Below are 56,764 nucleotides of genomic sequence, written 5' to 3' on the forward strand. Positions count from 1 at the left end.
ACCGGGGTTGCGGCGGCTGTTTTCACTGCGCCACCACGGAGTGTGGTTCTTTTGATCACGCGTCGGATCTTACGGCCCTCGGGCGTGTCCACGACTGTTTCCGAGACCACTTCCTCGACAACCCGCAGACTGCCGGACTCCGTGGCTCTGACCACGGTTTGCGGAGCGTCGTCCTCTGATGCGGCGTCGGGGCTGACCGAGGCGGTTCTGGTGTCCGTCGCTGCGCCCGCGTCATTATCTGCACCGGGACGGATCACTTTCGCGGTGTTTCTTTTCGTCACAACCTTGCTGCCAGAGTTTTCCGCGCCAGAGTCTGCCGCGCTGGTTTCGGTGGTGATTTTCGGCTGGCCGACCGACTTGCCGACCGTCTGGCCAGCCGACTTGCCGGTAAATTCCTTCAGTCGCGACTTCTCGCTGCCGAGAAGCTGCCCCATCTCATCCGCGATGGTCAGACGTGGTTTGTTCATGTCACTGCGGGTGACATCTGCCTGAGCCGCCATCGGGGCGGCCAGTTGGGTGAGGGCAAAGGTAGCGGTCACGGAGACCGCTGCCAGCACATTCCCTGAGCGTTTCATATTCGGGTTCCTGCTCTGTTACCCCAAGGCCCGGTCTTCTGGGCTGATTTTCACCAGATACCGATGGGCACCAAAAACGCGGCTTTGGCCAAAACTATGGCCGCCACCGGTCAACAAGGGGCGTGAGTAGGCGAATCAAGGACTGGCGGTCCAGTATTGTTGCGAATTGGTCACAAGATATTCGTCAGCTTCGGCGGAATAATGCCGACAATGCGTTTCGAATTCATTAACTTCGCACGACAACCACATGATATTGTGGTTCCATTTCACTTATCCACATGGTCCCGAAGCGCCAGATGGGCCGCCGCAAGACGTGCCATGGGCACCCGGTAAGGGCTGCAAGACACGTAATCGAATCCCGCCAGGCGGCAGAAAGCGATCGAAAGCGGGTCGCCGCCATGCTCGCCGCAGATCGAGAGTTTCAGCTCCTGGCGGGTTTCCCGCCCCCGCGCGGCGCCAATCAGCAAAAGCTCGCCGACCCCGTCCTGGTCGAGAATGTGGAACGGGTCTTCGGGGAAGACCCCTTGCTGCACATAGGTGTTCATGAATCGCCCGGCATCATCGCGCGAGAGACCATAGGTCATCTGCGTCAGGTCATTGGTGCCGAACGAAAGGAAGCTTACATGCTGTGCGATCTCGCCGGCGCGCAGACAGGCGCGGGGGGTCTCGACCATGACGCCGAGCCGGTAATCGAAATCGGCCTTTGCGCGGCTGCGCACGGCTGCGGCAACCGCGTCGATCCGGGTGCGGACCAGTTCGACCTCACGCGCGGCCGAAACCAGCGGGATCATCACCTCGGGCACCACCACCGCGCCGCGCTTCGCACTTTCGATCGTGGCCTCGAAAATCGCCTGGGCCTGCATATCGTAGATTTCCGGCAGCACGACGCCGAGGCGGACACCGCGCATGCCCAGCATCGGGTTCACCTCACGCAGAGCCTCGGCGCGGCGGGTGACCTCGGAAAGCGGGCGATCCAGCGCCTCGGCCAGCTCGCGCAGGCCTTCGCGCGTCGCGGGCAGAAACTCGTGCAAGGGCGGGTCGAAGAGGCGGATGCAGACCGGCAGACCCTGCATGATGTCGAAAAGCTGAAGAAAATCATCGCGTTGCATCGGTAAAAGCCGCGACAGGGCCGAGGCGCGGTCGGCGGAAGTATCGGCGAAGATCATCTCACGCATGACGGTGAAGCGGTCTTCTTCGAAGAACATATGTTCGGTGCGGCAGAGCCCGATGCCTTCCGCGCTGAACTTGCGCGCGGTCGCTGCGTCCGAGGGAGTGTCGGCATTGGCGCGCACGCCGATGTCGCGGAACTCATCCGCCCATGTCAGCAGCCGGTGGAAGCTGTCATCCAGCGCAGGCGGCAGCATTTCGGCAGCACCTGCCAGGGCTTCGCCGCGCGATCCGTCGACGGTGATGACATCGCCCTCGCGGAAGATGCGGCCATCGCGGGAGGTCAGCTTCTTGTCCTTGCCGTCAAGCCGCAGATCAGAGGCGCCGACCACGGCGGGCAGGCCAAGTCCGCGCGCGATCACGGCGGCATGGCTGGTCATGCCACCGCGTTCCGTCAGGACGGCGACCGCCGAATGCATGCCGCGAATGTCCTCGGGGCCGTCTCACGCCGCACAAGGATACAGTCCTCGCCGCGTGCGGCCGAAGCCTGGGCGGCTTCGGAGGTGAAAACCAGTTTGCCCGTGGCGGCGCCCGGCGAGGCGGCGATGCCGTTCGAGATCACATCGCGCAAGCCCCGCGGATCGACCTGGTGGTGCAAAAGCTCGGACAATGCACGGGGTTCGACCCGCAAAACCGCCTCGGATTGCGGGATCACCCCGTCCTCGGCCAGCGTCACGGCGATTTTAAGCCCGGCCCGGACCGAGCGCGCCACGCGGATCGCGTCAAGCACCGCAAGCCTGCCATCCTCGACGGTGAATTCGATCTGCATTTCCTCGCGCAGTTTCACCCGGCAGACCGCGCCCATCCGGATCAGGTCCTGCATGATTTCCGGGGCTTCCTCTTCCAGCGAGGGGCCGCGCGGATCACGGGTGAGATAGAGCGCCTCGCGCGCGGCCAGCGCGTCGCGGCCCTGGCTTTGCCCGAGATAGCGCCCGGTGATGCGGCTCAGCCCGGTGACAGAATCAACGAACTGGATCACGCCGGAGCCGGAAATGCCCTGACCGATCCCCTGCGCCATTTGCTGCACGACAAGGCCAAGCGCCGCATCTTCCGGCGCGCCTTTGGCCGAGCGCAGAAGGCGGGCCGAGGTGCCTTCCCAGGCGCGGGCCATCGAGCGCAGCACTTCGGAAAGCTGCCGCGCCGGGTTTTCGGGGAAGGGCTCGTCGGTCTCGTATTCATAAAGCCGGCGCAGCTCGCGCAGGGCGTCGGGGCCGGGGGCGACATCCTCGAACATATCGGGATCAAGGCGCGCGACATGGATTGCGTAGCTCTGGATGAACCGGCACCAGAGCGCATCTGCGGCCTCGCTTCCATGGGTTTCCACGAGCGCCGCATGGCGCGCTGCGTTCAGCCCGATATTAAGGATGGTGGCCGGGCCGCCCCAGTCGGGGTTGGCGGGCGAGGCGCGGACCGAGACAAGGGGGCCCGCGGTCTGGTCGGTGCCGAAATGGGCGAGAATGGCAGTTGCATCGACCGGCTGCCCCTGGGCGAGGGCGCGGATCGTGGCCGCAGGCAGGGCGACCGATTGCGGCACCGGCAGATCAAGGCGAACGAGGCGCTGCAGACATTTCGCCTTCCAGCCATGGGCCTCGGTTGTGATGGGCGCCGATGGGGTGATTTCCGAAAAGGCGGTGATCTTCGCTTGTTTCTGCACTGCAGCACTCCTCACACGGCTGGCAGAATAGGGCGGATTTTGTTTCGTGCAAGCGGTGTGAGAGATGGCAGGCGGCGGCGGGGGCTTCCCGCCCCCGCACCCCCGGGGAGTATTTGCGTCAGGGGGAAGGGATCAGCCTTCGACTTTGGTCAGATCGGCAGTGCCGGAGCAGATGGCGCGGATCCGATGCAGGAGGTTGAGGCGGTTCCGACGGATGATCGGGTTTTCCGCATTGATCTGCACGGCGGTAAAGAACGCATCAATCGGCGCACGCAATTCGGCCATGGCCTGCATGGCGGTGGCGAAGTCTTCTTTTGCCATGGCAGGGGTGATTTTCGCCTCTGCCTGGTCGAGCGAGGTGAAGAGGGCACGTTCCTCGTCGGTCTCGGCCAGTTTGGGATCGGGACCGAAGGAATATTCGACACCGTCTTTGGCCTCGGCCTGGGTTAGGATGTTGTTCGCGCGCTTATAGCCCTGGAGGAGGTTTTTGCCGTCGTCAGATTTCAGCGTCTCGGCAAGCGCGGTGGCGCGTTTGACGAGGAGCGTGAGGTCGTCATTCCCGGGCATCGCGAGGCAGGCGTCGATCACGTCATGGCGGATGCCCTGGTCTTTGAGAAAGACTTTCAGGCGGTCGTGGAAGAAGGCGAGGAGGTTTTGTCTGGAGTCAGTGCCACACAAGAACGGGCCCCATGCAGGTTCCTGTTCCGCAATTGCAGGATTTGAAATGCCGTCAAATTTGACTTTGACTCGGGAAGCCCCAGCAAAAGAAGTGGGTCCGACTTGCTCAAGCAACCACGTGATGTCACCGTCTCGAGGAAAGTCTGGGTGTTCGTACTCTTTCGCGGAAAGCGCAGCGAAGTGCTTAAGAAGTGAGAACTGCGAAACTCTGAACTGTTGGTCGAGAGAAATGGATATTCCATTCCCCAGCACCAGCCGGATCACGCCGAGGGCGGCGCGGCGCAGGGCAAAGGGGTCTTTGGAGCCGGTGGGTTTCTCGTCGATGGCCCAGAAACCGGTCAGGGTGTCGAGCTTGTCGGCCAGGGCCACCGCGACCGAGACGGGTTCCGACGGCACGGCGTCTGAGGGGCCGAGGGGGGAATAGTGGTCGCGGGCGGCGTTGGCCACGGCGTCCGGCTCGCCGGCTTCCAGCGCGTAATAGCGGCCCATGACGCCTTGCAATTCGGGGAATTCGCCGACCATGGCGGAGCGCAGGTCGAGCTTCGCCAGACGCGCGGCATGTTCGGCCTGGTCCGCATCGGCGCCGACCAGCGGCGCGATCTCGCGCGCCAGGGCTGCAATGCGGGCGATACGCTCAGACTGCGAGCCGAGTTTCGACTGGAAGGTGACATGGGTCAGGCCCTCGGCCCATTCGCTCATGCCTGCCTTCGCCACCCGGAGGTCATTTTCCCAGAAGAAGCGCGCATCTGACAGCCGCGCGGTCAGCACTTTCAGATTGCCGGCGAGGATGGTCGCACCGTCGTCGGGCGTCTCGATATTCGCGACCGTGACAAAGCCTTCGATGCGGCCGGTCTTCGGGTTGCGGGCCGAGAAGAACTTCTGGTGCTCCTTCATCGAGGTCTGCAGCACTTCGGGCGGCAGGCCGAGGAAGGCCTCGGGGATGCGGCCCATCAGCGGCACCGGCCATTCGACAAGGCCCGCGATCTCGGTCAGGAGGCCCTTATCCTCGACCACTTCCAGCCCGGCGGCGAAGGCGAGGTTTTTCGCGCCATGCGCGATGGCCGCTTCGCGCTCTGCCTGGTCGAGCATGACCTTTGCGCGGCGCAGCTTAGCGGCGTAATCCTCGAAAGAGGTGACGGTGAAACTGTCGGGCGCCATGAAACGATGGCCGCGCGTGGTCTCGCCCGAGGGGATGCCGTCGATATCCAGCGGCACCACTGTGGCGCCGCTTTCATCCGAGAGGATGCAGAGGATCGACTGCAGCGGGCGCACCCATTTCAGCGTGCCCGAGCCCCACCGCATGGATTTCGGCCAGGGGAAGGTGCGGATCGCGTTTTCCAGCACTTCGGCGACGATGTCCGATGCCGGCCGCCCTGGCTTTTTCACCACGGCGAACCAGACTTCGGCCTTTTTATCGGCGCGTTTTTCCAGCTGGTCGATGCTCAGCCCGGTCGAGCGCAGGAAGCCGTCAAGCGCGGCCTGGGGGGCATCGGTCCTTGGCCCCTTGCGCTCTTCGCTGATGGGGCGGCTGGCGGGGGAGAGGTCTTCGATGGCAAGCGTCAGGCGGCGCGGTGTCGAGAACGTTCCGGCGCCGCCATAGGTCAGACCAGCCTCGACCAGCCCGTCAGTGACAAGCTTTTTCAGCGCCTCACGTGCGCCGGCCTGCATCCGCGCCGGGATTTCCTCGGAAAAGAGTTCGATCAGCAGGTCTGGCATGGCGGCACCGTATTTTGTCAGTGCCGCAGTCCCTAACCAGTCTTGCGGCAGATCACAACAGAGGCAGCGTGGTCGCGCTGTAGTTTGGCATCCCGCCCGGGGGTTCCCGTGAGGCCCGCATGCAGCATGGGCCGAGGGCGGGCAGGGAGCTTATTCCGGCTTTGATCAGGGGCCTTCGGCGGTTTCCGGCTGCAGCTGATGCCAGGCATAGGCGCGGCCATCGGGGAAGACCGCGATCACGCGGTCGACGCCGGGATGAATGCCGGGTTCAGAAAGAAAAGCCAGTGCCTCGCCGGTTTGAAGCGCATGGCCGATCTCATCCGCCTTGTAGCAGGAGAACCAGCCCGGGCCGTTCAGCGGTTCGGGGTTCGGGTAGATCTGATAGGTCTCGGTCAGCATCGACTGTGACAGCGGCGTGGTGAAACAGGCGCGAAACCTCAAAGGCGAGCTGTCCGCGTCGATTCCCTCGACATGGTCGGCGACGATGGCCTCGGGCTGCGCCGAGCCAAGCGGCGTCAGACGGATTTCCGTCTCGCCTGGCCCGAACGCGACCGGCTCATAAAAGGCATAGACCTGAAGCCAATACATCAGGACACCCGCAACAAGACCTGTCACCAGAAGCCCTCCGGCTGCGATTTTGCCAGCATTCACTCTGTATCTCCTGTGTCCGCGCGCAGCTCTGCCGCTGAGATCCGGTCAGGCCGGGACAGCCTCTGCCGCATCGCGGCCCGCTTCGGTCTGACGGAAGGCATCAGCACATTTCTTCGCCAGCGCCCGGACGCGGCCGATATAGGCCTGACGCTCGGTGACCGAGATCACGCCGCGCGCGTCGAGCAGGTTGAAGAGATGTGAGGCCTTGATCGTCTGATCGTAAGCCGGATGCGCCATGATGATGGTCTTGCCGGTTTTCGGGTCCGCCGGCGGGAAATCCAGCAGGCGCTGGCATTCTGCCTCGGCATCCTCGAAATGGCGAAACAGCATCTCGGTCGTGGCGCCGTCGAAATTGTGACGCGAATATTCTTCCTCGGTCTGGCGGAAGATATCGCCATAGGTCAGCGGGATCGGCGCATCGGGGTTATTGAACGGCATATCCATGACGTGGCTGACATTCATCACATACATGGCCAGGCGTTCCAGGCCATAGGTCAGCTCGCCCGAGACCGGCTTGCAGTCATGGCCGCCGACCTGCTGGAAATAGGTGAACTGGCTGACTTCCATCCCGTCGCACCAGACTTCCCAGCCAAGACCCCAGGCGCCCAGCGTCGGGCTTTCCCAGTCATCCTCGACAAAGCGGATATCATGCAGGCCAAGGTCGATGCCGATCGCGCGCAGGCTGCCAAGATAGAGCTCCTGCAGATTCGGCGGCGAGGGTTTGATGATGACCTGATACTGGTAGTAATGCTGGAGCCGGTTCGGATTTTCTCCATAGCGGCCATCGGTCGGGCGGCGCGAGGGCTGCACATAGGCGGCGGCCCAGGGTTTGCTGCCAAGGCTGCGCAGCGTTGTCGCCGGGTGGAAAGTGCCGGCGCCGACTTCCATGTCATAGGGTTGCAACACGGCACAGCCCTTGTCGGCCCAGTAATTCTGAAGCCGCAGGATGATCTCCTGGAAGCTCTTCGGAACGGTGCTTCCCGGATTGGTGCTGTCTTGTGACATGCTGAAAGCCCTCTTCGCGCCTGGCTGCTTTAACCTGGGCATTTCCCTATCCATTGGGGGCGGCGGGGTCAATTGCCGAAGCCGGACCTGGCGGCGACGCGCAGGGGGGCGGCCCTGAGGCAGCGGTTGCGCGCCGCAGGACCGGCGTCGGTCTGCCCGGCCTGAGATTGGGCCGGTCTTTGCTGCTGCCACTCGTGCATGCGTCAAGGCCTTTATGCGAGCGCAGCGGGCTCGCCGGGCGGGTGTTGTGCCAGGCGGAGCAGCGAAAGATGTTGCCTCATCACAGGGCGCAGATCTCCCAGGATCCGCATATCAGCTGTCTGGCGGCCTGGGGGGCGAAGATAACCAGGATTGCCAGTCGGGGCGGGTGAACCGCGCGGGACTGCGATGGCCCTGGCGCCACCCGGCGGTCGCGCCACGTAAAGTGCCCCCAGGACCCAGCTGGTGGGCAACTCCGTGGCCGGGACAGATCCGGTGGCTGCTTCCTGAACTCCGGGCCGACAGCAGGCCCGGAGAAATCCATCGGGAAAGTTACAACTTTGAGAAAGCCCGACCCACGCCTTAGCCTTGCCAGGGCAAGTGGGAGGACGGAATGACAGCGATGAGCGAGACCGAAGCGCCGGCGGGGGCAAAGCGGCAGGGATCAAACCTGCCAGGGGACAGGTTGCCGGGCGCGAGGCCTGAGGTCCTGCGGCTTGATCCGGGCGACTTTCGCTATGCGCTGAAAATGGGCTGGCAGGATTTTCGCCGCGCGCCGGGCTGGGGCCTGTTTTTCGCCCTGATCTATGTGCTTGGCGGCTGGCTGGTTGTCTGGGCGCTGACCACCCAGGGGCAATTCTGGTGGACCCTGCCGGCGGCTGCGGGCTTTCCGATCCTTGGCCCCTTCATCGCCTGCGGGCTTTACGAGGTCAGCCGGCGCCTCACTGCTGGCCGCGCCCTGGAGGGCAGGGCGATCCTTGGCGTGATCTTCGCGCAAAAGGACGGTCAGATCCCGTCAATGGCGGCGATGATCGTCTGCTATTTCCTGTTCTGGAACTTTTTCGCCCATATGAGTTTCGCCTTGTTCATGGGCAATGTGACGATGACCAATGTCTCGCAATCGCTGGCTGTTTTCGCCACGCCGCCGGGAATCGCGCTGCTGGTTTTCGGCACACTGACCGGGGCGGCGATTGCGGCGCTGCTTTTCGCGCTGACGGTGGTGAGCCTGCCGATGCTGCTTGACCGCGATATCGACTATGTCACCGCGATGCTCACCAGCCTTGCGCTGGTGCGCGAAAACCCGGTCCTCATGCCGGCCTGGGGCGGGGCTATCGCGCTTTTGCTGTTTCTCGCGATGCTGCCGGGGTTTCTGGGGCTTTTCATCACGCTGCCGGTCCTTGGCCATGCAAGCTGGCATCTTTACCGCCGCGCGATCGACTGGCCCGAAGATGAGGCGCGGATCACAGAGCCGTGAAGCAGCCTGTAATCTCCGCCAGGACGGCGCCCGCGCTTCGCGCCTGTGTTGCCGCCTGCGCCCGGAGCGGGTAGAGACGAGGCAGATACCCGGCAAGAGGACAGCCCCATGCGCATGATCGACACTTTCGTCAAGCCGATGCACCGTGAGGGGATCCCCTTCGTCGCGATCTTCGCGCTGGTCACTCTGGTCCTGTTCTTCATCTGGGAGCCGCTGGGCTGGATCGGTGTCGGGCTTACGGTCTGGTGCTACTACTTCTTTCGCGATCCGAAACGTGCAGTGCCCGAGAATAAGGGCCTCCTCGTCAGCCCTGCCGATGGCGTGGTCTCGATGATCACCCCGGCAGTGCCGCCGGTTGAACTGGGGCTCGGCAATGAACCCCTGACCCGGGTTTCGGTCTTCATGTCGGTCTTCAACTGCCATGTGAACCGCGCGCCTATAGCAGGCAAGGTCACGGCGGTGGCTTACCGGCCGGGCAAATTCTTCAATGCCTCGCTCGACAAGGCCTCGGTGGATAATGAGCGCAATGCGCTGGCTATCCAGCTTGAGGATGGCCGCCATATCGCGGTGGTGCAGATCGCGGGCCTTGTGGCGCGGCGCATTGTCTGCTGGACGAAGCCGGGCGACAGCCTGCGCACCGGCGAGCGGTTCGGGCTGATCCGTTTCGGCTCGCGCCTTGATGTGTATCTGCCCGAAGGGGTAGAGCCGCAGGTGGCGCTTGGCCAGACCGCTGTGGCTGGTGAGACGGTGATCGCGCTGATCGGAACCGAGGCGCCTGCGCGCCATGCCCGGATTGAATGAATGGGCGGGCCCGACGACGAGATCCGGCCCCCGGCTGAACCCGATTCCGGCAGTGGCGCGGAAGGCGGTCAGGAAGGCCGTCGGGATGTCAGGGGCGAGCGCGGCCTTCTTGTGCTGCGGCTGTTGCCGAACCTCGTCTCGATCCTCGGGCTTTGTGCCGGTCTGACCGCGATCCGCTTTGCGATCACCGGCAATGTCAATATCGCGGTCCTGCTGATCGCGCTGGCGGCGTTTCTTGACGGGCTGGACGGGCGTCTGGCGCGGATGCTGCGATCCGAGAGCGCGATCGGCGCCGAACTCGACAGCCTGTGTGATTTCGTGAATTTCGGTGTGGTGCCAGCGATGGTGCTGTGGATCTGGGGCCTGCGGGCCGAGGCCTCGATGGGCTGGATCGCGGTGCTGATCTATGCGGTCTGCTGTATGCTGCGCCTCGCGCGGTTCAATGTCGGCAATCGCGAAGAGGTGCCGACGGAAAAGACCGGTTTCATCGGGGTGCCGTCACCGGCAGGAGCCATGCTCGCACTGACCCCTATCTATCTCGCGCATGTGACCGGCTACCGGCTGCATGAGGCGGTGATCACCTTCTGGATGGTGGCGGTCGGCGCGCTGATGATCTCGCGTCTGCCGACACCAAGCCTGAAACGGGTGCGCATCCCGGCATCGGCCGCGCCCTATGCGCTGGTGGCTGCGGTAGCGGCGGTCGCCCTGGTGATCACCTACCCCTGGGTGACGCTTTTGCTGTTCTCGGTGGGCTATGCCACGTCACTGGCCTGGCACGCGCTGCCCCATCTGCGGCACCGCGAGGGCTGAACGCAGGGAATCATACCCGGCGCCGCCCCGGCAGCAGTTCGCTGTGATCAGTCCTGCATCAGTCCTGCGTGATCACCCCCTTCGGGCTGCATCAATTGCCGCGACATCGATCTTCTGCATGGTCATCATCGCCGCAAAGGCGCGCGCGGCTTCTGCGCCGCCTGCGGCCATCGCCTCGGTCAATGTGCGCGGCGTGATCTGCCAGGACACGCCCCAGCGGTCCTTGCACCAGCCGCATTCGCTTTCCTGGCCGCCATTTCCGACAATCGCTGTCCAGTACCGGTCGGTCTCTTCCTGATCCTCGGTCGCGATCTGAAACGAGAAGGCCTCATCCTGGCGGAAAACCGGTCCGCCATTCAGCCCGATACAGGGGATCCCGGCCACGGTGAACTGAACCGTCAGCACGTCGCCCTTTTTCCCCGAAGGGTAATCCGCGGGCGCGTGGTGAACGGCCTCGACCCGGCTGTCGGGGAAGACCGAGGCGTAGAAATTTGCCGCCGCCTCTGCGTCTTTGTCAAACCACAGACAGATGGTGTTTTTTGCGATCGACATTGGATTTTCCTCCCTCAGCGCATAACGCCGTGCGCCGGGCAGGGTTCCCGGGGGGCAGGGGAAACCCGCTGGACGCCTCTGGCCGGAGCACGGCGGAGGCAGCGGGGACATCGATATGAAAACCCCCGGAGCCTTTCGGTCCGGGGGCTTTTTCTTATTCCATCGCTTCCAGCTCGTCGATGAAGCCTGCGATCATCGAAAGGCCCTTGTCCCAGAATTTCGGGTCCGAGGCATCAAGGCCGAACGGCGCCAGCAGCTCTTTGTGATGTTTCGAGCCGCCCGCTTTCAGCATGTCGAAATACTTGTCCTGGAATCCCGGCAACCCGTCGGCGTAAACGGCATAAAGCGCGTTCACGAGGCCGTCGCCAAAGGCATAGGCGTAGACATAGAAGGGTGAGTGGATGAAATGCGGGATATAGGCCCAGAAGGTCTGATAGCCATCCATGAAGTCAAACACCGGACCAAGGCTCTCGGCCTGGACCGACATCCAGAGCGCGTTGATATCGTCCGGCGTCAGCTCGCCTTCCTGGCGGGCGGCATGCAGTTTGCATTCGAAGTCGTAGAAGGCGATCTGGCGTACGACCGTGTTGATCATGTCTTCAACTTTGCCCGCCAGCAGCACCTTGCGCTCGGCCGGGGTTTTGGCCTCGTCCAGAAGCTTGCGGAAGGTCAGCATCTCGCCGAAGACCGATGCCGTCTCCGCCAGCGTCAGCGGGGTCGAGGACAGAAGCTCCCCCTGGCCCGCCGCCAGCACCTGGTGGACGCCATGCCCCAGCTCATGCGCCAGCGTCATCACATCGCGCGGTTTGCCCAGATAGTTCAGCATCACATAAGGATGGACGGTGGTCACGGTCGGATGGGCAAATGCCCCGGGCGCCTTGCCGGGCTTCACCCCGGCATCAATCCAGCCTTTGGTGAAGAACGGTTTTGCCAGATCGGCCATGCGCGGGTCAAAGGCGCCATAGGCCTCGGTCACCTGACGCTCGGCCGTTGTCCAGTCGATGGTCTTCGGCGCCTCGACCGGCAGCGGTGCATTGCGGTCCCAGACCTCGAGCCGGTCGAGCCCCATCCATTTCGCCTTCAGCGCATAATAGCGGTGCGAAAGCTTTGGATAGGCGGCGACAACCGCGTTCCTCAGCGCCTCGACCACCTCGGGCTCGACATGGTTCGACAGGTGCCGCCCGGTCTGCGGCGTCGGCATCTTGCGCCAGCGATCCTCGATTTCCTTTTCCTTCGCGAGCGTGTTGGTGATGCGGGCAAAAAGCCTGACGTTTTTGTCAAACACCACCGCCAGAGCCCGTGCCGCCGCCTCGCGTTTCGCGCGGTCGGTATCGGTCAGAAGGTTGAGCGTTGCCTCGAGGTTAAGCTCCTCCTCTTCGCCCGCAACCGTGAACATCAGCCCGGCAGTGGTCTCGTCAAAGAGCTTGTTCCAGGCCGAGGCGCCGACCACTGACTGGTCATGGAGGAATTTCTCCATCTCATCGGACAGCTGATGCGGGCGCATCGCACGCATCCGCTCGAAGACCGGCCTGTAGCGGGCGAGATCGGCATTTGCGGCCAGCAGGGCGCCAAGATGTGCATCTTCCAGCCGGTTGAATTCAAGGCTGAAGAATACGAGCGCAGTGGTCGCCACCGTCACCGCGTCCTGGGCGTCGGACATGAATTTGGCGCGTTCGGAATCCATGGTGTTCTGGTAGTAGCGCAGCCCCGCATAGGACATCAGCCGCCCGGCAGTGACGTCAATCGCCTCGTATTCGCGCACGCATTGCAAAAGCGCCGCCGCATCAAGCGAGGCGAGCCTGCCCTCATAGCCCGTCGCAAAATCGGCGCAGGCTTTGGTCAGCCATTCCATATCGCGATCAAATTCCGGCGCGTCCGGCGCAGGGTAGAGATCGGTCAGATCCCATTCCGGAAGATCACCAAAGCCCTTGCCAGACCCAGTGGCACCGGAATTTGCATCGAATACAGGGCGGAAGAGGCTGCCGGTCTGAAGGCTGCGGGTCGGAAGGCTGCGGATCATCGGAACTACCTGTGCTGTTTTGCCCCCGACGGGGCCTTGCCTTCCATCTAGGCGCGAGGGGGGGCGGGCTGCAAGGGCAAGGGTCGATCTGTCGCCTGTCCTGCTGGCTGAAGCGGGGGAGGAAGGGCGAAACTTGCTGGGCCGGTGATCGCGCGAATTCTATTGCGACTGGGGGAGTTCAGCCGGCCTGGAGCCCCTCCGCCGCGCGTCAGGGGCTGGCGCGGCGTCTTCGCATTGATCTGGAAGGCAACCTGCCTTTCTGCCGGCTTCATGGATATCCTGCTGGTCCGCGCCTTTGGACCGGTGCCGGGTTTCTTGCCTGACTCCTGATCACCTTTGTTGCCCCCCTGGCACATGTCTGCCTCGATCAGGGCGAGGATAGACGGGAACCGCCGCTGGGCTGGGGCGTTTGCGACAGCAATGCCCTTTTTTTGAGCGGTTGCATCTGTTGCAGTCAGTCATTCGTGCAGTTTTGACCCGGTCAGGCCTTTACGATGCGGAAACGGCGCGCTTGACTGAAAGGGCCATTAAGCGAGTGGAGCCAGATATGGGCGTATTCTTCGACGAGATGAACGGATCCGGCGGGGGCACCCGCGCCCCCTATGCGAGGCTCGAAGAATGGCTGGCGACCATGCCGAAAGAACTCCGGAGCCTGAAACAGGCCGAGGCGGAGGCGCTGTTTCGCCGCATCGGCATCACGTTCGCGGTCTATGGCGAGGGCGGCGACCCGGACCGGCTGATCCCTTTCGACATGTTTCCGCGCGTGTTTTCCGGCGCCGAATGGGCCAGGCTGGATCGTGGCGTGAAACAACGCGCAAAAGCGCTGAACATGTTTCTGGTCGATGTTTACGGCCGCGGCGAGATCATCCGCGCGGGCCGGGTGCCGGCAAACCTCGTCTATCAGAATGCCGCCTATGAGAAGGCCGCAGTGGGCTTTGTGCCGCCCAAAGGCGTCTATTCTCATATCGTCGGCATCGATCTTGTGCGCACCGGGCCGGAAGAGTTTTTCGTGCTGGAAGACAATTGCCGAACGCCCTCGGGCGTCTCCTATATGCTGGAAAACCGCGAGATCATGATGCGGATGTTCCCGGGTCTTTTCCGCGAAAACCGTATTGAGCCGATTGATTCCTATGCGGAAATCCTGCGCCGGACGCTGGCCTCGGTGGCGCCTGCGAAATGCCAGGGTGACCCCAAGGTGGTGATCCTGACGCCGGGGCATTTCAATTCGGCCTATTATGAACATTCCTTCCTTGCCGATCTGATGGGGGTCGAACTGGTCGAGGGCCAGGACCTCTTTGTTGATGGCGAATTCGTCTATGCCCGCACGACCGAAGGCCCGAAACGCGTCGATGTGATCTATCGCCGGATCGATGATGCCTTCCTCGATCCGCTGTGCTTCCGCCCGGATTCGATGCTGGGCGTGCCGGGTCTGATGGATGTCTATCGCGCGGGTGGGGTGTCGATCTGTTCGGCGCCGGGGGCAGGGGTCGCCGATGACAAGGCGATCTATACCTATGTGCCCGAGATGATCCGCTTTTATCTGGGCGAAGAGCCGATCCTGAACAATGTTCCCACCTGGAAATGCGCAGAGCGCGACGATCTGAAATATGTGCTCGACAACCTTTCCGAGCTGGTCGTGAAGGAGGTGCATGGCTCGGGCGGCTATGGGATGCTGGTTGGACCCACTGCCAGCAAGGCCGAGATCAAGGCCTTCCGCGCCCAGCTGATCGCCAATCCGTCAAATTACATCGCACAGCCGACGCTGGCGCTGTCAACCGTGCCGACCTTTGTCGACGAGGGCGTGGCCCCGCGCCATGTCGATCTGCGCCCCTATTGCCTTGTCGGAGAGCGGATTGAACTGGTGAAGGGCGGGCTGACGCGGGTGGCTCTGCGCGAGGGCAGTCTCGTGGTGAACTCGTCGCAGGGCGGCGGCGTCAAGGACACCTGGGTATTGGCGGAGTAACCGGACATGCTTTCAAGAACCGCCAATAACCTTTACTGGATCGCACGTTACATGGAGCGCGCCGATACGGTCGCGCGGCTGCTGGATGTGGGCAGCCGCATCTCGCTGATCCCCTCGGAACATGGCTATCGCAGCGAATGGGACAGCCTGTTGCAGGCCAGTGGCATGGCCGAGGGCTTCACCGCCAAATATGGCGACCCGGTGCAGCGCAATCTGGAATCCTGGCTGTTTTTCGACCGTGACAACCCGTCCTCCGTCGCCAGCTGCCTGACGGCTGCGCGGGAAAACGCCCGCATCGTGCGCACAGCCATGACCGCCCAGGTCTGGGATGCGCTGAACATGGCCTTTCAGGAATTGCGCCAGCTTGAGCGGCTGGAACGCTCGACCCTCGACCAGTCCACGCTGACCGATTGGGTCACGCGGCAATCAGCGCTGGTGAGGGGCGCGATCGACGCCAATCTTTTGCGCGACGACGGCTATAACTTCCTGAATCTGGGATATTATCTGGAACGCGCCGACAATACCGCCCGGCTTCTCGACGTGAAATATTACGTGTTGCTGCCGCGACTGGATTTCGTGGGATCGGGGCTCGACAATTATCAGTGGTCGACGCTGTTGCGGGCCATGGGCGCGCAGCGTGCCTTTCACTGGGCTTATGGCGGCGAAATCACCGCCGGCAAGATCGCCGATTTCCTGATCCTGAACCGCCAAAGCCCGCGCGCCCTGATCACCTGTATCGCGGGCGCGGACAATCACCTCGCGCGGCTGGCGAAATGCTACCGCAAGGACGGTGCGGCGCAGGAGCGGGTGCGCGCCATGCTGTCAGACCTGGAGAGCGAGACGATTGATCGCATCTTCGATGAAGGCCTGCACGAATACCTCTCGCGGTTTATCGGATCCGTGGCAGAGCTTGGGTCTGTCATCCATGAGGTCTATCTGGGCGGAGAAATCAGCTGATGCGCCTGAGCGTCGATCACATCACCCGATACAGCTATGAACGCCCGGTCAGGGGCCTTGTGCAAAGCCACCGGCTGACGCCTTCGGTGTTTCAGGGCCAGAGGGTGATCTCATGGGAGATCTCGGTCAAAGGCTGCGATGCGGCGGCGGTCAGAGGGGCCGAGTTCACCGATGGCGCCGGCGACCGCATCCAGGGCTGGAGCATCGCCGGGCCGCTGACGGACCTGTCAGTGACCGTGCGCGGACTGGTAGAGACCTCTGACACTGCCGGTATGCTGAAAGGCTACCGCGAGATGATCAACCCCTGCGCTTATAAGCGCGAGACCGCGATGACCGCCGCTTCGGCGGCGCTCTCGGATCTGGCAGAAGGCGTATCGGATGCCGGGGGGCCGCTTGCTCTGGCGCATGGCTTATCGGCTGCGGTGACCGGGGCCATCGCCTACCATCCTGGTGTGACTGATGCCCATACCTCGGCATCAGAAGCGCTCGCCCTGGGCGAGGGGGTCTGTCAGGACCATGCTCATGCGCTGATCGCGCTGGCGCGGCTGCGTGACCTGCCGGCGCGCTATGTGTCGGGCTATCTTTTCGCCGACGCATCGGGCGCCGCGCATGAGGCCGCCCATGCCTGGGCCGAGATCCATGTGCCGGGTCTGGGCTGGATCGGCTTTGACCCCGCGAATGCCTGCTGCCCGGATGAACGCTACATACGCCTTGCCTCTGGCTTTGACGCCCGCGATGCTGCCCCCATTCGCGGCATCGCCCGCGGCGGCCAGGCGGGCGATGAAGCGATGGATGTCACGGTTGCGATCCTTTCTTCTGATCAGTAGTGTCCTGCGGGTGAATTAATTTTCCGGTGAGAAATGACCTACTGTGTCGGCCTTCTGCTCAACCAGGGTATGGTATGCCTGTCCGATACCCGCACGAATGCGGGGCTCGACAATATTTCCACCTATCGCAAGATGTTCACCTTTGAGGTGCCGGGCGAGCGGGTGATCGTGATCATGACGGCGGGATCGCTTTCCGTTACTCAGACCACCATCGCGCGGCTGCATGAGGCGATGGATGACGAAATCGCAACGCCGGAAACCTCGATCACCCTGGCGCCGACCATGCTGAAAGTGGCGCAGCTGGTGGGGAATACGCTGGCTGCGGTGCGGCGTGAGATCGACGAGAAACTCTCGATGAGCCAGGGCGCCTCGGCCTCGATGATCGTCGCGGGGCAAAGGAAGGGCGGCGGTATGCGCATGTTCCTGATCTATCCCGAGGGGAATTTCATCGAAGCCACCGATGACACGCCCTTCCTCCAGATCGGCGAACATAAATACGGCAAACCGATCCTGGACCGGGTGGTCCGGCCGGAAACCGGGTTGCAGGACGCACAGAAGGCGGTGCTGCTGTCGATGGATTCAACCCTGCGCTCGAACCTTTCGGTGGGAATGCCGCTCGATCTGGCAGTGATTGAAAAAGACGCGCTGCAAGTCACGTCGCGGCGCCGGATCGAAGCCGGGGATGAAGGCTTCCGCGCCATGAGCGAGGCCTGGTCCAATGCGCTGCGCGACGGCTTTACCCGGATCGCGGTCTGACCTGTTCGGGTGACGTAGCGGCAAGCTGTCACGCTTTTGCGCAAATACTGTATCCGGGTCTTCACATAGACGCTGCAGGTGCATAGCTTTCTGGAAACTGCAGGAGAAACGACTCATGCCGAATCTCGTCCGCCTCTATATTCAATCCGTCGCCATCGGGTTTGGATTGTCCGCAGGGTTCGTCGCCGCCATGCTCTGGACCAATGTCGCGGCCGTGGGCGCGCTGATTGGCGGGGCAGGCGCGATGGGTTGGGTGGCTGTCGCGATGCTGGTGATGTTTTTCGGCGTTCTCTTTTCGGGCGTGCAATTTGCAATCCGCGTCATGATGCTGTCCGAACAGGATGACACGCCGCGCGGCGCCCTGCGTCAGCAGATGATCCCGATCCGGATCGAGGCGCGGGCCGAACAGCAAAAGCGCCAGCCGCGCCGCTGATCCGTCAGCCATCAGCTTAAGAAGCCCGCCGCGTCACCGCTGGCGGGCTTTTCTTTGGCTGAGGCGTGCCAGCTGGGGCGGGAAGAGGTGGCGGGCCCGCAGCGGCCGTGGGTGGTCTCGATATCCCGAGAGCCAGAGGTCTCAGGTGGGAACCAGGTATCCGGACCAGGATCCGGGCAGAGCCAGCCCCCATTCATATGCTTATCGGCCACTGGGTTATGGACCCCTCACGCGAAGAGCAGCACCCGCCGCTTTCATATCTAGGGCTGCGGGGGCAGTAGTGCAAGTCCGCCGCTGGCCCGGTTCGGCTATTGCTTGCGGCAGGCCGGAAGACTGGACAAATGTTTACTGTTTGTTCATGTTGGGGCGATGGACAACCTGATGCATCGCCTGACCCTGGCTGAAATCCCCGAAGTCGCCCCTGATCTCTTGCCCCTGCAGGCGGGTCAGCGCATCGCGCGCGGGGTTGCGCGGCTTTTGTGCAGCCACGGATTTGCACCGGTTGCGGAAATGCCGCTGGCTGGCAAGCTGCGCGCGGATGTGATGGCGATCGGGCCAAAGGGCGAGGTCTGGATCGTCGAATGCAAATCCTGCCGCGCGGATTTTCGGGCGGATCGCAAATGGCAGGGCTATACCGCCTGGTGCGACCGTTTTTTCTGGGCGGTCGGACCTGATTTCCCGCAAGAGATCCTGCCCGAAAACGACGGCCTGATCCTCGCTGACGCGTTCGGGGGCGAGATCATCCGTATGTCTGATGAGACACCGCTGGCGCCCGCCCGGCGCAAAGTGGTCAGCCGCGATTTTGCCCGTTATGCCGCCTTGCGCCTGCTCGCCTTGCGCGATCCGCTGCCCTGAGGCGCAAGGCAAATTTCTTAAAAGAAATTTGTCCGGTTTCTGTGCAGAAACCGGTCTGCTGGCCCGCCGGATCAGAACAGGCCGAGCTGGTCGCCTCTGGCAAAGGGCACCCGGAAAAGATCACAGCGCAGCGCCGGCTGCGGCGCGTCCAGGCCCAGTTTTGCCGCCGCGCGGCGGAAGCGGTCGGCAATCAGCCGCGACCAGAGGCCTTCGCCCTTCATCCTTTTGCCGAATGTGGCGTCATAATCTTTGCCGCCATGCATCTCGCGCACCCTGTTCAGCACCTTGGTCGCGCGCCCGGGCTCGGCCCGTTCCAGCCAGTCGCGAAACAGCCCCGCCACCTCCTGCGTCAGCCGGAGCGAGATCCAGCTGGCGCTGGTCGCGCCGGCCTCCTTTGCGGCGTCCAGCAGTGGCTCGATCTCATGATCGGTCAGGCCAGGGATGACCGGCGCCAGCATCAGCCGCACCGGGATGCCGGCCTCGCTCAGCCGCCGGATGATCTGTAATCTGCGGGCAGGCGCCGGCGCGCGGGGCTCCATCTTGCGCGCAAGCGACTGATCCAGCGTGGTAATCGAGATGCCCACCCGGACGAGACCCTCCGCCGCCATCGGGGCGAGAAGGTCGATATCGCGTTCGATCAGCGTGCCGCGGGTGGTGATCGCCAGCGGGTGGCGAAAGGCCGACAGCACCTCGACCACCTCACGTGTCACCCGGTACTGCGCCTCGCCCGGCTGCCAGGGATCGGTATTGGTGCCAAGCGCGATCGGCGCGACCTTGTAGCTTCTGGCGCGAAGTTCGCGATCCAGCACCTGGCCGATCCCCGGTTTCGCGACGAGCTTTGTCTCGAAATCCAGCCCCGGCGAAAGGTTGAGATAGGCATGGGTCGGCCGCGCGAAACAATAGACGCAGCCATGTTCGCACCCGCGCCAGGGATTGACCGAGCGGTCAAAGGGCAGGTCGGGCGAGGCATTGCGGCTGATCGCCGATTTCGGCACTTCGCGGCTGATTTCCGTCTGCACCAGCGCGTCATCTTCGACCATATCCCAGCCGTCGGACAGCGCCTCGCGCTGATGCGGCTCATAACGGCCGGCCTCGTTGAGACCGGCACCACGTGCCCTGACGCGCTGCCCCGGCAAAAGACCGGGCAGCGGTGTGGTCACAGGGCTGGAAGGGCGGGGCGCTGGCACGGTGGGATTCCCTGAAAATTCTGGAACAAAAATAGAACAAGTGCGGGTGAAGAAAAGGGGGAAACGTGCGGAAGTCGGCTTTCTCTTCGCTAGTGTCGCAAACATCTGAGTGGAAGTGTCGTTTTCAGCCCATTGAAAGAGGAACGAACTCTCTCCGCTGGAGCGCCCCATGGCCGATGACGACGAAATCATCCTCTCGGAACTTCCCGATGACGAGCTGGTCCTGCAGATGCATGATGACCTCTATGACGGCCTGAAGGACGAGATCGAAGAGGGGACCCGCATCCTGCTGGACCGCGGCTGGACGCCCTATGACGTGCTCACCCGGGCGCTGGTGGCCGGCATGAAGATCGTCGGCGATGATTTCCGTGACGGGATCCTGTTTGTGCCTGAAGTGCTTTTGTCCGCGAATGCAATGAAGTCGGGGATGACCATCCTCAAGCCGTTGCTGGCGGAAACCGGCGCGCCGCGCATGGGCAAGATGGTGATCGGCACCGTCAAAGGCGACATCCACGACATCGGCAAGAACCTTGTCGCGATGATGATGGAAGGCGCCGGCTTCGAGGTTGTGGATCTGGGCATCAACAACTCAGTGGAAAAATATCTCGAGGCGCTTGGTACGGAAACGCCTGATATCCTTGGGATGTCGGCGCTTCTGACCACCACCATGCCCTATATGAAAGTGGTGATTGATACGCTGAAGGAAAAAGGCATGCGCGAGGACTATATCGTGCTCGTGGGGGGGCGCCGCTGAACGAGGAATTCGGCAAGGCGATCGGTGCGGATGCCTATTGCCGCGACGCAGCAGTGGCGGTCGAGACCGCGAAACAGCTGGTCGCGCGGCGGCACAATCAACTGAGCGCCTGAGACTTCCCCGAACATCAACAGGCTCCGGCGCAATCCGGAGCCTGATTTGCTTTCGGGCTTGCGCAGGCCCGTCTGCGACCCCAGATTTAGCAGGTGGAGGGTTGTGAAAATGCCATTGACGTCCTTTCTCGGGCTGATTGCCCTTGTGATCCTTGCTGCTGGTCTGACGCTTTCGCTGGCGCTGAGCCTTGGTGTGCCGTTGCCGGCGATTGCCCTGGTGGCGATGCTCGGGAGCCTCGCCCTTGGCATGAAGCGGTGGCACTGAAACCCGGTGACGGTCGGGGCCTGACGCTCAGGCCGGCCATATCGTGTCCGGTTAAATTGAAAATCGGAGGCCTGTGATGGAAAGGCCGAACCTGCCTTCAGAAGAGGTTCTCGTCCCAGGCGAGGTGGCGAGCCAGGGCGAGGGGCGGATCCTGTTGATCGCCTGCGGCGCGCTGGCGCGCGAGATCCTTGATCTGAAACGCGCCAATGGCTGGACCCATCTCGATCTGCAATGTCTGCCCGCCAATCTGCATCTCTGGCCCGATAAGATCACCGCTGCGGTCGAAGCGGCGGTCCTTGCCTCTCGGGACAGCTATTCCTGGATTTTCGTGGTTTATGCTGATTGCGGCACGGGCGGCCAGCTCGCCGCGCGCTGTGCCGAGCTGGGCGTCGAGATGGTGGCAGGCCCGCATTGCTATTCGTTTTTCGAGGGCAATGAGAGTTTTGCGGCGCGGTCGGAGGAAGAGTTTACCGCCTTTTATCTCACCGATTTTCTCGTGCGGCAATTCGATGCTTTCGTGTGGAAGCCGATGGGGCTCGACCGGCACCCGGAATTGCGCGACATGATCTTCGGGAATTATGAAAAGCTGGTCTATCAGGCGCAGACCGATGACCCGGCGCTGGATGCGAAGGCGCAGGATTGTGCAGCGCGGCTGGGCCTGGTCTATGAGCGTCGATTTACCGGATATGGCGATCTGGCGGGGGCGCTTGCCCGGCTGGGGTGAGGCGCGGTGGAGGTGGCGAACTCGGACGAGGCGTCGCCGAGTACGTCTCGCGCGCCATGATCCGGGGGGGCATCGAGGCGACCGGTTTCGATCAGCCGCGCAAGGGACCGGCAGCGCTAGGAAGGCGTGCCGCGGTGAGCCAAAGACCGCAAGCTGGTGCCTGCTTTTCTGTTCTTATCGACCTTCATGCGCGCGGCGGCCAGGCCGAACTGCACATGGCCTCCCGGCGGGGGCAGAGAGCGCGATGAGCTATTGGTCGTGGCCTCGATCCTTAGCGCGCCGACACTGACATGGGCGCCGCCGCCCAGAGCAATGATGTTTTTGGCTGCGGTGCTGCTGGTGGCGTTGAACCGGGCCTTGGCTCCAGGGGACAGTCTTGAACAGCCCCGGGCCTCCTGGACGCCGTCGTGTCTCATCTTCTGCTGCCGTTCGAACCCGCATGGCGACAGCTTCCCGTTCTTTGCATGCTTCCGTTTGCATAACATCCCGATGTAATCGAACACGTCCTGCCTGGCGGCTCTCTGGTCTGGTTTCGGTTCTTAGGGAACATGCCCGGGAGCCGGGGGAACATGCCCGGGAGCCGGACAGCGTCGTCGATCCCGATGCCCAGGGACCAGTGAAATAGCTGGTTGCAATCCATTTGCTCCATGAGCTGAGACCCGGACCGTGTTGGGCAGAGGATCTGCAGCAGTCTGACCCGGATCAGTCGGTCCGGCGTGACTGAGGGGCGCCCTCGCTTCCACAGAGCCGGCCGAACTCGGCATCGGGCGAGCGCAGCGCATCGTTGACGACGGCCCGGCTCTTGCGCTGCGGTTGCCGTGGCGGGATGCGCTCCTCGGGGTCGACGTCGCTGAACAGAGATCCCGTCGTTTTGTCCGATCCGCGCATAGCCACCCTATTCTTGCCCTGAGGGACCTCAGTTGCCAGCGTAGTCTTACGCGTCGTTGTCAAACGGCCTGATGCTGTCGTCGATGGACATACTCATCGCCACTTTCTCCCTTGTAGCATGAGCAGGAGGCCAAAGGTTCGATACGCCAGCGGCTTTCCGGACAAGAACCCACAGGCGAGGATGAAGGGCGCGAAGACCCGATCCCCGGCTTTCCAGTGTGCCAGCGGGCCGCTTCGATGACCTCGCGGCAATATTCATGGCCGGGCATGTCGTCTGGCCTGACATTCGGGTGTTCGCTCCCCCAGCCATGCGGGTCTGAGCGGCAGAAGCCGCAGGTCAGCAACTTCCGTACAACACCCTCCTCGTCGCAGGCAGGATCGGGAAAGGATTCAATCGAAAGCGAAGCCCGGAATTCGCGGATAACGCGCGACAGGCATGTCAGGTCCAGGGCTTCTGGAAATGCTGCAGACAATAGACGCGGATCGCCGAGGCGAGACCTTCCTCCGGGCGCCGTGTTTCGTCGATTTCAGACGCCAGGGCGTTGACAGAGCAGGGCCTGGCATATGCAATTTCCAGGAAAGCCTGCCAGAATTCCGGCTCCAGCGTGACACTGGTGCGGTGGCCGCGCAGCGTGAGTGAGTGTTTTTCCGGACCAGCCATGTCTAAGGCTAGCAAGCGCCGGGCAGGGGCGCCAGCCGGAGTTTTGCGAAACTCCGGCACGATTTCTGGACAGAAATCGTTTCAGACGATGCGGCGGAGCGGTTCGCTGTTGCAAAAGATCACGAATTGCCCGGCGTTTTCCACCACCGGGAAGCCACGTCTTTTCATTTCCGACAGGAACCAGGCGCGCCCGGCAAAGCGTTCAATATCGCGGACCTTGCGGCGGATCACGCCGCCGCTGCGGGCGGCCTGGGATGAAAAGAGATGCAGGGTCCAGGTCTCTCGGCTCAGATGATCTGAGGAATCGATCATGGTGTACCTCCTGCCGGAGGCTGCACTGATCCGGGTTAAACGGGGGTTAATCCTGATCGGGATCTGATCCGGCTGCCGGATCCGCCTGGGGATTTGGATCTCGCCGGTGCTGATCGAGTTCGCGGGTGGATTTCTCCCCCCGCGCCAGTTCAGCCGCGCGCTCTGACAGGCTGCGACCGAATTTCGCGGCATTGGTGTCAGCCTGCGCCCGCTTTTCGCGGCGCGCCCGATCCTTACGGACGCGGTTCAGGTTGACGAGGTCTGCCATCAGTCTTTCGGACCGATCATATCTTCCGGACGCACGATGCGGTCGAAAGTCTCGCCATCGACAAAGCCCAGTGCAATCGCCTCTTCGCGCAGGGTCGTGCCGTTCTTATGCGCGGTCTTGGCCACTTTCGTTGCATTGTCATAGCCGATGGTGGGCGCCAGCGCCGTCACCAGCATCAGCGATTCCTTCATCAGCTTTTCGATCCGGGGAATATTCGCCTGGGTCCCGACCACCATGTTATCGGTGAAGGAGCTTGCCGCGTCGCCCAGAAGCTGGATCGACTGCAGCACATTATAGCTCATCATCGGGTTATAGACGTTGAGCTCGAAATGGCCCTGGCTGCCGGCAAAGGTCACCGCCGCGTCATTGCCCATGACATGGGCGCAGACCATGGTCAGCGCCTCGGCCTGGGTCGGGTTGACCTTGCCCGGCATGATCGAGGATCCCGGCTCATTCTCCGGCAGAATAAGCTCTCCCAGCCCCGAACGCGGGCCTGAACCCAGCAGCCGCAGATCGCTTGCGATCTTGTAAAGCGACGCCGCCACCGTTTTCAGCGCGCCCGAGAAGAAGACCATGGCGTCATGGGCAGCCAGCGCCTCGAATTTGTTCGGGGCGGTGACGAAGGGCAGGGAGGTGATCTTCGCGATTTCGGCGGCCACAGCGACATCATAGCCCTTGCGGGTGTTCAGCCCGGTGCCGACAGCGGTGCCGCCCTGGGCCAGTTCGTAGATATGCGGCAGGGCAAGGTTGACGCGCTCGATCCCGCGATCCACCTGGGTCGCATAGCCCGAGAATTCCTGCCCCAGGGTCAGCGGCGTTGCATCCTGGGTATGGGTGCGGCCGATCTTAATGATGTCTTTGAACTCAGCCGATTTTGCCCAGAGCGCTTTGGCGAGCTTCTCGAGCCCTGGCAAGAGCACATCGCGCGTATGCATCCCGATCGCGACATGCATCGCGGTCGGGAAAGTGTCATTTGACGACTGGCCCATATTCACATGGTCATTCGGGTGAACCGGCTTTTTCGAGCCCAACACGCCGCCGAGGATCTCGATCGCGCGGTTCGAGATCACCTCATTCGCGTTCATATTCGACTGGGTGCCCGATCCTGTCTGCCAGACCACCAGCGGGAAATTGTCGTCGAACCTTCCGTCGATCACTTCCTGCGCGGCTTGCGCGATGGCGCCGACCAGATCGGCGGACAGATCGCCCTGGGCCGCATTGACCGTCGCCGCCGCCTTCTTGATCACGCCGAGGGCGCGGATGATCGGCACCGGCTGCTTTTCCCAGCCAATCGGGAAATTGATGATCGAGCGCTGCGTCTGGGCGCCCCAGTATTTATCCGCGGGGACGTCCAGCGGGCCAAAGCTGTCGGTCTCGGTACGGGTCTCAGTTCGGGTCGCAGCCATGCGTGCCTCCTGCAAGTTCTCGGGGATTGCTGTAGCGCAGCATGGCAGCGGAAATCAATCGGTATGCCATTGTATGCGAAGTTGGTTCGCGGTCGGACCCCAGAACCGAAAAGGCACCCGCGCGGGGTGCCTTGTTCAAAGCGGTGTCGAAACCGGGTCGTCTGAAAACCGGACTTGATCTCTGGTCTCAGAGGTTTTTCTCAGGCGCCCCAGCTGCGGACCGCGCCGCAATCCATATGGACAAAGTCCGAGCGCGAATAGCGACCGACACCGCCAGCTGCACAGGCCGCAGCCGCACGTGCCATCTGGTTCACCGAGCGTGACTTCAGCCGCAGATCGGCAGCCTGGCCTACGAGATGCAGCGAGTTCTTGGCCACCCCGCCCGATTGCGAGCGCAGCATCGCATTGGTCTTGGCGCTGCGAAAGCCAGAGAGCAGCATGTAAGATTCGCTCACATCCATCAGCCGATGTGCCGCAGCCATGATATCGACATTGCGCGGATCCATCTGCTTGACGTCGCCCGTGCGCCAGTCGCGCATGAAGTGATTGATTTCCTTCAACACTTCCGGAATGTATTTGCCTTCGATCCAGTAGATCGTATCGATGCTTTCGCCTGTACGGCCCGAATACATCCGGATGCGGCGGATATCGCCTGCACCTTTCAGCACGCCAAAAGCATTGGAATAAGTTGGCGCGGCAACCACAGCCGTAGCCGCGAACACGCCCAACAGCCCGCGACGCGAGATAAGGTTCGATGTGTTTTCAGTCATAGCCTGTCCCGTAGATTAGTCTTGTCGACTGCCTGAGCGGCAGCTTCTCCTGCACGTTCACCTTCGGCTGGCGCATTTGCCTGCGCCCTTCCGGATGCATGGTCTGTATGGCACATCATGATTCGAAGCCCAAGCAAAGATTGCCTTCGGTTCCCCACTCAACCGCCGATAAGCAAAAAATCGCTGAATTCCTGACTGGGGGTCAGCGTGGCTCTGCTGCAACTATGACCTAAAAACCGGCCCGGGTCTGTCGGGTTGGCGCAATATGGTGCCCGATGGACAGGATTGTGAATGGACATGGTGTCCAAATCACTGAATCTAGCTGAAGCCGAAGCTTTTCGCATGTTTACGAGGTTGCAGATGCCGATTTCCCTCCCCGGTCCTGGTCTGAAAACGGGGGTGCGAGGCCTTCTTTCTTCGGTGGCGCTTGGGTTTGTGCTGGCAGTCGGGCTGGTATCGGCAGGTCAGTCAGTCGCAGCAAAGTCCACGGCATTTTCACAATCGCTCGCCGTTGCTGCGGCGGAAGATGAAGAGGTCGCAGCCTGGTATCGCGATACTGCATATGACACGCTCTGGACCGGGCCTGAGGATGCGACCCGCCGCCAGGCGCTTATCGCCGCGCTTGAGACCGCCGGGGATCACGGGCTGCCGGTCGCACGCTATGATCTGGCCGGGATCCGCGCCGCGCTGGCCTCGGCCCGGACCGAGGGCGATCTGGGCCGGCTTGAAGTTAAGATGACACGCGCCTGGCTTGACTGGGCCCGGGATGTCAGTTCGGGCGCGCTGGATCCGGCCAAAATCGATTCCACCATCGTGCGCGAGATCACCCGGCCCGATCCCTACGCTTTGCTGCGCGCGGTCGCCACGCGCGACCCTGCCACGGTGGCACGTCGGCTGCTGCCCGATTCCGACGCTTATGTGCAGCTGATGAAGACGCGTTTTGACCTTGAGGAGCTGATCGCTTCCGGGGGCTGGGGGCCGCAGGTGCCCGGGGGCGCGCTGGAGCCAGGTGCGACCGGCGAGCGTGTGGTGATCCTGCGCGACCGGCTGATCGCGATGGGCTGGCTCTCGCCCACGCCGACCGCGGTTTATGACCGCATGGTGCAAAACGCGGTGATGAATTTCCAGCGGGCGCATGGTTTGCCCGCTGATGGCGTGGCCGGCGGCGATACCCTGGCCGAGATCAACAAAGAGCCCGAAGACCGGATGAAATCCGTGCTTGTCGCGATGGAACGCGAGCGGTGGATGGATATCGACCGCGCAGGGCGGATGATCTGGGTCAATCTGACGGATTTTTCGGCCGAGATCATTGATGACGGGCGGGTGACTTTCCGCACGCGCTCGGTGATCGGGCGCGAGGAGATGGACCGCCGCACGCCGGAATTCTCGGATATGATGGATCATATGGTGGTGAACCCGTCCTGGGGGGTGCCGCGCTCGATCATCGTGGGGGAATATCTGCCGCTTTTGCGCTCGAATCCGAATGCGGTCAGCCATATGCAGATCGTGGACAGGAATGGCCGCGTCGTGCCGCGTGGATCGGTGAATTTCGCGGGCTATACCGCGCGCAGCTTCCCCTTTGGCATGCGTCAGCCGCCGGGCGACAATAATGCACTTGGCAAGGTCAAGTTCATGTTCCCTAATAAGTACAACATCTATCTGCATGATACGCCTGCAAAATCTCTGTTTGCCCATGATAAGCGGGCTTATAGCCATGGCTGTATCCGGCTCGCCGATCCTTTTGATTTTGCCCATGCCCTGTTCCGCAACCAGGCGCCGGAAATCGAAAGCGAGTTTAACCAGACTCTCAAGGGTGGTCGGGAAACGCCTGTAAAGCTTGAGAAAAAAGTGCCGATCCATCTGGTCTATTTCACGGCCTATCCGCAGGGGCATGGCGTGATGGGCTATAGGCGTGACGTTTACGGCCGCGACGCCAAGCTCTGGTCGGCGCTCAGCGCCGAAGGGGTGGTCGCGCGGACGGTTTCGCAGTAACTGTCGCTTCGGGTTCCGGAGGGATTTGCGATGGCTGAGCATAGTATTGGCGAGATTGCAGCCGCACTTGACGCGGTGGCCGAAGGCGATCTGACGATCCGCGTCTCTGAGGCCTCCGAGCCGCAGGCTGCCGGGCCGCAAAGCCTCGCCTTAGCGATGGATCCGCGTTATGCGGGCCGGTTCTCTGAGGGCCGGGCCCGCGCCGCCGTGGTCTGGCCGGGGGCCGACTGGCGCGCGATGGGGCTTGAGGCCGCGATTTTCGCGCCGCGCGGGCGGCTGGCGATGGCGGGGCTCACGCATCTGATGGATCCGGGGCCGGAGATCGCGCCGGGCATCCACCCGATGGCAGTTGTTCATGAGACGGCACAGATCGGCGAGGGTGCGGCGATAGGCCCCTTCGTGGTGATCGGGCGCGATGTGGTCCTGGGCGCCAGGGCCCGGATCGCAAGCCATGTCTCGATCGCCGAAGGCGCGCGCATCGGCGATGATGCGATGATCCTGCAGGGCGCAAAGATCGGCGCACGCGTCACCATTGGCGCGCGGTTTATCTGCCAGCCCGGCGCGGTGATTGGCTCGGACGGGTTCTCCTTCGTCACGCCCGAGAAATCCGGCGTCGAAGAGATCCGCGAGACGCTCGGCCAGCGCGACCAGATCCTGGCGCAAAGCTGGACGCGGATTCATTCGCTGGGCGCTGTGACCATCGGCGATGATGTCGAGATCGGCGCAAATACCTGCATCGACCGCGGCACCATCCGCGACACCACCATCGGGCGCGGCACCAAGCTCGATAACCTCGTTCATGTCGGCCATAATGTGCAGATCGGCGAGGACAGTCTGATCTGCGGCCAGGTCGGTATTGCCGGCTCGTCAAAGATCGGCAGCCGCGTGGTGCTGGCCGGGCAGGTTGGCGTGAGCGACAATATCTTCGTCGGTGATGATGTGATCTGCGGTGGCGGCACCAAGATTTTCACCAATGCGCCGGCGGGGCGGGTGCTTTTGGGCTATCCGGCGGTGAAGATGGAAACCCATGTCGAGATCCAGAAATATCTCCGCCGTCTGCCGCGCCTTGCCACGCGGGTCGCCGCGCTGGAAAAACTGACCTCCGGCACTGATGCCGGGACGGAAGACTGAGGGTCAGCCCGATGAGCCGCAGCGAGACAGGGCGCCAGGTGATCGCGATCCTCGCCGCCCAGGCGCTGGCCGATCCTGCCGGCATAAGCGAAAGCGACCGGCCCGAGGATCTGGGCCTTGACAGCCTCGGCCTTGTAGAGGCGATTTTCGCCATCGAGGAGAGGTTCGACATCTCGGTTCCTTTCAACCCGAATGACCCGGGGCAGGCCGGACCGGAAGATCTGGACGTCTCGGATATCGGCGGCATAATTCGCGGCATCGAGGCGCTGATCGCGGCACAAAGACCTGTCGGGCACCTATGAGACGGGTGGTCATCACCGGCGCGGGAACGGTGAATGCGCTGGCCCATGATCTTCCCGGCACTTATGCGGCGCTGGCGGCGGGGCGCTCGGGCATCGGGCCGCTGGAATTTCGCGATGCAGACCGGCTGACGATCCGCATCGGCGCGCAGATCCGGGGCTGGGCCTGGGATCAGGGCCTGACCCCGCAGGAACAGTCGCTTTACGACCCCTTTACCCGCTACGCGCTTGCTGCGGCAGAAGAGGCGCTGGCCATGGCCGGGCCGGGCGCTGCAGAAGGGGCGGGGGTGCTGATCGGTTCGGCCTCGGGCGGCATCCATACCTGGGAAGAAAACTACCGTGCGGTGTTCGAGGGTGGCCGGAACCGCGTGCCGCCGCTGACGGTGCCGCGCCTGATGATGAACGCCGCCGCCTCGCATATCGGGATGCGGCACGGGCTGACCGGACCGACTTTCGCAGTATCTTCGGCCTGTTCCAGCTCAAACCATGCGATTGGCCAGGCCTTCCGCCTGATCCGCGACGGGTATGCACCCGCAATGCTGGCAGGGGGCGCCGAGGCGATGCTGTGTTTCAGCGGCATCAAGGCCTGGGAGGGGCTCAGGGTGCTGTCACCTGACGGGTGCCGCCCGTTTTCCGCCAGCCGCAATGGCATGGTGATGGGCGAGGGGGCGGCGGTCTTTGTGCTGGAAGACGAGACCCGCGCCCGGGCGCGCGGGGCGCAGGTATTGGCCGAGATTTCCGGGTTTGGCATGACGGCGGATGCGGGCGATATCGTGGTGCCCTCGGTCGGCGGTGCGGCGGGCGCGATGCGGGCCGCACTGGCAGAGGCCGGTCTTGCCCCCGAAGAGATCGGCTATATCAACGCCCATGGCACCGGCACCCGGGTCAATGACCGCAATGAGGTTGCGGCGATCCGTGAGGTGTTCGGGGCGGCCGCGGGGCTTATGGTTTCTTCGACCAAGGCGGCGCATGGTCACGCGATTGGCGCGACAGGGGCACTGGAACTGATTGCCTGCCTGATGGCGCTGGACCAGGGCGTGATCGCACCGACGCTGGGCCTGGACCGCGCCGATCCCGATTGTGACCTTGACCATGTCCCGAATGAAGCACGCCGCGCCCTGACGGGCGCGGCGCTTTCGAATTCCTTTGCCTTTGGCGGGCTGAACGCGGTGCTTGCGCTGCGCGCGGCCCGCTAAGGTCCTTACTCGGCGGCAGCCGGAGCCGGGGCAGGCGCTGCGGCAGCGGCAGCTGCATCGGCTTTCACATTGGCCGCGACCATTGCGTCATAGCCCGAGGTGAAGCCTTTCAGCGAAACGTCGAGGCTGACTTTCTGATCCGGGGCCACGAAAGGCGAGATCGCGAATTTCGCGGTTGCGCCCTTTTTAAAGCCGGCGATTTCTTCGGCGGTGAAACCGATCCGCGCCACGCATCCGATCTGAGTGCAGACGGTGAACGGATAGGCGCGCGGCTTTGCGGTATCGACCGTCAGCTGCATCCCTTCGGTCAGCAGGGTTTCCAGCGGAGCGATGAAGTTCGCGCCGGCAACCGCCGGGCCGGGGGCGCCTGCGGGCAGCGAGAAGATCGCGAGTTCGGCCACCGGCGAACCATCCGCGTCCTTCAGCAGCTGGTAAAGCTGGCAGGGATCGGCTTCGAGGCCAACGCGTTCGCAGCGCAGCTCCCATTTCTCATGGGTCGATGCGGTGTAGATCGCGCTCTGACCGCCGATCTCGGAGCCCATCGACAGATCGCCGCCTGCGGCCGGTTGCCCGGCTGCCGCGCCGGATTCTGCCGGAGCGGTGGTTTCTGCGGCGGTTTCAGCGGGTGCCTCAGTCGTGTCCTGTGCGATAGCGGCAAGGGGGCTGCCGAATGCAAGTGCAAGAGCGAGAAGCGAGATACGCGGGTTCAACATATAGTCATGTCCTTTGAACGGTGACTGTAGCCGGTGGAAATTTGCCTGGCTGCCGCAGGCTGAATATCACGCTGAAATGGCAGTGTCAGGTCTCATTTGCGCGACCGGCGGCGGGTTATTGCCGGACAGTGTGCCGGCAAATGAGGTTGCAACCCTGGATATGGTAGTGACCTCAGCACCAGGACTTGCGCAGATGGACTGGAACAGGGGCGATGGTCACCCGGCTGAATGCCGGCCTGTGCCGGGAAATGGGCGGGCGCAAAAAAAACAAAGGGCCGGAATTACCGGCCCTTTGCATGCGCTGCGGGGCGGGCCCCTTACGCTTATATTTTTTGCTCCCTGTCGGACTGGCCGACTTCACGTAAAGGGACGCTAAGCAGCTTTCTGCACTGCGTCAACAGGAAATCTGTTACATCGGGCGGCCAGAGACAGAGAAAAAAATCTAACCATTTGGTCAGGATTTCTGTGATTTTGTGCCATTGCCGGCTCGGTTCTGCGCGGGCGAAGCCGGGGCGGAGAACCTGCCTTGCGAGTGCGCGCCGCGAGATATCCGGCCGGCGTCCTGCCGGCATCCGGCCCGGCGAGAACGAGGCTGGTTTTGACTGCGGAACAGGGTAAGGTCCATGCCGCAATGAGAGGTCGGAAACGGCAGATCTGAAATGGTATGGCCGCCGTTGCCTGCCCGGATCGCAGGCCCCAAGACAGGAGTTTACCCGGTGACAGCACAGATTGATCCAGCCACAGCCGCCGCAGCGCAGGACCGGATTTTCCTGGGCGGAGGCGGTGAGAGCTATGGTGTCGCGCAGGAGCTGCTGCTGAAATACGGCAACCGGCACGGGCTGATCGCAGGGGCAACCGGGACCGGCAAGACGGTGACGCTCCAGGTGCTGGCCGAGGGTTTTGCGGCGGCGGGCGTGCCGGTGTTCCTGTCGGATATCAAGGGCGATCTTTCGGGGATCTGCCAGCCGGGCGATCCGGCGGCAAAGACCCATGCCGCTTTTGCGGCCCGGGCCGAAACCATCGGCCTTGATCTGGCCTATCGGGCTTTCCCGGTGCTGTTCTGGGATCTCTTTGGCCAGCGCGGCCATCCGGTGCGTACCACCGTCGCCGAGATGGGGCCCTTGCTATTGTCGCGGCTGCTGGAGCTGACCGAGGTGCAGGAAGGCGTGATGAATGTCGCCTTCCGACTGGCCGATGACGAGAAACTCGCGCTTCTCGATATGAAGGATCTGCGCGCGCTTCTGACCTTTATCGCGGAGAATTCCGCCGAGATCTCTTCAACTTACGGCCTGGTCTCATCGCAATCGGTGGGCGCGATCCAGCGCCGGCTTCTGATGCTGGAAAACGAGGGGGCGACCCATCTCTTTGGAGAGCCGGCGCTGGAGCTCGCGGATCTCATGACCGTGGATCCCGGCGGGACGGGGCGGATCTCGATCCTTGTCGCGGATAAGCTGATCAACAGCACGCGGCTTTATGCGACCTTTCTTCTGTGGCTTTTGTCCGAGCTGTTCGAGGCGCTGCCGGAGGTGGGTGACCCGGATAAGCCCAAGCTCGTCTTTTTCTTTGACGAGGCGCATCTTCTGTTCAATGACGCGCCTAAGGCACTGATTTCGCGGATTGAACAGGTGGCGCGGCTGATCCGGTCAAAGGGCGTCGGCGTCTATTTCATCACGCAAAATCCGGCCGATGTGCCCGATACTGTGCTGGGCCAGCTGGGCAACCGGGTGCAGCATGCGCTGCGCACCTTCACCGCCAAGGACCAGACCGATCTGGCGCGGGCCGCACGCACCTATCGCGCCAATCCGCGCTTTCCGATCGAAGAGGCGATCCGCGAGGTTGGCACCGGCGAGGCGGTGACCTCACTGCTGGAGGCCAAAGGCGTGCCGGGCATGGCCGAGCGTACCCTGGTCCGCCCGCCCTTCAGCCGGCTTGGGCCGGCGGAGGAAAGCGCAAGGGCGGCGGCTTTTGCCGCCTCGCCGCTGGCCGGGAAATACGACACCGAGATTGACCGCGAAAGCGCATTTGAGATTCTGCGCGCGCGCGCCGGGAAGGCGGCGGTGGAAGCGTCACGTTCGGAAGAGGCGGTGGAGGGCAGCGCTGAGGGCGAAGCGTTCAGCCGTGGCAAGCGCTATGGCGGTGAGAATTCTTCGCGTCGCTATGAGGCGCCCTCCAGGACGACAGAGGAGGCTCCGAAGAAAAAGAGCAGTTCTTCTCGGTCGGATTCGGTCGGGGAGGCGTTCGCCAAGAGCTTCGCGCGCCAGCTGGGCAGCAAGAGCGGCCAGGCTGTTGTGCGTGGCGTGCTGGGGACGATCTTCGGCAAGCGCTGAGGCGGGGATATAATCGGGCTGCTGGCTGAGGGGCTGGCCGGGCATGCCTCCGGCGGGAGTATCCGGGCCAGGATCAGACGCCTGAAGCAAATGATGCGAGGCTTTTGGTTCTGTGCTTTGCCCGGTCCGCGCATTTGCCTTGTGAGCGCCCGTGCACCGCAGGGCGCTGACCTGTCATCCAAAGCAGACCTGTACCGCAGAGGTGGGGGATTCCACCTTTGCTTTGCTGTCTGGCCCGGCCTATTGCTTGGCAATCACGTGTTCAGGAGGTCGGCAATGCGGCAAGCTACAGCTCTGGCGATGATGGCGGTGGTCGGGATTTCGCTCCCGGCGCTGCCCGCTCTGGCGCGGGAATTGGGCAATGAGGTGACCGGCAACTGGGCAGGTACTGCGGCCGATGGCTTCTGGTTCCGCGCGCAGCTGGAGACCCAGGCCGATCTGGCGGCGCTCAAGATCTGGAACGGTATGGGGGCGGTGCCGGATCGCAGTGACGCGCCAGAGCTGGACGTCGCCGATTTTGCCGTTGCGGCCTTTGCGACCTCGCAGCGACTGGAAGTGATCGAGACCCCGGATAGCAGCACACTGCAGGTGATCACCGAATTCGCCGATGAGGAGGGCGAGGGGCGCGAGGTTGTAGAGATCCGCTATATCGACTCTCAGTATACGATTGTCGGCTATGCGCTGGAGGCTTCTTTCCAGGGCTTCGACGGCCCGGCCGAAGAGACGCAATGTGTGGTCGACACCCTGGCTGGCCGTGTGGTCGAGAATGGCAGGATGCGCAACCTGCCGCCCCTGGACCACGCGGCGCTGAATGCGAGTGGCTGGGGCGAGGCGGCGGCCTTTGAGCGCGGCTGGTGCAGCCGGTCCGGCGAGGCTGGCTGAGGTCAGCCCTGTTCCGGGGGCTGCGGGGCAGCAGGAAATAATTTGATCAAATTTCTTGAAGCCGGTCGGGATTGCTCCTATCCTGCCAGGCGAAGGCGCCAGGCGCCTGCTGATTCTTCCTGACGGAAAGGGTGGTCACCATGAATATGATCAACAACAACACGCCCACGGCCGAGCTGCAAAAGCTTGACGCGGCGCATCACTTCCACCCTTTCACCGATAAGGCGGCGCTGGCGAAAAAAGGCGCACGGGTGATCCTGCGCGGCGAGGGCTGCTGGCTGACGGATTCGGAAGGGCATCGCATTCTGGACGGGATGGCGGGCCTTTGGTGCGTCAATATCGGCTATGGCCGCAAGGAACTGGCTGAGGTTGCGGCGCGCCAGATGATGGAGCTGCCCTATTACAACACCTTCTTCCAGACGACGCATGTGCCGGCGATTGCGCTGGCGGCAAAGCTTGCGGAACTGGCTCCGGGCGATCTGAACCATGTGTTCTTTGCCGGCTCGGGATCCGAGGCCAATGACACCAATATCCGCCTTGTCCGCCGCTATTGGCAGGTCAAGGGCCAGCCGGAAAAGCAGGTGATCATCGCGCGCTGGAATGGCTATCACGGCTCGACCATGGGCGGCGGCAGCCTTGGCGGCATGAAGCCGATCCATGCCCATGGCGGCAAGATCGACGGTGTCGAGCATATCAACCAGCCCTATTGGTGGGGTGAGGGTGGTGACCAGGACGAAGACGCCTTCGGCCTTGCCCGCGCGCAGGAACTGGAAGCGAAGATCAATGAGATTGGCGCCGACAAGGTTGCGGCCTTCATCGGCGAGCCGGTGCAGGGCGCGGGCGGCGTGATCATCCCGCCGAAAACCTATTGGCCGGAAATTCAGCGGATCTGCAAGAAATACAATATCCTGCTGATCGTTGATGAAGTGATTACCGGGTTTGGCCGCACCGGAAACTGGTTCGGCAGCCAGACCTTTGACATCAGGCCTGACATCATGACCATCGCCAAGGGCCTCTCCTCGGGCTATGCGCCGATCGGCGGTTCGATCGTGTCGGATGACGTGGCCGAGGTCGTCGGCTCGGGCGGCGATTTCAACCATGGCTATACCTATTCGGGCCATCCGGTTGCGGCTGCTGTCGCACTGGAAAACCTGCGCATCATGCAAGACGAGAATGTGGTCGAGCATGTGCAGAAAGTCGCCAACCCCTACCTCGCGGAACGCTGGGCGGCGCTGGCCGATCACCCGCTGGTGGGCGAGACGAAACTTGTCGGCCTGATGGGGTCGCTGGTGCTGACCCCGGACAAGGCGAGCCGGGCGCGCTTTGCCTCGGAAGAGGGTACCGTCGGTCTGCGGGCGCGCGAGCGTTGCTTTGCCAATGATCTGGTGATGCGCCATGTCGGCGACCGCATGATCATCTCGCCGCCGCTGGTGATCACGACGGCCGAGATTGACACGCTGATCCAGCGCGCGACCAAGTCGCTGGATGAATGCTATGCGGGGCTGCAAAAAGACGGGCTTATGGTCGCGAAAGCGGGCTGATCGCCTGGCAATGGCAAGGAAGGCGGGCTGGCTGGCCCGCCTTTTTTGATGCGCTGCCGGCAATCGGGGTCAGCCTGTCCGCAGCTGCGCCGCCCGGGGAAAAAATGCCATACTTCCAGGACAGGAATGGCCTGTGTTGAGCCGGCAGATCTGCGCTCTTGCAAGCGCAGGCCGTGATGCGGGATGCAGAAAATTTCTCTTAAGTTTGTGGCAATTTAAGGAGAACCTCGGCCCTACAGCGGACACCGCGCGAGGCTGGTGCCCGGGATCGGCGAATTATGGAATATCAGGCCTGCTTCACGCTTTGTCCGACGCGCGGGTGACTTGAGTTTGAGCGCCCGCGCTTTTACACCTGAACCATGAAAGCGGGCATGGCGCCCGGAGAAAGACCCCGGGGGAAAGACCCATGCGAATTCACAGCGATCTGGCGGGCATCATTGGCAACACGCCGCTTCTGAAACTGAAGAAGGCGTCTGAGCTGACCGGCTGCACCATCCTTGGGAAATGCGAATTCATGAACCCGGGCCAGTCGGTCAAGGACCGGGCGGCGCTGTATATCATCCGCGATGCGGTGGCGAAGGGGCTTTTGCAGCCCGGCGGCACCATTGTCGAGGGAACGGCGGGGAATACAGGGATCGGCCTTGCGCTGGTCGGGAATTCACTGGGCTTTCGCACAGTGATCGTGATCCCCGAGACGCAGAGCCAGGAGAAAAAGGACATGATCCGCCTCGCCGGGGCTGAACTCGTCCAGGTGCCGGCGGCGCCCTATAAAAACCCGAACAACTATATCCGCTATTCCGGGCGCCTGGCCGAAGAGCTGTCCAGGACCGAGGCCAATGGTGTGATCTGGGCCAACCAGTTCGACAATACCGCGAACCGCCAGGCCCATATCGAGACGACCGGGCCCGAGATCTGGGAACAGACCGGCGGCAAGGTGGATGGCTTTGTCGCGGCTGTCGGCTCGGGTGGCACGCTGGCGGGGGTTGCGATGGCGCTCCAGCCCAAAGGCGTGAAAATCGGTCTTGCCGATCCAGAAGGCGCGGCGCTTTACAGCTATTACACCAGTGGCGTGTTCGAGAGCCCTGGCAATTCGATCACCGAAGGCATCGGCCAGGGCCGTATAACCGCAAATCTTGAAGGCTTCCGCCCCGATATGGCCTGGCGGATCCCGGATGCCGAGGCGCTGCCGCTGGCCTTTGACCTCCTGACGGAAGAAGGTCTTTGCGTCGGGGGATCTTCGGCGATCAATATCGCCGGTGCAATCCGCATGGCGCAGGAAATGGGGCCGGGCCATACCATTGTCACGGTGCTCTGCGATTACGGCAACCGCTATCAGTCGAAAATGTTCAACCCGGCTTTCCTGAAGGATAAGGGCTTGCCGGTGCCGGAATGGCTGGCGCGCGGCAACCGCCCGCTGCCGGCGGTCTATCAGGATCTCTGAGTGGGGGGCGCGGTGGCGGTCTGGTCTTTTGCGAGGCGGGCCCGCATGAGGCTGCCACTTTGCCTTCTGCACTGCCTGCTGGCGCTCTGGCTTGGCGTCGCTGCGCTTGCGCCAGTGCCTGTCCGGGCCGAAGGCGATGACCAGGCCCAGCCGCTTGATTATGCGGCCTGGGGCGAGATTGCGACCACAGCCGAGGCCGAACTGGGCTCTGACACCGTCACGGATGCGCGTCTTGATGAGTTGCGCGGCCTTATCGTCGACTGGCGCGCCAAACTCACCCTGGCGCAGACCACCAATGCGTCCCGTATTGCCACGGTGCGCGAACAGATCAGCGCGCTTGGTCCGGCCCCGACCGGAGATGCCACCGAAGCACCTGAAATCGCTCAGAAACGCAAAGATCTCGGTCAGCAGCTTTCCTTGTTGCAGGCGCCGGGTATTGCCGCAGAAGAGGCTTACCGCCGCGCCGATGGTCTGATCCGCGAAATCGACGGCAAGGCCCGCAGCCGTCACACCGACCAGCTCTTGCAGCTCTGGCCTTCGCCGCTGAACCCGGCCAACTGGCCCGAAGCGGCGGGTGGCCTGACCGACACCGCCCTGCGGCTTTGGGGCGAGCTGAGCACCAAACTCCATGACAGCCGCGCCAGAGCACAGTTCTGGAATGCGCTGCCGCTGATCCTGTTGCTGCTTGCGGTGACGGTCGCCACAACGATTTTCGCCCGGCCCTGGATCGAGGCTTTTGCCGACCGGCTCCGCATCGGCAAGACCGAGGCGCGGCGACGGATCTTTGGCCTGCTGGCCTCGCTCGGGCAGATCATCGTGCCGTCGATCGGTATGGTGACCCTGTCAGCCGCGCTGATCCGCACCGGCTTTATGGGCCGCATCACCGGTGAAGTGGCGCAGGCACTGCCGGTGCTGGGCGGCGTGGTCTTTGTGGCCTTCTGGCTCGCGGCGCGGGTGTTTCCCCGGGTCGATGTCGACCAGGCGATCCTGCCCTTGCAGCGCAATCAGCGCCAGGAAGGCCGCATCCTCGCTGCATTGATGGGCGTGGTCCTGTCCCTTGAAGTGCTGCGCCGGCTGACCATGGACGGGCAGAATTACCCCGATGCCGTGTCGGCAGTTGCGAGCTTCCCGATGCTGGCCGGCGGTGGCATCCTCTTGTGGCGCATGGGGCGGATCCTGCGGCTGAGCCAGGAACAGGGCGAACAGAACGGCTACGCCGAAAAACTGATCGGGTTGCTGGGACGGGCGCTGAAACTGCTGGCGGTGGCGGGCCCCGGGCTTGCCGCCCTTGGCTATGTGACGGCCGGCGCGGCGCTGGTCTATCCGGCGATCATGTCGCTTGGGCTGATGGCGCTGCTGATCATCCTGCAACGGCTGCTCGCTGATATCTGGGCGGTGGTCTACCCCGCCGCCGATGCCGAGGCCGAGAATGAACGCCTTGTGCCGGTGCTTGCAGGATTTGCGCTCGCGCTGTTGTCGATCCCGCTTTTCGCGCTGATCTGGGGCAGTCGGATTGCGGATTTAAGCGAGATCTGGACCCGGTTCCGCGAAGGCTTTCAGCTGGGCGACACCAGGGTCTCGCCCTCGGATTTCCTGCTTTTCGCAGTGATTTTCGTCATCGGGTATCTGATCACGCGGTTGTTTCAGGGCGCGCTGCGCAATTCTATCCTGCCGCGCACCCGGATGGACCGCGGCGGCCAGAACGCGCTGGTCTCGGGGACCGGCTATGTCGGCATCTTCTTTGCGGCGCTGGTGGCGATCAATGCCACCGGGATAGACCTCTCTGGCCTCGCGATCGTCGCTTCGGCGCTTTCGGTCGGTATCGGTTTCGGCCTGCAAAACATCGTGCAGAACTTCGTTTCCGGCATCATCCTGATGATCGAGCGCCCGGTTTCCGAGGGCGACTGGATCGAGGTCGGCACCACCCAGGGTATCGTGAAAACGATCTCGGTGCGCTCGACCCGCATTCAGACTTTTGATCGCAATGTCGTCGTCGTGCCAAATGCCGATCTCGTCAGCCAGCGTGTCACCAACTGGACCCGGTTTGGTCTGGCCGGGCGGCTGATTGTGCCGGTGACCGTGGCCTGGAACGAGGATACAAGGCGGGTCGAGAGGCTTCTGCGCGAGATCGCAGAGGCACAGCCGATGGTGATCCTGAACCCGGCGCCGACCATCGTTTTGCAAGGGTTTAACGGCGGGCTGAATTTCGAGATCCGGGTCATTCTGCGGGATGTGAATTTCCAGGGCTCGGTGCGCAGTGATATCAACCATATGATCGTGCAGCGTTTTATTGCGGAGGGGATCAGGATGCCCTCGACCAGCGCCGAGATCACGCTTGGGAATGCCGGTGAAATCGGGGCGGCGCTGCGCGGCACCGGGCAGGGGTAAGATGCAGCATCTATACAGGACTGAGCCCTATCTTCAGCACTATGAGTCGCTGGTCACCGGCCATTCCCCGAAGGCGGCATCGTGCTTGAGCGGTCCATTTTTTTCCCGACCGGCGGCGGCCAGCCCGGCGATTCTGGCCAGTTGATCTGGGAGGATGGCAGGATCCAGATCGGTACGACCACCCGCACCGGCGATGGGATTGTCGTGCTGGTGCCGGGCCTGCCGCAGGCGCTGCCGGCGGTCGGAACGAGGGTGGTGCAACGTCTCGACTGGGAGCGGCGGTATCGCCATATGCGGATGCATACGGCGCTGCATCTGCTCGCGGCCGTGGTGGGGCGTCCGGTCACAGGCGGCCAGATCGGCGCCGCGAAGAGCCGGCTGGATTTCGATATTCCCGACCCGTTGCCGGATGTACAGCGGCTGACCGGGCAGCTGAACCTGCTGATCGATACCGATCTGAAAGTGACCACGGGCTGGATCACCGAAGAGGAACTTGAGGCAAGGCCGGAGCTGATCCGAACGCTTTCAGTCCGGCCGCCTCAGGGCCATGGCCGGTTGCGGCTGGTCGGTATTGGCGAAGGGGCGGCACAGATCGACCTGCAGCCCTGCAGTGGCACCCATGTCGCACGCATCGGCGAGGTCGGGCGGCTGACCGTCGGTGAAATCGTCAACAAAGGCCGCAATAACCGGCGGATCACCATCCGGCTGGATGACTGAAACAGTTGCAGTGGCCTGAGGGCCGGTTTTCTACCGGGGATGGATGTTGCACCGCTTGTGGGTACGACCCACACAGGCGCTCTCGGGCTGAGGGTCCTGCCTGGCTTTTGGGGCCGGGTTTTTCCGGTCTGAAGACCCTGAATGAGGGGCAGGAACCTTCTGCACGGCTTCCTTGGCATTGGTCCGGTGTCTGGGCTCACGGGAACGCCAAAGCCTCCATGCCGCATATGGCCCTCCGTCATAGCCCTCATGGCATTCAGGGGTATTCAAGCCTCGGGTCAGCGCGCCAGCGGCAATGGCTGGCGTTTGCGGCTATGGCTCAACAGTTGACCGGCGATGCGGTTCAGTGGCAGGCTCTCCATCGCGGCGCCGAGTTCGACCGCCGCGCGGGGCATACCATAGACCGTGGAACTTGCCTCGTCCTGGGCGAAAGTCACGGCTCCGGCGCGGCGCAGATCAAGGAGCCCCGCCGCCCCGTCACGCCCCATGCCGGTCAGCAGCGCCGCGGTGACCGAAGGCGCAAAGCTGAGCGCGGATTGAAACAGCACATCTACTGAGGGTGTATGGCCTGAGACCGGTGGGCCTGAAGCCAGGTCGCACAGATGGGGCGTGCCGTGTTTCACGATCAGATGGCCAGGGCATCCTGCGCCAATCACCACCGTGCCGGGAAGCAGGGCCTGTCCCGGCGCGGCGGGCACAACCTTTGCCGCGCAGCAACGGGCAAAGAGGCGCACGAGACTGTCAGAGAACCCCGCGCCGGTATGCTGGACGATGGCACAGGGCGGACAGTTTGCGGGAAATGTCGACAGAATGGTCAGGAGCGCATCGATCCCGCCGGTTGAAGCGCCGATCAGAATGAGGCGGTCGGCCAAAAATGTACCTCCGGCCTCGCTTTGTGCAGCAGTTGCGTTTGGGCGGGAGGGCACTGAGGACGTAACAGGGCATTGTCTTTTGGCGCTTTCCAGCCACTGGACCAGGTCTGGCAAGGCCGTGGTATCACTGCCGTTGTGGCGGATTTCACCGGAAAGGCTGTCTGGAATTTCCAGCCAGGCGGTTTCTGCGACGCGAAACAGCGACAGAAGACCCTCGAATTCCGGCAAGCGTGTGAGCTCGCTTCCGATCAGTGCAAGTGCTGGCTCACTGCTCTCGCTGAGTATATAGGCAGAGGAAAGGTCTTGTACCTGCCCGCAGATCTCATAGCCGGGCAGATCCCCGATGCGCCGGCTCAGCCTTGCACCACTGATGGCGCGGGCTGTGGCAATCATGACCTTCTGCTTTTTCATGCGCGGCCTCCCGCTGCGGACAGGACAGGGGCAGGGCTGACCCGGCTGCAAATGCGGCGGCCTGTGCTGGAGAGGTGCAATCCTGGCAGGCGGGTCATGGCGTATTCTATCCGCTTGGTTGTGAGGGCTCAGAACAGAACCGGATCTTCCGGTTCCGGCTGAGCGCTGGTCATTTCTGTGGCAAGGCCCGGGAGGATCCTGCGGATTTCGGCGAGTTTGATGCGCCTAGCCAGTTTGGGCGCCGGGAGCGGTGAGGGAATATTGCCACTGGCAGCGGAAAGATCCTCAAGGAGCCTTCGCAGATCGTCGAGCCGCTGCCCGATACGGTCAATATCCTGCATGCCGGGGGGGGGTCCCAGTGGTGGCGAGAATTGCCTCTTCGGCTCGTAATAGCATGTCACGGCTGTCGCATAGCCCACGGGATATCGCTGTCAGCATTGCAGCGAGGCCATTGTGATCATACTGCCGCTGCGCCTTCGAACAGGGGGGGGCAGATTGCGTCATAGCGGTCCCACCACCCTTTCGATTGCCGTTTTCACCGTGGCTGCGGTGAACGGCTTTCGGATCAGATTGTTCAGGCCCAGCTCCTGGCCGCGTTTGAGGACCTCGGGCGAGGGGGTGCCTGTGATCAGAATGAATCCGATCTTCTGCGTTGCGGTATTGCCGCGCAGGGCGGCGAGCAGATCGAGACCGGAAAGGCCCGGCATATTCATGTCGGATATGACAAGATGCACAGGGCTGGTTGCGAGTTTACCCAATACGGCACCGCTGTCAGATTCCGTGGCGAAATGTCGGATGCCGATTTCTTCGAGGGATTGCGAGATCAAAGCGCGGCTGACCGACATGTCGTCAACCACCATAACTCGAAGATTTTCTTTCAAACTCATTTTCTTATCCTTTTATGTCCTGGCGGCGGCGATAGGTGGTGATACCTGCGCTGACGAGCTGGTTCATGGCCGGTCCTGAGACGCGTTCGGAATGTCCGATGAAGAGCAGCCCGCCCGGGCGCAGCAAGGCCGCAAATCGGCTCCACAGACGGGCCTGGGTTGGCTTGTCGAAATAGATTGCCACATTGCGGCAAAAAATCGCGTCAAATGGGCCGCGCATCGGCCAGTCACCAACCAGGTTAAGCTCGGCAAAACGGATCAGGCCGGTTACGCATGGATCCGGAGAGAAATGTCCTGCGGCGCTGGTGGTGATGAAACTTTTGCGAAACGCGGGCGGGATGCTACGCGCTTCCTCTTCGGGATAGATCGCAGCGCGTGCCTTCGCGAGAATGGCCGGGTCAATATCGGTGGCAAGAATGCGAATATTGAGTTTTGCCGCATCAGGCAGCAGATCAAGGATCCGCATCGCGACCGAACCTGGTTCCTGGCCGGCAGAACATCCGGCCGACCAGACCCGAAGCCTCTGGCCTGATCTGAGACCGGACAGACTGGGCTTAAGCAGGTTTTCTGCGAAGATGTCGAAGTGATGCGCTTCACGGAAGAAGCTGGTCACATTGGTGGTCAGCGCGGTGACGAAGGCTTCACGTTCGGCCTGGAAATCGCCTGATTCCAGTCTTGAACAGAAAGAGGCGATATCTGTGCACCGAAACTCCTGCAACAGCCGGGTGATCCGGGACTGGACAACCTGCTTTTTGTTTTCCTGTAAGACGAGGCCGAATTCGCGTTGTGCATAGCTGGCGACCCGGCGAAATTCGGCATCGCTGAAATCACTGTTGCCGGGTTCAGAGGGGATGAGGGGGCGGCGGGCGGTCCGGGTCATGCTGCCTGTTTCGGTTTGCATTGAATGACCGCCTCGAGATCGATCACCCGGGTCATGCCTTCCTCCATCTGGATGATGCCGGTGATGGAGGCGCGCGTGCTTTCAGAGCGGATATCGGGGGTCTCCTGGATCTGGTTTCTGGCGACCGAGAGGATCTCCGAGACCGCCTCGACAAGCAGACCGACAGTCTGATTGCCGATGATGGCGACCACGACCACATTGCGCGGATTGTCCTGGGTGGGGCCAAGGCCGAACCGGGCGGAGAGATCATAGATCGGGATGACCGAGCCGCGCAGATTCATTACGCCAAGAACCTCTTTCGGCGCATGGGGCAGCGGCGTGACCGTGCTCCAGCGGCGGATCTCGCGGACATGGGAGATATCGAGCGAGAAGCTCTGCGCGCCAGCGAAGAACGTGACGAATTCGGCGTCAAGGCGGCTGGCGGGATCAATGGATTGCATGGGGGCCTCCGGTTTGGGGATGGGGCAAGGCCTGGGCGCGCGCGGCCAGCGGATGGAAGGACTGAGAGGCCGGGGCCGCTGAGGCGCCGGCCGCGGGCGGCAGATAGTTTGCGCCGTTGCGTCCATTGATCAGCCCGGACATGTTCGATGTCAGGGCTTCGGTATCGAGGATCAGGGCGATCTGGCCGTCGCCCAGCACGGTTGCTGCCGAGACGCCCGGAATGGCGCCGTAATTGGAATCGAGACCCTTGATCACCACCTGCCGTTGATCCAGGACCGCATCCACCATCAGCGCGCAATGGGCCTGGGCATCGGTTTCCACCAAAAGGGCAAGTGAGGCCTGAGCCGGATCGCGTCGGCCGAAACCAAGGCATTCTGCGACGTCGATCATGGGCAGGAAGCGGCCACGGATGGAAAGCAGCCGGTCGGAGGTTCCAAGGAGATGCAGATCGGCGGCGGTCGGGCGGATGGTTTCAATCACCGATGCGATCGGAATGACCATGGTCTGGCCGGCTACGGAAATGACCATGCCATCCATAACGGCAAGGGTCAGGGGCAGTGAAATGGTAAATTCGGAGCCGCTGCCGAGGGTCGAACTGATCGCAATCCGACCGCCAAGGGCCCCGACAGCGTTCTTCACCACGTCAAGGCCAACCCCCCGCCCCGAGAGATTCGAGATTTTCTCGGCCGTAGAAAAACCTGGCAGGAATAAGAGGTTATCAATCTCTGCATCACTCAGTTCGGCGCCCTCTGCCACCAGCCCGCGTGAGATTGCTTTTGCGAGAATGCGGTTGCGGTCCAGCCCGCCGCCATCGTCGCTGATGGTGATGATCACGCTGCCGGAACGATGTGCGGCAGAGAGGCGAATAGTGCCTTCAGGATCCTTGCCGGCCGCCGCACGAGCCGCGGCACTTTCCAGCCCGTGATCAACGGCGTTGCGGATCATATGGGTCAGCGGATCCGCCAGCCTCTCAACCACGGTCTTGTCGACTTCGGTCGCATCGCCAATGGTGACCAGATGCGCGGGCTTGCCTGTTGCTTCGGCCGCTTCGCGCACGATGCGGGACATGCGCTGGAAGAGCGGTTTCACCGGCTGGGCGCGGATTGCCATCACCGCCTCTTGCAGGTCGCGCGCGAGAAGGCGGTAATCTTCGGTATGGGAGATGATTTCCGTGTCTGCGGGTAAGGACAGGTCGGTCACGCTCTGTTCGATCATCGCCTGGTTGATGATCAGCTCGCCTACCGCGTTGATCAGCCGGTCCACCCGCTCCAGATCGACACGCAATGTGGGCTTTGGACCACGTCCTTCGGCGTCTTCTTCGCTTTTCGGAAGACGACGGCGGAGAAGGGCGCCGGCGCCTTCGCCAGTCGCGTCTCTCGCCGTGTCTTTCTCTGGTTGAAGGGTGGAGGTCTCGGTCACCGCACCCGGCGGAGGGCCGGCAGGGGGTGAGATGACGACTTGCTCTGGTTCAGGGGCGCGCGACTGGATTGTCAGTGGCTCCACCAGAGGTTCCGTCAGAGGCGCAGGCCAGGGGAGCGCGACATCCTGGGTTTCGATTCCGCTCGCAGGCGTGATTTCCGGCGCGACAGAAAGCTCACACAGGCCGCGCACGAATTCGAAATGCGCCTCGACCGCCGCTTCGGGCAGATGGCTCGCAACCAGAATATCCCATGCAAGACAAGGCTTTGCCGGGTCGAACTCAGCCAGTTCCGGCAAGGAGGAGAGATCCGGTCTGACCTCGAGCTCGCCCGTGGCTGCGAGGCTTGTGATCAATACCAGCGGATCATGGCCATTGCTGTAAAGCTGCGGCCAGGGAATGAAGCGGATCCGGTGGCGGGGAGCGCTGATGGTCTTGTCGGGGAGGAGACCGGCGGGCGCGGGCGCCGCCGTCACCCCGGAGCCAGAGGTCAGAGGATCGGGGAGGGACTGATCCGGGAGTGGAAATTCCTGGTCCGGAAGGTCGAGGGCGGGCAGGCCGGGACTTGCGCCGAAATCCAGCGTGATGGCGCTGAAGCCGAAATCTTCATCGGCGGCAGACTCCTCGAAACCGGCATCACCGAGGCAGGTGCCAAGATTTACAAGGAACGCGGCTGTGACCTCTTCATCGATGCTGCGTTCCTCGCGCGCGGCCTCGACCTGGTCGGCGAGATGATCTGCAGATCGCAACAATATATGCATGACCTCGTCGCTCAGATCGAGCCGGTCCGAGCGGATTTCATCAAGGACCGTTTCGAACCGATGGGCAAAGGCGACCAGATCCGAGAGCGCGAAGGCACCGGCGCCGCCTTTGATCGAATGAACGGCGCGGAAGACGGCATTGAGACATTCACTGTCGGCCTCGCCGGTCTCCATCCTGGCGAGACCTTCGGCCAGCGCCTCAAGCAGATCCTCGCATTCTTCGAAAAACGTGTCACGAATGGATTGCATAGACATGGTCAGGCCTGTCCCCGTTCGGAATGGCCGGGGCCGGCATAACCGGTGACACGGCGCAAGATGGCGATCAGTTGCAGATCTTCGAAAGGCTTTACCAGCCAGCCGGTGGCACCTGCGGCGCGCGCGCGCGCTTTCAGTGCCTCGCCGCTTTCGGTGGAAAGTACCAGGATCGGCACGCGGGTATTATGTGTGCCGGTGCGAATGGCCTCGATCACGCCGAACCCGTCGAGCCGGGGCATATTGATGTCGGTGATCACAACGTCGGGATCGACCTCGCTGAACATATCGACACCGTCTTTGCCATCATTCGCAGTGGCGCATGCGAAGCCGGCATTCTCGACTGCCTGCCGAAGCAAGGTGCGGATGGTCAGGGAATCATCAATTGCCAGGATACGCAGGGTCATACGGGCAGCGCCTCCGCCCCGGGATCAAGGCCGAGAGCGGCCGCGAGGCCCAGCCAGCGCAGCTGTTCCACATGACCGGTGGCAAGGCCGGTTATGGAAAATGCGATCCCTCTGGCGCGCCAGGACCTGGCCGCAACAAGAAGCGTTTCGACCAGGGGCCCATTGGGGAGGCGGAGGCGGCTGGCATCGACCTCGACCGGCTGGCCCTCATGGCGGCGCAGGAACGCCAGAATTGAAGGGTCGCCCAGCGGATCGGCCCGCTCCGCCAGCTCCAGTTTTGCCGATTGTATGCGGGTCTCTGACCCCGCCAGGTCTGACGCCCGCAGATCCGGATCTGCCGGGTCCGAATCCGGAGAGCCTGCATCTGGCACACCCGAAACCGGCAAACCCGAATCTGGCACAGCCGGATCTGCTCCTGTCACCTCTGGCAGCCCCGAAATTGGCAGCTCTGAACCCGGCATGGCCATGGCCCCCTGTTTACAACACGTCTGATCCGCACATGGATAGACTGCTGAAACTTAAAGAAAGGTTGTTCCGGCCCGGCCAGCTGCCCAAAAATTCGTCAATCTTTCGCAGTTTTTATGCGACCACCGGCAACCGGGTGTCTGGTCTTAGTGCCATTTTGCGTCTGGCCCTAATGACGGGGCGCAATTTCCGCGATACTCGCGGCGAAGGCGATCTCGCAGGGAAAGGCAGAGCCATGGAAGGCATTCAGGGCATGAACGATATGGGGCGCGTGGTCGAAGCCGACCGCGCCCATGTCTGGCACCATCTGGCGCAGCATAAGGCGTTTGAAACCGCTGACCCGCGCGTGATCGTCGAGGGCAAGGGCATCCGGGTCTGGGATGCCAAAGGCAAGGAATACATCGACGCGGTCTCGGGCGGCGTCTGGACGGTGAATGTCGGCTACGGTCGCGAGAGCATCGCCAATGCGGTGCGCGACCAGCTGATCAAGATGAACTATTTCGCCGGTGCTGCGGGCACGGTCCCGGGCGCGCTGTTTGCCGAAAAGCTGATCACCAAAATGCCGGGCCTGACCCGGGTCTATTATTCGAATTCGGGCTCCGAGGCGAATGAGAAGGTCTATAAGATGGTGCGCCAGATCTCGGCACGTCATCACGGCGGCAAGAAATGGAAGATCCTCTACCGTGACCGCGACTATCACGGCACCACCATCGCGGCGCTGGCCAGTGGCGGCCAGGACGAGCGGTCCAGCCAATACGGGCCGTTCCCCGATGGCTTCGTGCGGGTGCCGCATTGTCTGGAATACCGCAAGCAATGGGATGTCGAGAATTACGGCGAGCGCGCCGCTGACGCCATTGAGGAAGTGATCCTGCGGGAAGGCCCGGACACTGTCGGCGCCATCGTTCTGGAACCGGTGACCGCAGGCGGCGGCGTTATCGTGCCCCCGAAAGGTTATTGGGAACGCGTGCAGGAGATCTGCACGAAATACAATATCCTGCTGCATATCGACGAGGTCGTCTGCGGTATGGGCCGCGCCGGTGCCTGGTTCGGCTATCAGCATTACGGCATCAAGCCGGATTTCGTGACCATGGCGAAGGGCCTTGCCTCGGGCTATGCAGCGATCTCCTGCACCGTGACCACCGAGCGCGTGTTCGAGATGTTCAAGGATGATGCCTCGGATCCGCTGAGCTATTTCCGCGACATTTCGACCTTTGGCGGCTGCACCTCCGGCCCGGCAGCGGCGCTGGAAAACATGCGGATCATCGAAGACGAGGATCTGATCGGCAATACGGTCGCCATGGGCGATCGTTGCCTCGCGAACCTCCAGGCGCTGATGGAAAAGCATAAGGTGATCGGCGATGTGCGCGGCAAAGGCCTGTTCCTTGGCGCCGAGCTGGTGGCGGATCGCGGCACCAAAGAGCCGGTTGCCGAGAAGCTTGCGGCCCAGGTTGTGGCGGAATGCGGCGCGCAAGGGGTGATCATCGGGGTGACGAACCGTTCGCTGCCGGGGTTCAACAACACGCTCTGCCTTGCGCCGGCGCTGATCGCGACGCCGGACAATATCGACGAGATCACCGGGGCCATCGACGTCGCCCTGACCCGCGTCTTCGGCTGATCCCGTTTCAGGTGACATCAGGGGCTGCGGGGGAAACCTCGCGGCCCTTTCGCGTTTCAACCGGTAAAGAACGGGTGGAGATCCAGATCGCCCACGGGCGCAGCGCCGGTCACCCCGCGTGAGAGGACATAATCCGACGGGATCCCGGCACAGCCGAGACCCGCGCGCGCCGCAAAGCCAAAGCGCTGATAATAGCGCGGATCGCCGACCAGCGCCGCACCGGGAACACGCGCCGCCTCCAGCCGGTGCAGCGCGGCCTGCATCAGGGCGGAACCGATGCCCTGACCCTGACGGGCGGGCAAAACAGAGACGGGCGCAATCAGCGCATACCCGCTTTGCCCCCGATCCGGCAGGGTGAGGCCGCAATATGGCCGATCAGCTGCCCGTCCTCTTCCGCGACCAGCGACAGCAGCAGTGCCTGCGCCGCGCGCAGACCGCTGACCAGGCAGGCCTCATTGCCATCCCTGTGGGGCGCCTCCAGAAAGGCTGCGGTGATCAGGGCGGAGATGCGCTCCTCGTCCTCACGTCTCTCATCACGGATCTGCATCGCTATCCTCCCGGGAGGGGTTCTGGCTGAGCGGGGTTCTGGACGCCGCCGACCCGACGACATATCTTCGCCGCATGTTCAGGGAGACTAAGGATGCTCAAGGGAATTGACCACCGGCTGAATGCCGATGTGCTGGGCACACTGCGCGCGATGGGACATGGCGATATGCTGATCCTCGTCGACACGAATTTCCCCGCCCATTCAGTGGCGAAAGAGACCGTGATGGGCCGGCCCCTCATGATGGAAAACCTGACGGCGGCCGAGGCGGCGAATGCGATCCTTTCGGTGCTGCCGCTGGATGATTTCGTGCCGGATTTCGCGGGCCGGATGGAGGTTGTCGGCGACGCCGATGCCCGCCCCGAGGTGCAGGCAGAGGTCCAGGCCGAGATCGACCGTGCCGAGGGCCGCGCCCGCCCGCTGCCGGGGATCGACCGTTTCGCCTTTTACGATCTCGCGAAACAGGCCTATGCGGTTGTTGTGACCGGCGAGCGCCGGTTCTACGGCTGTTTCATGTTGCGCAAGGGCGTGATCGCGCCCGATGCCTGACAGACGCCTGACCTTCAAGACCGGAGCTGATGATGAGTGCAGTCAAACCTGTGGTGGTGCTTGGCATTTTCAATGCCGATGCGGTCTACCTTGCCAAACGTCAGCCCAAGATCGGCGAGACGGTGATGGGCGAGGATTTCAAGCTGGAGCCGGGCGGCAAGGGGTCGAACCAGGCGGTGGCGGCGGCAAAAGCCGCCGGGCCGGGCGGTGCCGCCCATATCATCACCCGGCTCGGGCGCGACGATTTCGCGAAAATGGCGCGGGCAGTCTGGTCTGACGCCGGCGTGATCCCTGAAGTCACCGAAGATGCGGCAAGCCATACCGGCTCGGCCTTCATCTTCATCGAAGCGGCGACCGGCAATAATGCGATCATCGTTGCCGCAGGGGCCGGGGGGCGGATCACGCCCGGGGATCTTGAGGCGCGGGCGGATCTGATACGGGGCGCCGGCGTCTTCATCACGCAGCTCGAACAACCGATCGAGGCGGCGCGGACCGGGCTGCGCCTCGCGCGCGAAGCGGGCGTGACCACGATCCTCAACCCGGCCCCGGCGGCAGAGCTTGATGACGCGCTGCTGGCGCTTTGCGACTTTCTGACGCCAAACGAATCCGAGGCAGAGCTGCTGACCGGCATTCCGGTCACTGATATCGCCTCCGCCGTTTCTGCGGCGGATGCGCTGCTGGCGCGCGGGGTTGGCGCGGTGGTGGTGACGCTCGGGGCGAATGGTGTTCTCTATCGTGACCGTGAGACACAGCTGCATATCCCGGTCATAAATGCGGGGCCAGTGGTGGAAACCACCGGTGCGGGGGATGCCTTTAACGGAGGCTTCGCGGTCGCGCTTTCCGAAGGGATGGAGATCGAAACTGCGCTGCGATTCGGCAATGCTACAGCGGGTCTCAGCGTCACCCGTGCAGGGGCCGCCTCTGCCATGGCCGGGCGCGATGAAATTGACGCGCTGCTGGCAAAAAGCTGACATCCGCCCTCTGACTGCTTTCGGAAGCCTCCGGCGGGGATATTTAAGAGACAGATGAAAAGGGGCATCTTTTTCACCTGTCTCTTAAATATCCCGGGGGGAGCGCGAATGCGCGTGGGGGGCAGCGCCCCCCTTTCTGAGGTTTCGCATTTAGAAACGGCGCTGCGGCTCTGGTGGCGATATCCTCCGTCCGGTCAAGTTTTTGCGAAACTGTCACACTGGGGTTACAAAACCGAAGCATCACGGCCGCAGAAGGGAATTGCCCGTATGAGGGCTTCCTGTAACCCGAACGGACGTGGTCATGACGGTCCTGCCTCTTTTGATGATCCTCGCGGTGCTCGCTGCCGCCGGTTTCATCCTCGGTCGACAGCGCGCGCTGGCGCTGGCCGGGGGTGAGACGAAGAAACTCCATTCTCTGCCAGCCTATTATGGCTGGCATGCCGCGATCATGGCCTTTGTGCCGGCATTTTTCGCGCTGATCGCCTGGCTTCTGATCCAGCCATTCTTTATTGAAAGTGCCGCGCTGAGCCATCTGCCGGCCTCTGTGCTGGAAGATTCGACCGCCAGCACGCTTGCCATGTCGGATGTCCGTAAAATCGCGGCCGGACTGGACAATGCGGTATACCAGGGCGCGCTGACGGAGACTGACGTTGACGCGCTGAATGCAGGCGAAGGCGATTTGCGGGCTTTCTTCGGAACGGTCGGTGTCGCCCTGGCATCCCCGGTCTCGCCCGAAGTGCTTTCGGCGGCGAAGCAGTATCGCGAGACGGTGGCGTCGGCCTCGATTGTCAGGGCCGTCGTGATCCTCCTGATCGCCGTGGCCGCTCTGGCCTGGGCGCTGAAGCTGACCGCGCCGGATTTCTGGGCCAGGAACCGGGTCGAGAAGGTCGTGCTCTGGCTTTTGATGCTGGCCTCGCTGATTGCGATCCTGACCACGGTCGGCATCATCTGGTCGCTTCTGTCTGAAAGCTTCAACTTCTTCAGCCAGTACCCGATCGGGGATTTCTTCTTCGGTCTGACCTGGAACCCGAAATTCGGTGGCGGCTCGGATCTGGGCTTTATCCCGCTCTTCTGGGGCACGATCTATATCACCATCATCGCGCTTCTCGTCGCGGTGCCGCTGGGTCTTTTCGCCGCGATCTATCTGGCGGAATATGCCTCGCGCCGGACCCGCGCCTGGGTCAAGCCGATGATCGAGGTGATCGCCGGCATCCCGACGGTTGTATACGGACTTTTCGCCCTGATCACCGTTGGCCCTTTCCTGCGCGACTATTTCTCGGCGCCGATGGGGCTGGGGAATTCGGCGGCCTCGGTGATGACCGCCGGTATCGTGATCGGTCTTCTGAACATCCCCTTCATCTCGTCGCTGTCTGACGACATCATCAACGCGGTGCCGCAATCCTTGCGCGACGGGGCTTTCGGCCTTGGCTCGACCAAATCCGAGACCATCCGCCAGGTCGTGCTGCCCGCAGCCCTTCCCGGTATCGCCGGTGCGATCCTGATGGGCGCCTCGCGTGCCATCGGTGAGACGATGATCGTGGTGATGGGGGCCGGTGCGGCGGCGAAACTCAGCCTGAACCCCTTTGAGGCCATGACCACAATGACGGTGAAGATCGTCGGTCAGCTGACCGGGGATACCGATTTCAACAGCCCTGAAACCCTTGTGGCTTTCGCACTGGGCATGACGCTCTTTGTCATCACGCTGCTTCTGAACGTGATGGCCGTCTGGATTGTGCGGAAATACCGGGAGCAATACGAATGAGCGACATTTCCGCAAATGGCCCGGTCGGCGGCCCGGCTTCTGCCCCGGGTAAGCCGAAGGTCTCGATCATCGGCCAGTCGGCCCGGATGAAGGCAAGGAACCGTACCGAGAGCATTTTCAAGGTGCTTGGTCTGTCGGCGATCCTGTTCAGCCTCGCCGTCCTCGCCCTGATGCTCTTCACCATCTTTCGCGACGGGACCTCGGCTTTCTTCCAGACCAAGGCGACATTCCCGATCACGCTTTCCGCGGAAGTCATCGACCCTGCCGGCAATCGCAACCGCGATGACCTGACGAAACAGACCACGATGACCTATAACAAGGTCATCAACGAAGCCTTCCTGGCAGCGCTTGCCGCCAATGGGATCAAGACCGATGATGTTCCGCAAAAGGAAATCACCGAGATGATCTCGAAAGGGGCGGCGGGGGAGCTGCGGGCCGATGTGCTTGCTGATCCTGCGCTGGTGGGACAGACCATCGAGTCGAGCATCGTGCTTGGTGGCCGGATCGACGGCTATATGAAGGGCCGCGTCACCCGCGAAAGCGCAGAGCGCGATTCGAATGTCACCCTCGGGCAGCTGGATCTCGCGGACCGGATGAAAGAGGCCGGGATGCTGGCCACGGTCTGGAACTGGGATTTCGTCACCAATACCGACAGCTCGGACACCCGTCCCGAGACCGCCGGGCTGGGTGTCGCGATCCTCGGCTCTGCCTATATGATGTTTCTCGTGCTGATCATGTGTGTGCCGGTCGGTGTGGCAGCCTCGATCTATCTTGAGGAATTCGCGCCGAAGAACCGCTGGACCGATCTGATCGAGGTGAATATCGCGAACCTCGCAGCCGTGCCCTCGATCGTCTACGGGATCCTGGGTCTTGCGATCTTCATCAACGTCATGGGCGGCCAGATGGGCGTCGAGGCGCTGAAGATGTCGGCCTCGCTTGTGGGCGCCCTTGTGCTCAGCCTGCAGACCCTGCCGACGATCATCATCGCGACCCGTTCGGCGATCCGCGCGGTGCCGCCCTCGATCCGCGATGCGGCACTTGGGATCGGCGCCTCAAAGATGCAGACCGTGTTCCATCATGTGCTGCCGCTCGCGATGCCGGGCATCCTGACCGGCACCATTCTGGGCCTCGCCTCGGCGCTTGGCGAAACCGCACCTTTGCTGCTGATCGGCATGGTGGCCTTTGTCGCCAACTATCCGTCGGCCCCTGGGATGGTGGTTTTTCGGATCCCGCGACCGCGCTGCCGGTGCAGGTCTATTCCTGGGCCTCGCGTTCGGACCCGGCCTTTATCGAACGGTCGAACGGTGCCATCATCGTCCTGCTGGTCTTCCTTCTCATCATGAACCTGACGGCCATCTTCCTGCGCCGCAAGTTCGAGCGCCGCTGGTAAGCAGCGAACAGGCGAAAGCGAGTAATGAACATGAATGATATGCGTATTGCTGATCGCACCGTTGAGACCAACGGCATCCGGATCAAGGCCAGCGCCGTGCAGGTGTATTACGGCGAGAGCCAGGCCATCAAAGACGTCTCGGTCGATATCCCCGACAAAGCCGTCACCGCGTTTATCGGGCCTTCGGGCTGCGGGAAATCGACCTTCCTGCGCACGCTGAACCGGATGAATGACACGATCCCGATCTGTAAGGTCCAGGGCGAGATCCTGCTTGATGGCGAGAATATCTATGACAAGCGGGTCGACCCGGTGCAGCTGCGCGCCAAGGTCGGCATGGTGTTCCAGAAACCGAACCCCTTCCCGAAATCGATCTATGACAATGTGGCTTATGGCCCGCGCATCCATGGTCTGGTCCGGTCAAAGGCCGAACTTGACGGGGTCGTGGAATCGAGCCTCCGGAAGGCCGCTTTGTGGAATGAGGTCAAAGACCGTCTGCACGCGCCGGGCACCGGGCTTTCGGGGGGGCAGCAACAGCGTCTGTGCATCGCACGCGCCGTGGCGACGTCGCCGGAAGTGCTGCTGATGGACGAGCCCTGTTCGGCGCTTGACCCGATTGCGACCGCACAGGTCGAGGAGCTGATCGACGATCTGCGCTCGAATTTCTCAGTGGTGATCGTCACCCATTCGATGCAGCAGGCCGCCCGTGTCAGCCAGAAAACCGCGTTCTTCCATCTCGGCAACCTGGTGGAATATGGCGAGACCTCGCAGATCTTCACCAACCCGAAAGATCCGCGCACTGAATCCTATATTACCGGCCGCATCGGCTGAGGGGAGAAGAGACCATGCAAGACAGTCACATTGTTTCTTCCTTCGATCGCGATCTGGAAGGTGTTCAGGCCCAGGTGATGAAGATGGGCGGTCTGGTCGAGAAGGCGCTTCTCGATGCGGCGGAAGCGCTGGAACTGCGCGATGAGGCGCTGGCGGAAAAGGTGCGCCAGGGCGACCGCGCAATCGACGGGCTGGAAGAGCTGATCCAGACCGAATGTGCCCGGATCATCGCACAGCGCGCCCCTGCGGCGTCGGATCTGCGCACCGTCCTGACGGTGATGCGGCTTTCGACCGCGCTGGAACGCTCGGGCGATTACGCGAAGAACCTCGCGAAACGCAGCCTCGTTCTGATGGGCATGGCGCCTGTGGGCACCGCCACCGGCACGGTGCGCCGGATGGCGAAGCTTGTGGTGCAGCAGATGTCGGATGCGCTGGATGCCTATATCGCCCGCGATGCGGTGCGCGCCCGCGAGATCCGCGCCCGCGATCAGGAAATCGACCAGATGTATTCCGGTCTCTTCCGCCAGCTGCTGACCTATATGCTGGAAGATCCGCGCACCATCACCGCCTGCATGCATCTGCATTTCATCGCGAAAAACATCGAGCGCGTTGGCGATCACGCCACCGGCATCGCTGAGCAGGTGATTTATCTGGTCGAGGGCGAGCTGCCCTCTGACGACCGTCCGAAACATGATGCCGTATCCGAATCGGTGTGAGCCGCGCGGAACGGAAGGAGTAGCAAATGGCACAGGACGGCAGACCGACCGTGCTTCTGGTCGAGGACGAGCCCGCGCAGCGGGAGGTCCTCGCCTATAACCTCGACGCCGAAGGCTTCCGGGTGGTTCCGGCGGATAATGGCGAGGATGCCCTGATCCTTGTCGAGGAAGAGGCGCCCGATATCATCATCCTCGACTGGATGATGCCCAAACTCTCCGGCATCGAAGTGTGCCGGCGGCTGAAGATGCGGCCCGAGACCCGGTCAACCCCGATCATCATGCTCTCGGCCCGCGCCGAAGAGGTGGACCGGATCCGGGGTCTTGAGACCGGGGCGGATGATTATGTCATCAAGCCCTATTCGGTGCTGGAACTGATGGCCCGCACCCGTGCCCAGCTGCGCCGGGTGAGGCCTTCAACCGCCGGTGTGGTGCTGGAATATGGCGATATCCGGCTCGATCCGGAAACGCACCGGGTCTACCGTTCGGACAAGGTGCTGAAGCTCGGGCCGACCGAGTTCCGTCTCCTGACCACGCTGATGGAAAAACCGGGCCGGGTCTGGTCGCGCGAGCAGCTTCTGGACCGGGTCTGGGGTCGCGACATCTATGTCGACACGCGGACGGTGGATGTCCATGTCGGGCGTCTGCGCAAATCGCTGATGCAGTTCGGCGGCGATGATCCGGTCAGGACGGTGCGCGGCGCGGGCTACGCGCTTGGGTGAGGGCGCGC

Annotated in this window: 50 protein-coding genes and 6 pseudogenes (1 of these 56 running past the window's edge); 30 read left to right on the forward strand and 26 right to left on the reverse strand. The window is 62.6% G+C overall.

Annotation, left to right across the window (positions count from 1 at the left end; all coding sequences use genetic code 11):
* The 5 genes and pseudogenes from QNO18_RS11390 to QNO18_RS11410 form a co-directional block, all read right to left on the reverse strand.
* Positions 1–575, reverse strand: the 5' portion of a protein-coding gene (locus tag QNO18_RS11390; RefSeq protein WP_283177752.1) for a cell wall hydrolase. The gene continues 466 nt to the left of window position 1, outside the view; only the first 575 of its 1,041 coding nucleotides appear in the window; its start codon is at positions 573–575; its stop codon lies beyond the left edge, outside the window.
* 266 nt (positions 576–841) lie between these two features.
* Positions 842–3,396: pseudogene (locus QNO18_RS11395) on the reverse strand (putative PEP-binding protein).
* A gap of 132 nt (positions 3,397–3,528) precedes the next feature.
* Positions 3,529–5,790, reverse strand: coding sequence for a glycine--tRNA ligase subunit beta (glyS, locus tag QNO18_RS11400; protein ID WP_283177753.1), 2,262 nt, complete (start codon positions 5,788–5,790; stop codon positions 3,529–3,531).
* Between the two features lie 165 nt (positions 5,791–5,955).
* On the reverse strand, positions 5,956–6,378 hold the full coding sequence (locus QNO18_RS11405) for a DUF6446 family protein (RefSeq protein ID WP_283178791.1): 423 nt from the start codon (positions 6,376–6,378) through the stop codon (positions 5,956–5,958).
* A 108-nt stretch (positions 6,379–6,486) separates the two neighbouring features.
* Positions 6,487–7,446 carry a glycine--tRNA ligase subunit alpha gene (locus QNO18_RS11410; protein ID WP_198836400.1) on the reverse strand — a complete coding sequence of 320 codons (960 nt, stop codon included), beginning with the start codon at positions 7,444–7,446 and terminating at the stop codon, positions 6,487–6,489.
* A gap of 592 nt (positions 7,447–8,038) precedes the next feature.
* Here QNO18_RS11410 and QNO18_RS11415 point away from each other — a divergent pair.
* Genes QNO18_RS11415 through pssA form a run of 3 tightly spaced genes read left to right on the forward strand, consistent with a single transcriptional unit; the run spans position 8,039 to position 10,510 of the window.
* Positions 8,039–8,899 carry a DUF2189 domain-containing protein gene (locus tag QNO18_RS11415; RefSeq protein WP_283177754.1) on the forward strand — a complete coding sequence of 287 codons (861 nt, stop codon included), beginning with the start codon at positions 8,039–8,041 and terminating at the stop codon, positions 8,897–8,899.
* Positions 8,900–8,947: 48 nt separating this feature from the next.
* Positions 8,948–9,700 (forward strand): phosphatidylserine decarboxylase, encoded by a 753-nt coding sequence (locus QNO18_RS11420; protein ID WP_283177755.1) that lies wholly within the window; start codon positions 8,948–8,950, stop codon positions 9,698–9,700.
* Entirely contained in the window at positions 9,701–10,510 is an 810-nt protein-coding gene (gene pssA, locus QNO18_RS11425; protein WP_283177756.1) for a CDP-diacylglycerol--serine O-phosphatidyltransferase, read from the forward strand.
* Positions 10,511–10,582: 72 nt separating this feature from the next.
* Here the strand turns inward: pssA and QNO18_RS11430 are convergent, their stop codons facing one another.
* Positions 10,583–11,062, reverse strand: a complete 480-nt coding sequence (locus tag QNO18_RS11430; RefSeq protein WP_283177757.1) for a VOC family protein — start codon at positions 11,060–11,062, stop codon at positions 10,583–10,585.
* Between the two features lie 154 nt (positions 11,063–11,216).
* Positions 11,217–13,082: a M3 family oligoendopeptidase gene (locus QNO18_RS11435; protein ID WP_283177758.1), complete on the reverse strand. Its 1,866-nt coding sequence runs from the start codon at positions 13,080–13,082 to the stop codon at positions 11,217–11,219.
* A gap of 547 nt (positions 13,083–13,629) precedes the next feature.
* On the opposite strand from QNO18_RS11435, the gene QNO18_RS11440 reads away from it, so the two are divergent.
* From QNO18_RS11440 to QNO18_RS11465, 6 genes are all read left to right on the forward strand, one after another.
* Positions 13,630–15,045, forward strand: a complete 1,416-nt coding sequence (locus tag QNO18_RS11440) for a circularly permuted type 2 ATP-grasp protein (RefSeq protein ID WP_283177759.1) — start codon at positions 13,630–13,632, stop codon at positions 15,043–15,045.
* Between the two features lie 6 nt (positions 15,046–15,051).
* Positions 15,052–16,002 (forward strand): alpha-E domain-containing protein, encoded by a 951-nt coding sequence (locus tag QNO18_RS11445; RefSeq protein WP_283177760.1) that lies wholly within the window; start codon positions 15,052–15,054, stop codon positions 16,000–16,002.
* A complete protein-coding gene (locus QNO18_RS11450; RefSeq protein WP_283177761.1) occupies positions 16,002–16,829 on the forward strand; it encodes a transglutaminase family protein in 828 nt (275 codons plus the stop codon). Before QNO18_RS11445 ends, QNO18_RS11450 begins: the two co-directional genes overlap by 1 nt.
* A gap of 33 nt (positions 16,830–16,862) precedes the next feature.
* Entirely contained in the window at positions 16,863–17,585 is a 723-nt protein-coding gene (locus QNO18_RS11455; protein ID WP_283177762.1) for a proteasome-type protease, read from the forward strand.
* 115 nt (positions 17,586–17,700) lie between these two features.
* A complete protein-coding gene (locus QNO18_RS11460) occupies positions 17,701–18,018 on the forward strand; it encodes a hypothetical protein (RefSeq protein WP_283177763.1) in 318 nt (105 codons plus the stop codon).
* Between the two features lie 381 nt (positions 18,019–18,399).
* Positions 18,400–18,873, forward strand: coding sequence for an MmcB family DNA repair protein (locus tag QNO18_RS11465; protein ID WP_283177764.1), 474 nt, complete (start codon positions 18,400–18,402; stop codon positions 18,871–18,873).
* A gap of 71 nt (positions 18,874–18,944) precedes the next feature.
* Here the strand turns inward: QNO18_RS11465 and QNO18_RS11470 are convergent, their stop codons facing one another.
* Positions 18,945–20,033: a PA0069 family radical SAM protein gene (locus QNO18_RS11470; protein WP_283178792.1), complete on the reverse strand. Its 1,089-nt coding sequence runs from the start codon at positions 20,031–20,033 to the stop codon at positions 18,945–18,947.
* 196 nt (positions 20,034–20,229) lie between these two features.
* Here QNO18_RS11470 and QNO18_RS11475 point away from each other — a divergent pair.
* The 3 genes and pseudogenes from QNO18_RS11475 (at position 20,230) to QNO18_RS11485 (ending at position 21,916) form a co-directional block, all read left to right on the forward strand.
* Positions 20,230–20,927 (forward strand): annotated as a pseudogene (locus QNO18_RS11475) (B12-binding domain-containing protein).
* Between the two features lie 109 nt (positions 20,928–21,036).
* Positions 21,037–21,192: a hypothetical protein gene (locus QNO18_RS11480; RefSeq protein ID WP_283177765.1), complete on the forward strand. Its 156-nt coding sequence runs from the start codon at positions 21,037–21,039 to the stop codon at positions 21,190–21,192.
* A 76-nt stretch (positions 21,193–21,268) separates the two neighbouring features.
* Positions 21,269–21,916, forward strand: a complete 648-nt coding sequence (locus QNO18_RS11485; RefSeq protein ID WP_283177766.1) for a DUF1638 domain-containing protein — start codon at positions 21,269–21,271, stop codon at positions 21,914–21,916.
* 398 nt (positions 21,917–22,314) lie between these two features.
* Here QNO18_RS11485 and QNO18_RS11490 read toward each other — a convergent pair.
* From QNO18_RS11490 to QNO18_RS11520, 7 genes and pseudogenes are all read right to left on the reverse strand, one after another.
* Positions 22,315–22,431 (reverse strand): annotated as a pseudogene (locus QNO18_RS11490) (IS3 family transposase); the annotation flags it as partial.
* 68 nt (positions 22,432–22,499) lie between these two features.
* A pseudogene (locus tag QNO18_RS11495) lies at positions 22,500–22,804 on the reverse strand (transposase); the annotation flags it as partial.
* Between the two features lie 439 nt (positions 22,805–23,243).
* On the reverse strand, positions 23,244–23,465 hold the full coding sequence (locus QNO18_RS11500) for a ribbon-helix-helix domain-containing protein (protein WP_283177767.1): 222 nt from the start codon (positions 23,463–23,465) through the stop codon (positions 23,244–23,246).
* A gap of 81 nt (positions 23,466–23,546) precedes the next feature.
* Positions 23,547–23,777, reverse strand: a complete 231-nt coding sequence (locus tag QNO18_RS11505) for an N-(5'-phosphoribosyl)anthranilate isomerase (protein ID WP_283177768.1) — start codon at positions 23,775–23,777, stop codon at positions 23,547–23,549.
* A gap of 46 nt (positions 23,778–23,823) precedes the next feature.
* Entirely contained in the window at positions 23,824–24,045 is a 222-nt protein-coding gene (locus tag QNO18_RS11510; protein WP_283177769.1) for a DUF4169 family protein, read from the reverse strand.
* Positions 24,045–25,451 carry a class II fumarate hydratase gene (gene fumC, locus QNO18_RS11515; protein ID WP_283177770.1) on the reverse strand — a complete coding sequence of 469 codons (1,407 nt, stop codon included), beginning with the start codon at positions 25,449–25,451 and terminating at the stop codon, positions 24,045–24,047. Before fumC ends, QNO18_RS11510 begins: the two co-directional genes overlap by 1 nt.
* 200 nt (positions 25,452–25,651) lie before the next feature.
* Positions 25,652–26,221, reverse strand: a complete 570-nt coding sequence (locus QNO18_RS11520) for a DUF882 domain-containing protein (protein ID WP_092897246.1) — start codon at positions 26,219–26,221, stop codon at positions 25,652–25,654.
* A 399-nt stretch (positions 26,222–26,620) separates the two neighbouring features.
* Between QNO18_RS11520 and QNO18_RS11525 the strand changes: the two genes are divergently transcribed.
* Genes QNO18_RS11525 through QNO18_RS11540 form a run of 4 tightly spaced genes read left to right on the forward strand, consistent with a single transcriptional unit; the run spans position 26,621 to position 30,839 of the window.
* Positions 26,621–28,213, forward strand: a complete 1,593-nt coding sequence (locus QNO18_RS11525; protein ID WP_349293857.1) for a L,D-transpeptidase family protein — start codon at positions 26,621–26,623, stop codon at positions 28,211–28,213.
* 30 nt (positions 28,214–28,243) lie between these two features.
* Positions 28,244–29,344 (forward strand): UDP-3-O-(3-hydroxymyristoyl)glucosamine N-acyltransferase, encoded by a 1,101-nt coding sequence (locus tag QNO18_RS11530; protein WP_283177772.1) that lies wholly within the window; start codon positions 28,244–28,246, stop codon positions 29,342–29,344.
* An 11-nt stretch (positions 29,345–29,355) separates the two neighbouring features.
* On the forward strand, positions 29,356–29,646 hold the full coding sequence (locus tag QNO18_RS11535) for a phosphopantetheine-binding protein (protein WP_283177773.1): 291 nt from the start codon (positions 29,356–29,358) through the stop codon (positions 29,644–29,646).
* Positions 29,643–30,839, forward strand: coding sequence for a beta-ketoacyl-[acyl-carrier-protein] synthase family protein (locus QNO18_RS11540; protein ID WP_283177774.1), 1,197 nt, complete (start codon positions 29,643–29,645; stop codon positions 30,837–30,839). The genes QNO18_RS11535 and QNO18_RS11540 overlap by 4 nt, the downstream gene beginning before the upstream one ends.
* Positions 30,840–30,844: 5 nt before the next feature.
* Here QNO18_RS11540 and QNO18_RS11545 read toward each other — a convergent pair whose 3' ends face one another.
* Positions 30,845–31,552 carry an invasion associated locus B family protein gene (locus tag QNO18_RS11545; RefSeq protein WP_283177775.1) on the reverse strand — a complete coding sequence of 236 codons (708 nt, stop codon included), beginning with the start codon at positions 31,550–31,552 and terminating at the stop codon, positions 30,845–30,847.
* Between the two features lie 716 nt (positions 31,553–32,268).
* On the opposite strand from QNO18_RS11545, the gene QNO18_RS11550 reads away from it, so the two are divergent.
* The 6 genes and pseudogenes from QNO18_RS11550 to QNO18_RS11575 all read left to right on the forward strand — a co-directional run bounded on the left by QNO18_RS11550 (position 32,269) and on the right by QNO18_RS11575 (position 40,848).
* On the forward strand, positions 32,269–33,879 hold the full coding sequence (locus QNO18_RS11550; protein ID WP_283177776.1) for a helicase HerA-like domain-containing protein: 1,611 nt from the start codon (positions 32,269–32,271) through the stop codon (positions 33,877–33,879).
* Between the two features lie 276 nt (positions 33,880–34,155).
* Positions 34,156–34,761, forward strand: coding sequence for a hypothetical protein (locus QNO18_RS11555; RefSeq protein WP_283177777.1), 606 nt, complete (start codon positions 34,156–34,158; stop codon positions 34,759–34,761).
* Between the two features lie 140 nt (positions 34,762–34,901).
* Positions 34,902–36,302, forward strand: a complete 1,401-nt coding sequence (locus tag QNO18_RS11560) for an aspartate aminotransferase family protein (RefSeq protein ID WP_283177778.1) — start codon at positions 34,902–34,904, stop codon at positions 36,300–36,302.
* Between the two features lie 406 nt (positions 36,303–36,708).
* The gene (locus QNO18_RS11565; RefSeq protein WP_283177779.1) at positions 36,709–37,743 is read left to right on the forward strand and encodes a cysteine synthase A; all 1,035 of its coding nucleotides are present in this window, start codon (positions 36,709–36,711) and stop codon (positions 37,741–37,743) included.
* A 45-nt stretch (positions 37,744–37,788) separates the two neighbouring features.
* Entirely contained in the window at positions 37,789–40,131 is a 2,343-nt protein-coding gene (locus tag QNO18_RS11570) for a DUF3772 domain-containing protein (RefSeq protein WP_283177780.1), read from the forward strand.
* Position 40,132: 1 nt separating this feature from the next.
* A pseudogene (locus QNO18_RS11575) lies at positions 40,133–40,848 on the forward strand (alanyl-tRNA editing protein).
* Between the two features lie 278 nt (positions 40,849–41,126).
* Here QNO18_RS11575 and QNO18_RS11580 read toward each other — a convergent pair.
* The 8 genes from QNO18_RS11580 to QNO18_RS11615 all read right to left on the reverse strand — a co-directional run bounded on the left by QNO18_RS11580 (position 41,127) and on the right by QNO18_RS11615 (position 47,598).
* Positions 41,127–42,131, reverse strand: coding sequence for a CheB methylesterase domain-containing protein (locus QNO18_RS11580; RefSeq protein WP_283177781.1), 1,005 nt, complete (start codon positions 42,129–42,131; stop codon positions 41,127–41,129).
* A 128-nt stretch (positions 42,132–42,259) separates the two neighbouring features.
* Complete coding sequence (locus QNO18_RS11585) at positions 42,260–42,472, reverse strand: hypothetical protein (protein ID WP_283177782.1); 213 nt, start codon at positions 42,470–42,472, stop codon at positions 42,260–42,262.
* A 159-nt stretch (positions 42,473–42,631) separates the two neighbouring features.
* The gene (locus QNO18_RS11590; RefSeq protein ID WP_092897272.1) at positions 42,632–43,018 is read right to left on the reverse strand and encodes a response regulator; all 387 of its coding nucleotides are present in this window, start codon (positions 43,016–43,018) and stop codon (positions 42,632–42,634) included.
* Positions 43,019–43,022: 4 nt separating this feature from the next.
* Positions 43,023–43,919 (reverse strand): protein-glutamate O-methyltransferase CheR, encoded by an 897-nt coding sequence (locus QNO18_RS11595; protein ID WP_283177783.1) that lies wholly within the window; start codon positions 43,917–43,919, stop codon positions 43,023–43,025.
* The gene (locus QNO18_RS11600; protein ID WP_283177784.1) at positions 43,895–44,359 is read right to left on the reverse strand and encodes a chemotaxis protein CheW; all 465 of its coding nucleotides are present in this window, start codon (positions 44,357–44,359) and stop codon (positions 43,895–43,897) included. The genes QNO18_RS11595 and QNO18_RS11600 overlap by 25 nt, the downstream gene beginning before the upstream one ends.
* Complete coding sequence (locus QNO18_RS11605; RefSeq protein ID WP_283177785.1) at positions 44,346–46,793, reverse strand: chemotaxis protein CheA; 2,448 nt, start codon at positions 46,791–46,793, stop codon at positions 44,346–44,348. The genes QNO18_RS11600 and QNO18_RS11605 overlap by 14 nt, the downstream gene beginning before the upstream one ends.
* Before the next feature lie 2 nt (positions 46,794–46,795).
* The gene (locus tag QNO18_RS11610; RefSeq protein ID WP_283177786.1) at positions 46,796–47,197 is read right to left on the reverse strand and encodes a response regulator; all 402 of its coding nucleotides are present in this window, start codon (positions 47,195–47,197) and stop codon (positions 46,796–46,798) included.
* Positions 47,194–47,598, reverse strand: coding sequence for an STAS domain-containing protein (locus QNO18_RS11615; protein WP_283177787.1), 405 nt, complete (start codon positions 47,596–47,598; stop codon positions 47,194–47,196). Before QNO18_RS11615 ends, QNO18_RS11610 begins: the two co-directional genes overlap by 4 nt.
* 299 nt (positions 47,599–47,897) lie before the next feature.
* On the opposite strand from QNO18_RS11615, the gene tpa reads away from it, so the two are divergent.
* On the forward strand, positions 47,898–49,277 hold the full coding sequence (gene tpa / locus QNO18_RS11620; RefSeq protein WP_092897282.1) for a hypotaurine--pyruvate aminotransferase Tpa: 1,380 nt from the start codon (positions 47,898–47,900) through the stop codon (positions 49,275–49,277).
* A gap of 56 nt (positions 49,278–49,333) precedes the next feature.
* Here the strand turns inward: tpa and QNO18_RS11625 are convergent, their stop codons facing one another.
* Positions 49,334–49,579 (reverse strand): GNAT family N-acetyltransferase, encoded by a 246-nt coding sequence (locus tag QNO18_RS11625; protein ID WP_283177788.1) that lies wholly within the window; start codon positions 49,577–49,579, stop codon positions 49,334–49,336.
* A 17-nt stretch (positions 49,580–49,596) separates the two neighbouring features.
* Positions 49,597–49,824, reverse strand: coding sequence for a hypothetical protein (locus tag QNO18_RS11630; protein WP_283177789.1), 228 nt, complete (start codon positions 49,822–49,824; stop codon positions 49,597–49,599).
* 93 nt (positions 49,825–49,917) lie between these two features.
* Between QNO18_RS11630 and QNO18_RS11635 the strand changes: the two genes are divergently transcribed.
* The 7 genes and pseudogenes from QNO18_RS11635 to phoB all read left to right on the forward strand — a co-directional run bounded on the left by QNO18_RS11635 (position 49,918) and on the right by phoB (position 56,756).
* Positions 49,918–50,370 carry an RbsD/FucU domain-containing protein gene (locus tag QNO18_RS11635; RefSeq protein WP_283177790.1) on the forward strand — a complete coding sequence of 151 codons (453 nt, stop codon included), beginning with the start codon at positions 49,918–49,920 and terminating at the stop codon, positions 50,368–50,370.
* A 32-nt stretch (positions 50,371–50,402) separates the two neighbouring features.
* Positions 50,403–51,341: a ribokinase gene (locus QNO18_RS11640; protein WP_283177791.1), complete on the forward strand. Its 939-nt coding sequence runs from the start codon at positions 50,403–50,405 to the stop codon at positions 51,339–51,341.
* 301 nt (positions 51,342–51,642) lie between these two features.
* Positions 51,643–53,103: a phosphate ABC transporter permease subunit PstC gene (pstC, locus tag QNO18_RS11645; RefSeq protein WP_283177792.1), complete on the forward strand. Its 1,461-nt coding sequence runs from the start codon at positions 51,643–51,645 to the stop codon at positions 53,101–53,103.
* Positions 53,104–53,189: 86 nt separating this feature from the next.
* Positions 53,190–54,493: pseudogene (pstA, locus tag QNO18_RS11650) on the forward strand (phosphate ABC transporter permease PstA).
* Between the two features lie 30 nt (positions 54,494–54,523).
* Complete coding sequence (pstB, locus tag QNO18_RS11655; protein WP_283178793.1) at positions 54,524–55,321, forward strand: phosphate ABC transporter ATP-binding protein PstB; 798 nt, start codon at positions 54,524–54,526, stop codon at positions 55,319–55,321.
* Between the two features lie 14 nt (positions 55,322–55,335).
* Positions 55,336–56,037, forward strand: a complete 702-nt coding sequence (gene phoU, locus QNO18_RS11660) for a phosphate signaling complex protein PhoU (RefSeq protein WP_283177793.1) — start codon at positions 55,336–55,338, stop codon at positions 56,035–56,037.
* Between the two features lie 26 nt (positions 56,038–56,063).
* Positions 56,064–56,756 carry a phosphate regulon transcriptional regulator PhoB gene (gene phoB / locus QNO18_RS11665; RefSeq protein WP_092897294.1) on the forward strand — a complete coding sequence of 231 codons (693 nt, stop codon included), beginning with the start codon at positions 56,064–56,066 and terminating at the stop codon, positions 56,754–56,756.
* The last annotated feature ends 8 nt before the right edge of the window (positions 56,757–56,764 follow it).

Source organism: Gemmobacter sp. 24YEA27, assembly GCF_030052995.1.
GTDB lineage: Bacteria > Pseudomonadota > Alphaproteobacteria > Rhodobacterales > Rhodobacteraceae > Pseudogemmobacter.

Coding starts and splice junctions, on each gene's coding strand:
- glyS (WP_283177753.1), bottom strand. CDS start 5,790: ATGCCAGACCTGCTGATCGAACTCTTTTCCGAGGAAATCCCGGCGCGG.
- QNO18_RS11405 (WP_283178791.1), bottom strand. CDS start 6,378: ATGTATTGGCTTCAGGTCTATGCCTTTTATGAGCCGGTCGCGTTCGGG.
- QNO18_RS11410 (WP_198836400.1), bottom strand. CDS start 7,446: ATGTCACAAGACAGCACCAATCCGGGAAGCACCGTTCCGAAGAGCTTC.
- QNO18_RS11415 (WP_283177754.1), top strand. CDS start 8,039: ATGACAGCGATGAGCGAGACCGAAGCGCCGGCGGGGGCAAAGCGGCAG.
- pssA (WP_283177756.1), top strand. CDS start 9,701: ATGGGCGGGCCCGACGACGAGATCCGGCCCCCGGCTGAACCCGATTCC.
- QNO18_RS11430 (WP_283177757.1), bottom strand. CDS start 11,062: ATGTCGATCGCAAAAAACACCATCTGTCTGTGGTTTGACAAAGACGCA.
- QNO18_RS11435 (WP_283177758.1), bottom strand. CDS start 13,082: ATGATCCGCAGCCTTCCGACCCGCAGCCTTCAGACCGGCAGCCTCTTC.
- QNO18_RS11440 (WP_283177759.1), top strand. CDS start 13,630: ATGGGCGTATTCTTCGACGAGATGAACGGATCCGGCGGGGGCACCCGC.
- QNO18_RS11445 (WP_283177760.1), top strand. CDS start 15,052: ATGCTTTCAAGAACCGCCAATAACCTTTACTGGATCGCACGTTACATG.
- QNO18_RS11450 (WP_283177761.1), top strand. CDS start 16,002: ATGCGCCTGAGCGTCGATCACATCACCCGATACAGCTATGAACGCCCG.
- QNO18_RS11455 (WP_283177762.1), top strand. CDS start 16,863: ATGACCTACTGTGTCGGCCTTCTGCTCAACCAGGGTATGGTATGCCTG.
- QNO18_RS11460 (WP_283177763.1), top strand. CDS start 17,701: ATGCCGAATCTCGTCCGCCTCTATATTCAATCCGTCGCCATCGGGTTT.
- QNO18_RS11465 (WP_283177764.1), top strand. CDS start 18,400: ATGCATCGCCTGACCCTGGCTGAAATCCCCGAAGTCGCCCCTGATCTC.
- QNO18_RS11480 (WP_283177765.1), top strand. CDS start 21,037: ATGCCATTGACGTCCTTTCTCGGGCTGATTGCCCTTGTGATCCTTGCT.
- QNO18_RS11485 (WP_283177766.1), top strand. CDS start 21,269: ATGGAAAGGCCGAACCTGCCTTCAGAAGAGGTTCTCGTCCCAGGCGAG.
- QNO18_RS11500 (WP_283177767.1), bottom strand. CDS start 23,465: ATGGCTGGTCCGGAAAAACACTCACTCACGCTGCGCGGCCACCGCACC.
- QNO18_RS11505 (WP_283177768.1), bottom strand. CDS start 23,777: ATGATCGATTCCTCAGATCATCTGAGCCGAGAGACCTGGACCCTGCAT.
- QNO18_RS11510 (WP_283177769.1), bottom strand. CDS start 24,045: ATGGCAGACCTCGTCAACCTGAACCGCGTCCGTAAGGATCGGGCGCGC.
- fumC (WP_283177770.1), bottom strand. CDS start 25,451: ATGGCTGCGACCCGAACTGAGACCCGTACCGAGACCGACAGCTTTGGC.
- QNO18_RS11520 (WP_092897246.1), bottom strand. CDS start 26,221: ATGACTGAAAACACATCGAACCTTATCTCGCGTCGCGGGCTGTTGGGC.
- QNO18_RS11530 (WP_283177772.1), top strand. CDS start 28,244: ATGGCTGAGCATAGTATTGGCGAGATTGCAGCCGCACTTGACGCGGTG.
- QNO18_RS11535 (WP_283177773.1), top strand. CDS start 29,356: ATGAGCCGCAGCGAGACAGGGCGCCAGGTGATCGCGATCCTCGCCGCC.
- QNO18_RS11540 (WP_283177774.1), top strand. CDS start 29,643: ATGAGACGGGTGGTCATCACCGGCGCGGGAACGGTGAATGCGCTGGCC.
- QNO18_RS11545 (WP_283177775.1), bottom strand. CDS start 31,552: ATGTTGAACCCGCGTATCTCGCTTCTCGCTCTTGCACTTGCATTCGGC.
- QNO18_RS11555 (WP_283177777.1), top strand. CDS start 34,156: ATGCGGCAAGCTACAGCTCTGGCGATGATGGCGGTGGTCGGGATTTCG.
- QNO18_RS11560 (WP_283177778.1), top strand. CDS start 34,902: ATGAATATGATCAACAACAACACGCCCACGGCCGAGCTGCAAAAGCTT.
- QNO18_RS11565 (WP_283177779.1), top strand. CDS start 36,709: ATGCGAATTCACAGCGATCTGGCGGGCATCATTGGCAACACGCCGCTT.
- QNO18_RS11570 (WP_283177780.1), top strand. CDS start 37,789: ATGAGGCTGCCACTTTGCCTTCTGCACTGCCTGCTGGCGCTCTGGCTT.
- QNO18_RS11580 (WP_283177781.1), bottom strand. CDS start 42,131: ATGAAAAAGCAGAAGGTCATGATTGCCACAGCCCGCGCCATCAGTGGT.
- QNO18_RS11585 (WP_283177782.1), bottom strand. CDS start 42,472: ATGCAGGATATTGACCGTATCGGGCAGCGGCTCGACGATCTGCGAAGG.
- QNO18_RS11590 (WP_092897272.1), bottom strand. CDS start 43,018: ATGAGTTTGAAAGAAAATCTTCGAGTTATGGTGGTTGACGACATGTCG.
- QNO18_RS11595 (WP_283177783.1), bottom strand. CDS start 43,919: ATGCAAACCGAAACAGGCAGCATGACCCGGACCGCCCGCCGCCCCCTC.
- QNO18_RS11600 (WP_283177784.1), bottom strand. CDS start 44,359: ATGCAATCCATTGATCCCGCCAGCCGCCTTGACGCCGAATTCGTCACG.
- QNO18_RS11605 (WP_283177785.1), bottom strand. CDS start 46,793: ATGTCTATGCAATCCATTCGTGACACGTTTTTCGAAGAATGCGAGGAT.
- QNO18_RS11610 (WP_283177786.1), bottom strand. CDS start 47,197: ATGACCCTGCGTATCCTGGCAATTGATGATTCCCTGACCATCCGCACC.
- tpa (WP_092897282.1), top strand. CDS start 47,898: ATGGAAGGCATTCAGGGCATGAACGATATGGGGCGCGTGGTCGAAGCC.
- QNO18_RS11630 (WP_283177789.1), bottom strand. CDS start 49,824: ATGCAGATCCGTGATGAGAGACGTGAGGACGAGGAGCGCATCTCCGCC.
- QNO18_RS11635 (WP_283177790.1), top strand. CDS start 49,918: ATGCTCAAGGGAATTGACCACCGGCTGAATGCCGATGTGCTGGGCACA.
- QNO18_RS11640 (WP_283177791.1), top strand. CDS start 50,403: ATGAGTGCAGTCAAACCTGTGGTGGTGCTTGGCATTTTCAATGCCGAT.
- pstC (WP_283177792.1), top strand. CDS start 51,643: ATGACGGTCCTGCCTCTTTTGATGATCCTCGCGGTGCTCGCTGCCGCC.
- pstB (WP_283178793.1), top strand. CDS start 54,524: ATGAATGATATGCGTATTGCTGATCGCACCGTTGAGACCAACGGCATC.
- phoU (WP_283177793.1), top strand. CDS start 55,336: ATGCAAGACAGTCACATTGTTTCTTCCTTCGATCGCGATCTGGAAGGT.
- phoB (WP_092897294.1), top strand. CDS start 56,064: ATGGCACAGGACGGCAGACCGACCGTGCTTCTGGTCGAGGACGAGCCC.